This is a genomic window from Mucilaginibacter sp. KACC 22063 (assembly GCF_028736115.1).
Lineage (GTDB): Bacteria > Bacteroidota > Bacteroidia > Sphingobacteriales > Sphingobacteriaceae > Mucilaginibacter.
Genome location: NZ_CP117877.1, coordinates 2,016,847 through 2,074,517, shown reverse-complemented (window position 1 = coordinate 2,074,517; position 57,671 = coordinate 2,016,847). Strand labels below are relative to the sequence as shown.

Sequence of the window (57,671 nt, the reverse complement as noted above, 5' to 3'; positions counted from 1 at the left end):
CTATCCGGGTGATATGATGATTTTATACAGCTTGCCGTTTTCTTTCGGACGGTAAGAGCAAAATCATATTCATAGCAGATCGTTAAATCTTTCATAACTATTAAAATCTAAGTATGGCGGAGCTTGCCCGCCATACTGCCATTAATTGAGTATCAGGGCATCGGTGCCGTTCTTGGCGAAGTCAGTACAAAGGTCAAAGGCGTTCTGCCCCCTTTGCAGGCCAGCACCATACATGATGCTTTTGAACTTGCTTTCCTCGTCTTTGAAGTTGCGAACGTTTTGAAAATAGCCCGTGATACTGTTATAGGCGCCAAACAAAGTGCAATTGAACATTGGCATCAGCTAACCCACCTTGCATACCTGCTTTTACAGCCCTCTTGATAGCGATATCACCTTTATGAAATTGCCAGCTTGCATCAAAGTTTTCCTTAGATCTTTCAGATAAGGTCAGCGCTTTATTTTGTGCTGATACCTGCTGGGAGACTACGAGCAGCATTAAACAGCCCGAAAAATACAGTACTTTAGCAATAGGTCTTATATAGAAATTCATCTTTAATTCTCAATTTGCTTCCTGGCGAAATTTAATATTAACATGATCCACTTCTTATCTTGCATCCCGGTGCCAGGTAAAAACTACTGACTTGTAATAACATCAATCTCTGCATAACCAGCGCTATCATTGTTTTTGGTGTTTCCCAACGCACGTAACTTTATAAAACGGGCTTGCTCCCTTGGAAACTTTTTGGTCTGCCAAACCGGATTATTTTGAATGTTGGAAAATTCGCCTTCGCTAACCAGCTTCCAATCATGGTTGTCCCTAGAAACATAGAACTGATAACGGTTTATCAACCCCGCATCGGTGCCTTGTTTAGGTAAATATTTAAATCCAGTAAGCTTTTCAGTATTTCCAAGGTCAATTACAATTTCTGAAGGGATTTTTACTTACTCTGGTTGGGACCAGGAGGTAGCAGCATCTTCGTCAATAACAGCGTTCACCAGGTGATCATTGACCCCGATCACCTGCCAATCTTTATGTGATATATCAAAATCCTGTTCTCCTACTGGGCCAAGTTGTTTTAAACCGTTATCGAAGCCAGCTGCCTTAACAATGACTTTACCATCTGTTTGAAACGGGCCGTTGTACTTTGTGGAAGCCGCCGTTGGGTTACTACCGTCTGTAGTATAATAAATTGTTTGCCCGTCATTCCCTGTCACCGATACAAGCCCATTTTTGTTCCTTTTGATCTTTGGAACAGTTGGCAGATCAGCTACATAAAATATTCCGATATTGGAAATCAAGGGAATGTCTTTGGCGTCCAGGACGGTGAATCTGAGCTCCTGGGTACGTATGGTTGGAAACCGGAGGATCCGTTTATAACCTATGGTGGTTTGCTGAAGAATCTCCTTCCAAGATCCGTCGATCATAGCCTCGACCTTGAATCTTTTTACACGTTGGCCAAGTCTGATATATTCCTGAACCAAGAAGTTATTGATCAGAACAGGATTCTTAAATATTAGGGACAGACTTGCATTGATCACACCATCATCGGTCGTCCAGTAACTATTCTTATTCAGATCGACCACGTTTGAAGCTGCATACATCGTACTTTTGCCGCGAACGTTAGATCCGGTCACTTTCGCCTGCCTGGCAAGGTTGTTAGCAAATGCGTTTTTGATGGTCTTCGCGAACAAAGCACTATTGAGTGCGTCATTTTCATGGATTAGCCCTCTCGTATCGATAGGGAAATTTAACAAAAGCGTCGCATTTCTGCCGATGGAGTTATAATAAGTGTCTACCAGGTCAGATAAGCTTTTGACACGATTGTCTTCATTTTTGTGATAAAACCATCCCGGCCTGATTGAAGTATTCACTTCGCCTGGCACCCAAGCATTGCCATTTTCTACTCCATAACGTAGCATATGTTCAGGTACATCCCCCGTTGAATTGAGCAGGCTCCAGTTAGTTTCGCCGACATAACCTGATTCGGTGCCAACCCACCTCAAATCAGCGCGATCGCCGCCATCATTCCAGATAACAATTTTAGGTTGCAATGCACGAATTAGCTTATAAGTGTTTTGCCAGTCATAGTAGGTCTTAGCGTCAATTTTACGTGTTTCATTTGCGCCACCGTAATAGCCTGACCCACCATTGGCACCGTCGAACCATATTTCAAATATATCACCGTAATTCGTTAACAATTCCTTTAATTGATTCCTGAAATAGGTAATATATTCAGGTCGCCCGTACAAGGCACTGTTTCTGTCCCAGGGAGATAAATAAATACCTAATTTAAGCCCATACTCTTTACACGCTTTGGCCAGATCGCCGACAATATCTCCTTTGCCGTTTTTCCAAGGTGAATTTTTCACCGAATAAGCTGTATATTTTGATGGCCACAAACAAAAGCCGGAATGGTGTTTTGCAGTCAGTATAATTCCTTTCATTCCTGCTTCCTTGCATACGCGAGCCCATTGCCTGCAATCCAGATTGGTAGGATTAAAGATTTTCGGATCATCTGCGCCCGAACCCCATTCCTGGTCGGTAAAGGTGTTAGTAGAAAAGTGCAAAAAAGCATAATATTCCATTTCCTGCCAGCGCATCTGATTTTCACTGGGCAGGGGTTTAACCGGATGCGGTGCATTTACTTGTGCAAGGGATTTGGTAGCGAGGTAAAGTGCAGATAATGTCAGTATTAAAAATTTGATTTTCATCATTTTTATTTCGTCGAAAGGATTTTACGATAACAATAGCAATGTGGCCATCAACACAACTAAAGCGATGCGTTTAATTCATGGGTAAAAGAAAAAATATGGGCGGCCTGCACCCATTTTTCTTCTTTTTTAGCCCATGGCAGGGGCTGTTGAAATTGTTCCATCAACAATTCCCATTCCTGAACTCTCGGATTAGCCGCGTCCATTTTCGCTTTAGACTCTAAAGAAAAATCGTCAGCGGTATCCATAATCATAAATAATCTGTTACCTGTTCTATAAATTTGCATTTCAATAATTTTCGAATCTATAAAGCTTCGGCTGACTTCTGGCCAAGAGTTTTCTGGCCTGTGCCAGTATTCATAACGGTTTATTACTTCTTGATCATCTTTTAGATCGAGGGCAAAGCAGTACCTTTTCATGTTGATTTAAGCTATGCTATTAATTGTTAAAATAATGTGAATGAAACTGTTGTATTGGATATTTATAGGTAAAATCATTAAAGCTTGGTTTACAATGATTAGTCCCGCTGACTAATAAGATATTGGCATTTCAAATTTATTAAGATAAAGCTTAAACGACTTGACCTAAACAGACATCTTTGCATTACTATCAGACTTCCTGCTTTCTATTTGATCGATTTTTTACGTACTGATATGAAAATTTCTCAAGATGTTTTGTATAAATGAATGGTTTTTGTTACCTTTTCTTTTCCATCGGTTACTCATTACCCACCAAGACAAATAAATGTCTGTTTACGACAATTATTTTACAGATCCGCATTTTAGCTTTGAACCAACCAATAGATCAAATATATTTCACACGGCTATGAAAAGCACCGCTACTCTTAATTTATTATCATGCCTTGTGACGGCAAATAGTTACGGTTAACAAATAAAAAAAAACATCAGTTCAAAACATCAGCCGATTCCGGTAATTCCTGCTAAACTTCCGATGAACAGTGTCCAAATGGATGATAATAAGACTTTCCCGGAAGTACAACTGCAAATCCCCATCGCAAAAGGACCATTTGAGGCAAATTGGGGATCAATTGAATAGAATTATCCGGGCGAACCTGCGTCGTCGGCAGCAGCCCGACGACGTACTTATCTGGGCTAAATACCATTGATTCAAAATTTACCCATTTAATCTGATCATGATAGCCATTATATTGCATAAGCCTGTTAATTACCACATTGTCTTTCCTTGTAAACTTAGTTTGCCCATAAAAAGAGCTACCTTAAAATTGGACGCTCTGATTTAACCCTGACGATAAAGGTCAAACATATGGTATCGGAGTCAGTTGGAAACCATTTTGATTACTCCCTTTCTTATCGTTGAACGAAAAGGTAAAAGGGTTTGTTCTAAATTGCATATCGACCAACTATAGATGACGTTGCCTTGAAAAAGGCGGTGAACGTTGGAAAGTTTAAAAAGATGAAACGCAAATGAAAGCCGCTTTTAAAAGTTTCGACTTTGTATTGGATACTGTAGCCAGCAACAGCGACCTGAACCCTTACCTGGCAACGCTGAAAACCAACGGCGTTTATAGCAATGTCGGTTTACCCGCCAAACCTTGGAAAGTCAATTCCTTTTCGCTGGCCGTAGGCAATAAACTATTGCCGGGTCGGGAGCCGGAGGTAACAAACAAACCCAGGATGTCGCCCCTAGAATTCCGGGCGAATTTTAACTGATGGAATAAGTTGCGCTTTGTTTCCAAAGCTCAGTAGGTGTTTGTCCAAAAGCTTTTTTAAAGGCAAAAGAAAAGTGGGACAAATCCTCAAATCCAAGGTCGAGATAAAAAGCATTGGGTTTTTGCTGCTTTTTGGTGATCAGGAAGTAAGCTTCCTGAAGCCGTTTGCGGGTTAGCCAGCGGTTGGGGGTTTCTTGGAAAAGATCCTTAAAGTCTCTTTTAAAAGCAGAACGGCTACGACCGGTCAGGTAAGCAAAACGTTCGATACTGGCATTGAACTTATAATTGCGCTGCATAAAAGCTTCCAGATCGATCTTATCCGGTTTACTAAAATCCCACAAAACCGACCGAAGTTCGAGCCAGTTATCAAGTAAAATATTGAGCAATTCCCCGCGCTTTTCATCAGCTACCGCCGCCGCTATTTTACCGAAACCATCATAATATGGTTGAAGGCTTTGCATAAATCGAGGTATACTTTCGTTGTAAGCCAAAGGGATAAAGGCAGTACCCAAGCTGGCCGGTTCCGGTTCCGGTAATTGCTGCGGGATACTTTTCAAAAAAGCTTCGTCAAATATGATCACGATCTTTTCAAACTCGCCGTCGGTACGCTCTTTGTTATACCGTGCCAAATGATTTTTACGTACCAGCGCGTACTGCCCTGCACCAAGTGTAGCGGTAGTTTGCCCATCATAACCATGTATTCTTCCTTTAACGATGTAAAGAAAAAAATGCTCAGCGATGAACTGTTCCGGAGATATTTCCGGACCGATATAACAGGACTTTAACTCCGTAACTTTCATTTGATATGACCAAATTTAAGCATACTTTCCACGCTGAGCAAAATAGCTTCTTCGTTGGTCGCGATCGGCTCCCAATTCAAAATCCGGCGTGCCTTCTCATTGCTCACATTACGGCTGGCCCTGAGCATCGAGCCGATCGCTTTGGCTTTAGGGTTGAACAAACCGGCGATACGTACTAACCAGTCCGGTAAAACGCGCTTCGATATTTTTGAGGAGATAGCGGGCATTTTAGTTTGCAGCAATGCCGCAATCTCCGGTAAAGATATCTTACCTCCGGCTAAAGCCAGGAAACGTTCGCCTGCGGCATCGGGACTGGTCATGGCGCGGATATGCAGATCGGCTACATCTCTTACATCAATGATGTTTAACTGGAGTTTAGGGATCGCTTTCATCGAGCCGTCGATCAAGCCCCTGACCAATTCAAAACCACTGGACATGTCCGGTCCAAGCGCGGGCCCAAATATCCCCACCGGATTGATCACGCTTAATTCCAAATCCCCACCTTCGCGCTTGATAAAATCCCAGGCCGCACGTTCCGCCATTACCTTTGACTTATTATAGGAAGATAATCCTTTCTCATTCGGATCGGTCCATTCCTTTTCGGTGATCGGTGTTTGCGGGTCCTTATGGCTGTAACCGACCGCGCCAAAGTTGGAGGTCATGACCACGCGTTTTACACCTGCATCGCGGGCGGCCTTTAATACCCGCAGCGTTCCGTCCACAGCGGGGCGGATCATTTCGTTTTCATCCTTGGGCAAGGCTAAAAAGATGGGCGAAGCGATATGCAACACATAAGTACAACCTTTGACCGCCTCATCCCAATTGTCATCTTTGGTCAGGTCGGCTTCGATGAGCTCCAATTGAGCGGAAGCGGGCAGCATCTGTAGAATTTCCGTTTTCCGGCTGAGCGAGCGAACCGTAGTTTTTACCTGATAATCCTGTTCCAACAACTGCCGGATGGCATGGATACCAACAAAACCACTACCGCCGGTTACCAATACTTTGATGTTTTTGATAGCTTTCATGATCCAAAGGTCAGAAGGAAATCACGATCCTGTTTTGTTGAAAGGTCCAATTTTGATTTTCTTATCTTAGCGGTGCGATGTATGAAACTTTCCAACGATATATTGATAGCCGGGTTAAGCTAACTGAAGCCGAAAAAGAGCAGGTCCGTTCGGTCGCTGTCATCAAAAAGATCCGCAAGCGCCAGTACCTGTTGCAGGAAGGTGATGTTTGGAAATATCATGCCTTTGTGACGGTTGGCTGCTTGCGCACTTATTCCGTCGACGAAAAGGGCATTGAGCATATCATCGGCTTCAGTATCGAGAACTGGTGGGCAGGAGAACGCGAAAGTCTATTGTCCGGCGAACCAACCCGCTTTAACATTGATGCCATCGAAGATAGCGAGCTCGTGCTATTCACTAATGCCAATTTTGAAATGCTCTGCCAAACCATCCCGACCTTTAGGCAAATGATCGATAGCATTCTTAATAAAAGCTTTGTTACCCAACAAAGCCGTATCAACGCCACACTTAGTCAAACGGCCGAAGAGAAGTACGTCAGCTTCGTCAAAAAGTATCCGGATTTCGCTTTACGCATCCCTCAAAGCATGATCGCCTCCTACCTGGGTATGACACCTGAAACGCTCAGCCGCATCCGTACTCAGACCGCCCGAAACAGGTCCTGATTGATATAGATCAACTGTTTTCTTATTTTATGTCAATGTGCATGTTCTGCTTGTACCGCACCTTTGTATTGTTCAAACGAAACATTTACAAAACATAAAAAAATAGAAACCATGTCAAAAACAATTTTTATCACCGGAACGAGCACAGGCTTTGGAAAATTAACCGCTATTACTTTAGCCAACGCAGGCCACTCTGTTATCGCGGGTATGCGCAACGTCAATACTAAAAACGCTGCTGTCGCACAGGAATTAAACAGCATACCCAACATCGAAGTCGTAGAGATCGATATCACCAGCGATGACTCCGTTAAACAAGCCATTGAACAAGTGCTCACCAAATACGGGAAGATAGATGTACTGGTCAACAATGCCGCTGTCAGAGGTTTCGGCTTGCTGGAAGGTTATACAATAGAACAGTTCAGAAATATGTTCGAGGTCAACGTATATGGGGTTTTGCGTACGTACCAGGCCGTACTTCCTGCCATGCGAAAGGAAAAGAACGGTTTAATCATCAATATTACTTCGGGTGCCAGCGGTCATACGCTTCCTTTCATGATCCCTTATTTCGCTTCCAAATTTGTCGTGGAAAGCATTACCGAAGGTGCACAGGGCGAATTGATTGATTTCGGTATCGAAAACGTCAGCATTCAGCCAGGTGTTTATCCGACCGAGATGAACAATGGCTCGAAAGCCGGTGTTCATGCCGACAAACCAGAGATCGTTGCTGAATATGGCACTGCGGCAACTGAACGCTTCAACGCTTTAGGTACAGCGCTCTTTGGCAAAATGAAGCAATTCGATATGAACCCGCAAGCCATCGCCGATGGCATCCTGGAATTGGTCAACATGCCCAAAGGCACACGTCCACTGCGTATGCCACTTGACGCCATCGCACAAGGAACCGACAAAGAGTTCATCGAGACCCGTGCCGCCATCAAAGAGAAATGGCTGGCCAAATACACCGCTTAATCTGACTACCATGAAAACTGCAAAAGAATTATTATTGGATTACCTGAATAATATCGGTAACCCGGACTTCCAGATCGAACTATTCGCCGATGATGCTGTATTTGAATTACCTTACCTGGCCAGCATTGGTTTGCCCGCCCGCTGGGAAGGCCGTGAAATACTGTATAATTTTTTGGGGAACCTGCCCAAAACATTCCCTGGCTTCAGGTTCAAAAACATCCAGATCCATATCGATACGCCCGAACAGGCGTTCGGGGAATACGAAGCCACCGCGACCATCGCCGCCAACGGTAAAGACTATGCCCAGCATTATATGGGCCGGGTAGTTGCCGAGAACGGTAAGATCAAACTGATCCGGGAAGCTTTGAATATGGTCCCGGTGTTAAGAGATATAAAAAACATACCTATATCCTAAATAAAAATTCCCGATCAGCCGATCGGGAATTTTTATTAATTATCGTCTTTATACACACTGATCGTCAAATATTCGGGTAAACATGGTTTGCTTCGCAAATGGTTCACCCGCTCCGGCCCTGAGTAAGCACCATTGATCCATGTCTTCACATCACCACGCTCCAAAATAGCGGGCATCCGGTCATGGATCTCTGCCATCGCCCGGTTCGGTCGCATCGTGATCATTACAAAAGTAGGCAGCAGGACGTTCGTCTTAATATCCAGCCACACATCCCATAATCCCGCGATATAAAAGGCTGTCCGTCCCGCCGCTCTATTTTGTAAGTAATATTCCGTTCTTTATTAAATTCAAAAAACGCCTGTATCCACACCACGCAATGTCTGCGTCCGACTTCCTGCCGCCAAAGCGGCACCGTAAATAAAGACTCGATCCGTGCATGCTTATTCTTACTATGCATCTTATCATCATCCGACGTCAGCAAACCCCAACGGAATTGCTGCACTTTCCCCGGCATCGCATCCGTTACCACCGGGCAAAATACTGCCCGGGTTCCCCGCACCATTATTCTTTGGCTTATATGATTCGCCATCACGCGTAATGATCTTAATATCCTTTTGCACCCCTATCTCAACATGTCCGCACATAATCTTTTTAAAATGAATAAAAATACTAATTATTTTAGCAATAAACGATTCGATTTTCTCGTATATTTAAAAAATGACAGGAAAAATATTACCTATAGAAAAAGCCTTTAGTCACGATTCGACAATACCCCTTATCCGATGAACCTCCGGTTCTGCAATTCGATAGTCAAGACTGTCGCCAAGCATAGTTTTCGGCATATGCTGGTAAGCAAGCTGTAATTCATTGCTATATTGCTTTTCGATAGCTCGAATCTCGCGCCTAGAAAGCATTTGCAATTCGGCGTCTTCTTTAAAGACACTACCTTATACAAAGCCGAATCTCAGGTTGCCTTCATCTTCTTACGGCAACAGAACGCCGGATAAAGGCTAAAAAGCCTTAAATAACAACGGCCTGATGAAAAACATTGAAAAGTTTTGCAAAATGGTTAATCTTGCTGCAAGGTTCGAACGTTTTTTTGCAATTGAGCCATACATGAACATTCACGGATTTGTTATCTATGTATCGGACATGCAGCTAAGCGTGGCTTTTATGGTCCTTTTCTTTGTTCGGCCAAGCGTGAACATGCTGACTGAGCTGCTATGTTTTTCATATCACAAAAAACGCAACCGGCACTAAAAAAGTTAAAGTAGTTTTCGACAACGGTCGGATCAAGGCAATAAATTCGTATTTTAGACCATACGATATGCCTGAAAATCACAATAATAAAAGACACCGGCACAGGTTATTTGCCCGCATTTTCCTGCATGCAGGGTGGCTGGTGTTGCTGACCATTGGTTTGCAGTATATCCCTTTTACACGCCCGGATGAAAAAGACTTTTTACGCTGGACCGCCATCTTACGTCACAATATTTTTCGCCATGATCAAAAAGGAACCGACAGTGTGGTATTTATTGATACTTCACCCGATCTTGCACTTGTTTCCGACACGGCGTTAAAGATCGATACCGTTGCGCCTATCCATCCTCCGGTAAAAATAATCACCGACCGGATCAAATTGGCTTATCTGTTCAATATTCTTAATCACCACGTAAATGACTACCGGTACATTTTATTAGATATTGCCCTAACTGAAACCAGCTCTATGGACAAACCGTTGGACAGCGCTATTCGGAAAACACCTAAACTCATGGCCTCGGCCTTGTTTGATGATGAAGAAAAAAAACTTACGCCGCCTGTTTTCCGGGTTCCTTATGCACCGGTAGCTTATTCGGCAATGGGCGGGTCCTTGTTTTACAAAATGCCGGTCTTTTATGGTGACAGCCTCAAAAGCCTCCCCATTTCGCTTTTTGAACAACTGACTAATAATCGCTTTACCCGTAAAATGGGCGTAGTCTGGCTCAATGGTGATCCGTCTTTCAACTATGTTATCCCTGAATTTTATTACCGCGCGGCCAATATCGTTCGTGATGACGGCACCCGGCAAAAAGCCATCAATACCTATTACTTAGATCAACTGATCAATATGGGAGATGACGCCATGATGTTCCTTAAAGGTAAATACATCGTTATCGGCAACTTAAGCGACGACCAGCATACTACCTATATTGGTAAAATACCCGGCCCTGTATTATTGTGGGATATTTTCCTGAGCCTTCAAGATGCGCCTCTGCTCATCACCTGGAGGTGGTTACTCTTTCTTTTCCTGATCTTTTCGTTTATAAGCGCTTTTCTGTTCCTGCGAATGGACCGCCGGTTGAAAAAACTCGAGAAAGACCTGCCGAAGATCCCCTGGATCAAAGATATCATCGTCAAGTATGTCTCCTGGCTGGGCGTTGTTATTCTAATCAACCTCATTTCAACCCTTTTATTCAAAATTGTCGTCAGTACTTTTTTCATTGCCACCTACCTGACCGGGTTTGCATTGGCTATTGAAAAGCATAAAAAATGGTTAAGTACCTTAAAAAAACTATGGGAAAAATTTACCGCCTTGTTCAACAAAGCTGTTTAGCTACGTTGCTATTCCTGGGTTTCAATAACTCCGCCGCCGCACAAATCGCTATTGTTACCCACGTATCAGGAGAGGTTTGGCTCAAAAATACGCCGGTGGCACTACGGATGCACATTGGAATAAAGGACACCTTAAAGGGAAAAGGAAACGCCGAAGTCGGGCTACTCGACCAGCAGCGCGGGCGCGTGTTGATTCAATTTAAAAACGGGCATCGCATTGCGGCTAATCGCAAAAGTAAACCATCAGAGCTTTATCAGCTCACCATCGGTGATGCAATGGAAGATTACCATACCGTTAAGCAGGCAACCCACAAAGGCACATTTGATCTTAATGATTTTTTCAGCCATACCGATGAACCCGGTAAACCCCAGCGCCTTTTGCTCGTCAGCGGCCAGGGATTGCCGCTCCATGCCCTACAGGTGACTATAGATCCGAGCGACCGCTATTTTATTTGCCCTGCAAGTGATACCAATGCCGTCGTGCTCTTAAAACGCACTCCGGATTCGCTATATATCCCGCAGCTCAAAGCCGGCTCTTATTTATTACAGGTGCGCTATCTGCAGGCAGGAAAGGAATACCGCCGTTTTTTTCTTCAGTCTTTTCAGCCCAAGTGGTTGACCGGCCCTCAAATTCGTGAAATCGCCCGAAGCTTTACCGATCAGCGCGAAGCATACTATCACAACGATCAGCAGCGTATGCTCGACGACATTCATCAGGAACTCTTCGACTGGTACGGAAAATGCTATATGGATGGTGTCGATCGCTACGTCCCGGGCTTAAGGCAATTTGAGTAAGAGCCAATCCAACCCCGGGATATCGCCGCGGGTAACCGGGTGCTGCGATTTGTTTGTAGACTTAGGCACCTGCGTAAGCAGATAATTTTTCAATTCCTCAACGGAGATATCGCCGTCTCCATTGCTGTCCGCTGCTTTTTCACGGATCCCCCGGCTCAAACATTCCGTAAACACACCGTTCGTCTTACCCTCGTTGGCGTATTGTGTCGAACGGGAAGCGCAGACCACTACAGCGCCCGTAGCGGAGCTGACATCTGCAAAAACATCCTGCATCAGGTCGAAAGGTAATGCATATGCTGAAGTATCGAGCGCAGCATAACGATCTCCTTTTAATAGGGTACGGTCGCTTTGGCCGCTGTTGCAGGCATCAATTAATACCAGCTTCTGACGGGCGGGAATGGCGGCCAGCAACTTTTCCATGCGGACAAAGTCATACGCTGTATTTGCAGGAGCGGCAGGTTCGGCACTATAGGTGCTTAGGTAAAAGCCCGAGGTCGCACCAATCCCGTGCCCCGAAAAGTAAATTACTACTTTATCGTCGATGTCCGTTGCTGAAAGAGTTTTCAATAGCGAATCGATAGCAGCTGGTGTGACCTGACTTTCAAAAAGGATAGCTGTGTGCACAGCACCGCCCAAATGCAGCAAAGTGTCTACTAAATGAACGTCTTTCACTGAAAAATGCAGGGTCTGCAATTGCGGACTTTGATAATGATTCAGACCAATGCCCACAAAGTAGGTTTTTGGCGCAGGCCGCGCTGCTGCGCAGTTGATCTCAACCGTCCTGACCAAGCTTGCCACTCCATTTTCGTTCACACAACTCAATTCAATCCGGTTATGGCCTGCTCCAAGATGCAGCAACAACCGGCCTGCCATTTTTTTACCATCCGCCGAGCGGACCAATCCATTCGCGCTAACCGGATTGCCATTAATATTCACCCTCAGCTCCGTTAAACGTAAACTCGTATCTTCCGCTTGAACTATCACGCTTACCGTATCGGCAGACTGCCTTGTCGGCAATAATCTTTCATTGAGCACTCGGATCTCCGGCGCATGAAATTTAGTAAGGTCAAAACTGGGCACAAGCGTATTCCCCCGACGCTTCAGTGCCGCTTCCTGATAGGCCCTAATGAGTTTTGTGTCCCGTTCATCTGCTGCCGCCAGCACTTTATCCGGGCGATTGAAATACATATCGAATTGTGTGTAGCCAAATAGCCCGCCTTTATAATTGAAATAAAAGCGGTTTAAATCTGATCTGTCAGCAAAGTAGGAACCATCGCTCAGAAAGAAATTCAAAGTTCCATTATTACCGGGCGCGAACGTATATTTCTGGTGCAGTGATTTCAGCGAATAACTGACCGCCTTATAAGCGTTTATAGTCACAACAAACGTACTATCCGTATTAAAATAAATTGTCCGCAGCGGATCGTAATCTACGGGTGCCTGGTTTGCAATTAAACCTGATTGGAGATCCCATTTGGATACAAACCCGTCCGCACCCAAACTGATCAGGTAGCGTTTGTCGGGACTGACCAATGCCTGGGCAAATCCCCCCGTCTGCTGGAATGAAAAATTGTGAAAGGTATTCGTAGCGAGCTGATAGGTGCCCATCTCGCCCGAAAGAGTATAACCGTAAGCTTCCCCTTTGCTCACTTCCGTAATCACCACCAGATTCGTTTGGTAAACCTTTGCATTTTCAGGGTCAACCAGCCGCCCGTCGCTTTTTACCCAATGCCCTTCGGTCATCGGCTCCACGTTGAGCCCGTCCATGTCGATCATTTTCCAAGTTTTATTGGCGATATCATAAACTCCTGCTGGGTGTCCGTTCTGAAGACAGAGCCAATACCTATTATCCGCCGTAAAAAACGTTCGGTAATAAGGCCCCGCTAACGCAGTAATCTGTTTACCGCTGGCCGCGTCGAACAAGAAAGCCGTATCCCGGTAAGTATGCTCATAGTCCGTACAGGTTGCCACATATTTTCCGTCCCGCGAAGCCGAAACCTGAACGATCTCTGTTGCCATACGGTGAGAAACCAACAAACGCGAAGCAGAATCGCTGTATAATTTAAAGTCATACAATACCCCCTTGTCATAACGCTGCATGATCGCATAGCTATAGCCCGGAAAATGACCGCTGGCAGGAATGTAATCAGGAGGGCCGAATGGGATCCTCATGGTATCTCTCGTTACCGGATTAACAAATCCCGACCATTCGGTGGCACGCACCATCGCCAGCGAGTCCCGGAAACCGTCAATTGAAAACTCTTTCGCCGAACGCGACCATTTCATCAAAGCTGGTTTGCGCAGATCCAGCACACCCAACATTTGGCCCGACGTCATCCACAGGTAATGAAAATCCGGATCCAACCGAATCTGCTTAAAGGTAAACCGGCTCATTTCCTTTGTGTTATTTTGGCCCGAAACCGATATTGAAGAGGTAACTAAGTCGCTGATTGATGCCGGCGGATGTAGCTGTAGCTTTCTGACTTCATCGGTAGATGAAAAAACTGTTTCACCACTTAACAGATCAAATACCCAAACATCATCCTGTGATAAGCCAAAAGATGTCTGCGTAAGGGCGATCAGCAAATGCTTTTTGCTATCCAACATCAAGATATTCACACCAGCCAACTGCTTGCGGAATGCTACTTTACCGGCGATCAGGTCCCATACCTTAATCTTATTGTCCCGTGTATGCGTGACCAGATAATGCCGGTCATCGCTCAAAAAGAAGTGTTGGAAAATGATATTTCCCGGACCTTGCTCATTAAAGTGAACACTCAGATCAGCAGCAGAACTACCATCCGAGAGACTGGTGATGCCCTTTTCTTTCAGATCAATGATCCTGACTGAGCCGTCATCCATTAATGCGTAGAGCTTTTGCCCCGGAGGATCGCTGGCGATCATCAGCGCCCGGTGATTATTCAACAGCGGTTTAATTTCGCGTGTTGACACATTTACCGTATAAATTCCGTTCGACGTACAAGCCATGTAGTTCAAAGCATCGATCCTCGCCATACTACTCACTCCCCAGGGAAATTTCAGCGAGTCCCAGTTCAGCTTCTTTAAATCCAGCAGATCTACCTTAAATGGGTCGCCAATGACCCAGGCATAGTCATTATCACATAACAGGGAACCCGTAAATATCTGATGTTCCAGTTTATGCGAAGGTAATACCACACTGCCATCCGCCGTCCTTACCAGGTCGACAGCAGAATCCCTTTTAACCAATAAGTAACGCTCATCCGGCGTAAAAGCCGCCATCCCCACCAACTGATTGTTCCAACCCAGATTTTTAACCAACATCAAGCTGTCCCCATTTCTTTTTTTCAGGAATTTGTCACCGAATGCATTGTAAAAGGCATAGCGGTATTGGGGACTGAAAACTACGCCCGAAATTTCATTTTGACGATTAAAATTCTTAAAAATATCGACTTGCAATTTTTGATTTAACGTTCCGTCGGGCCGGAGTAGTTGCCGCTCATATACTGTAGAAAGCGTATTGAGCGCAGGGGATACCGGGTCTGTCAGGTTAAAGTATTGCAGGTCGTAAATACGCGGTGAATGACTGATTTGGCCAATCGTGCTCGTCTCCACGGTCGAGTATGCAAAATGCCGCCTGCCCAATGCCGCCGCGTAAGTATCGATCAGATCCGTGGCGACAGTATCCTGAAATTTCACCAGCAGGGTATTGGGGTCTATAAAAGCCAACACCCTGCCTTTTTCGGTGCTTCCGAAAATAGACAAACGCTGACTGCAGACGAGCCATCGATCATTTGCATAGAGTTTTCTGAACCCGCTGCCTTGGGGCAACAAAGCATCTGGGTTGGTCAATTTGCCATTCCGCAGATCCATTAACATCGGCGATCCACCCACCGACTCTAGCAACAGCATATAGTCCCCGCAAAAGGAAGCGCCCGATAGCACGCCCAGATTCTTTTTATAGGACAAAGTCCCCTTATCCACATCAAGCAAGGCGAAATCGTGCTGGTTCATATCGTACAAAACCAAAGCATGCCGCCGCTCATCAAAGGCAAGGGGGTTTACAAAAGTATTGGAACCACCGATTGCTGTCGGCCAGCGCTGATGGCAAACCCAATTTTCGTCGTAAACGCCCACTGAATCCGTAGCGACTATAACATAACCATTCCGGTAAGTATAAATATCCCTGATCGAACCAACCATCGCTCCGGGAGTGGCCTTTCTTATGGGAATCGTTTGTATCAAATGCATATTCCGTGCATCAAATAATTTGACCTGAAAGGCCGAAAACACCAGGAACTGCGAACCGCGTACCTGGACATACATATCCCCGAACGTTAGCGGAACAGAAACACTTTCCCGTGTGCTGACGTCCCATACCTGCAAAGCAGTTCCCAGATTCACACAAGCCAAGCGGCCCGTTGAGTCTGAAAAAGCTACCGACATGATCATCCCCGCATTGTCCATATAAAATTCATCTGCTAACCGGCCGTTTGCCGCATTCCACATACGTACTGAATGCCCGTTGACACCCCAGGAAAACATCCGCTCTTCCTTTTCATCGAACCGATAATTTCCCAACAACTCCTGATCACCCCGCTGGATGACCAGCTCCTGCGCCATGCTTTTTCCGAAGGCACAGAACAAACTGAAAATTAAAAAAATGCGGATAGGGATCAGGTCCATTTTGATTAGATTTAATCTGTGACAAGATACTGAATAACAATAACTTCTGAAAAAAAAAGCATTAAAACAGATTAACGTATTGGCTATATGAAAAATGTATTAAATTAAGTACTTCTTTGTGATAAAGGTGGTCATCTTTTCCAGAAAATAAATAGCGATCTCCTTATACCTAAATTTGACACGCGCAGAAATACTCTTGATTGTATTCCAAGATATATTTTCTTTCCAGATATACGAAAGCCGGGGGCCAGCGTTTTGTAGGCCATCCAGAAGCTTTATTTAGAGACATCGAGTTTTATTTCCTTTTTGCATTAAACAACAAATATTCGTTAGTTCCAGATGGTTAATTTATAAACTCAACCTTGTCATTTAACTGCCCGATTTTAAAAGTTAACTTTTCGAATCTCCTTAAAATCAATTTAAGTTCGGATAGTCTAAACGTTGAGATTTCAAGATGATGAAAACTACCGATTCGGACTTCTTCAAATTCTCGAATCAATTAGTCCTTCTTAAATACTTGCTACAGTTGTCTTATCAGATATTTACAGGAAAATACAGATACCTTTCTTTTTCTTTTAACGATTGTAAACGATTCTTAGCCTTGCCTTTGGCTTACTTCATGCACCAAGTAAATAGTTAACTATGTGGTAGTTCAAAGAAGTGAAAATAAGGGAAGCAAATTTCCATAATTCAAACCACATCCCACTTTTCAACTAAAAATCGCTCCATGATGAATTGAGTTTAGCCGCAATGGTCATATATTTAGGTAATGAATGATTTAGCTGAACTACGATACTTTCTTGAAAGTGAAAATGAAAAAATCAGGCGGTCTATTCCTGATGATATTTATACAGTTAAAGCGATGATTCAAATGGTTGTTCGGACAATGGATGTCTTTTACAGTCAGCATTATTTTTCAATAATTTATTGCCATGATTTTGCCACAAAATATTGGGCAATTTTGATGTTTTTTGGGGAATTGACGAAAAACAAAAAGCCTGTAAACTATTGATTTACAGGCTTTTGTTTGTTTTTGATGATATTAGTTGCGGTGAGGGAGGGATTTGAACCAACCGTTGTATCTTGCTGTAATACAGTCAATTAACTTCTTTAAGATAATCGAACGCCATAGAAGTCGCTCTTTCTATTTTACCTCTGTAAATCTTCTACAAAGATACATAATTATCATTTTATCAGCCAATATAGCTCGCTGCGAAGTGTTGCAGCATGACAACTTTTTCGTAGAAGACAGCCGCTTATTCATCAATATGGATTGAAAGGATGAGTCGAGCAACGAACGCCGATAATATGAAATTTTTAAAAAATTTTCTATTTTAGGTGTATTTGCAAATCCTATTAAAAAAATCCTAATCCGTTATGGCCAATTCTTTACGTTCACATCAGTTCCATATTCTGTGTGGACCGCCATCGTTGGCTTTACTTATCCCTAACATAATACTACTGACGATCAAACGACGCCTACCGATTCCCGGTATGCTACTCTTGGGCCTTTGCTTAAGCAGTTGTCATTATTCAACCACATTAAGCAGCCACGAAGGTCACCTTCTTATTAAGGGGGGCGAGATTTGGTATAAAGTGATCAGTGACCCTAAAACAGCAGATAGGCCGCCTTTGTTGTTGCTGCATTGGGGGGCCGCGTTTTCCAAGCTATTATCTTTCTCCATTATTTGACCTGGCGTCTGATTGTCCGGTGATCGTTTTTGATCAATTGAGCCGCGGCCGGTCTGAAGCTACGACCGACACGGCCAACATGTCTATCGCTAGCCAAGTCGCCCAGATCGAAACCCTGTTGGCCCATCTTGGCGTTAAGGACTTTTATCTGTACGGACATTCTTATGGTACCATGCTGGCGGTTGAGTATTATTTCAAGCATTCGCAACAAGTTAAAGCAATTATCCTGGGCAGCCCTTGTATGAGCACCAAACGTTGGGTAATAGATGCGGATACGCTGATGGTCTCGTTGCACGAGCCAGAAAGAACACTACTCCAAAATATGAAAAAAGGTGTTAAACAAGACTCAGTTAAAGAAGCGAAGGCTCTTCACCCCTATTTCTCCAGTTTTTACAACCACGGGCAGCATGTTCCACGCATCGACTCGGCCATCGCGCAATCTGGTAATGAGTTATACAAGCATATGTGGGACAAAAGCGAATTCATTGCTGACGGTACGCTGGCGCATTACAATCGCATAGCAGACCTTAAGCGTATTTTGGCCCCTGCCCTGCTGATTTCTGGCGAATATGATGCCGCGCGCACGCAAAATGTGCGCTATTACGCTTCATTAATGCCCAATGCCAATTTTGTTTTGGTGAAGGGAGCCGGGCATTCCACCATGAACGATGTGCCGGGTGTAGATGAAAAGGTAATAAAGGAGTTTATAAAGCCATTAACCAAACCACGGTATGAAAGCCCACAACGGAATTCGGGCAGCAGTTTCTTATACGTGGAAGGTTCAAAGTAGTCTTAGTCAACTGGATTCGACTGAGTAAACTGTCCGGTATTAGTGCATGACACCTGGTAGTAATCATTGGCCTTACATAGAAATTCAAAGTAAATAAACCTAGCCCATTCAAATATTTTACTATTGACCTACAATCTATTCAAATGAATATCAATCATTTTGGCCCTTTCTCCCCAGACGTATGGGGTTCGGTTTCAGACTGGGTCTATATTATCGTTACTACAGCCACCCTCTACTTTATATACCGCACGTTCAGATCTCAGTTGGAAGTTCAGCGAATGCAGCTTAGAATTACTGATATCGAAAATGAGCGCTATCGGCAGGAAACCCTCCCGGTATTTTATGCAGAAATATTAGAAGATCAACCAAACCAGCCGTCCGATCCAAATCACATGCTAGTCTCTATTGGATTTGGTCTGAAAAAACATGAATGTAAAAATGTTAAGTTAACAGTGGCTTCAGACATAGCCGAGAAATTGGAATGGACCCATTTGGCAGGGAATTTCCAATACGTAGGAGCCGGTGGCGCGAATTTGATTGATGTTTTGATTACTAAAAAACAACACGGTTATATGTGGATGTTCCCAATTCAACTTACTTTCCACTTCCAAGATATGGTGGGTAATAGCTACGAGCAGAATATACACTGCCTGTGGAGGGGGTCTGGTAAACACCAGATCCTTAGTTTTACCCCGGTGCCAATTATGCAATAGGATTCAATTCCAAAAACCTTATTAAACAACTACATTTTATGGTACAAGACAACAGAGAAATGTCATCCGCTCGGGTTCTATCAGACAATTCATAGATTAATTTTCAAATATCGCGTAGGCATGCGGAGAATAATTCACCTATAAAATCAAATAGACTGACTTACAGGAACTAATGGTTTTTCAAACTACGGAAAATCGTCTGACAATGGCTGCGGAGAGCAAGTCGAAACATCAGATCATACTAATCCGAGTGATAAATATCTATAACCAGAAGCGTCGTATCTTAAGAACACTGTTGATCAGTTGTCGAGTAGTAAATATTTTTGAATAAATGGTCGTTGAACGACTGATCAATTTCGTCCTGACCTTCTCTATATCATTGAATTTCTCGACAGTTTAGCTCCAGTTTCATTAAGGACAAAGCCGTCGGATAAATAGTATGAAAAGTTGAATCTTCAACGGCTTTGCGGTAACACGTAAAGTCCCTGATTGCATCAGGCATAGTCTACCGGGAATTGGCAGGATCACACTCGCGACCGCGAAGGAATTACTTCGGAGGATGCTAGGTAGGCGGGCGACGGCGGGAACAGCAGGGCTGCGGATCGCTTCCTCTTATCTTACCAAGATCCCCGCGAATTTGTTAAGCGGCCCCACGACAGTTCGGGTTGTTGATTTTGTCAAGCTCAAACAATCGCTCAAGGAAATATAATCCCTACCTTTAGGTGGCCATAACAGGCTGCGATACCTAATGCCTCAGGACAATTTAAAAACAACGAACGAAAACTGGCTGATCCGGCTGCGCAAGCTGCTCACCCATCAATGCCTCATCGGCTATGCCCTGCCGCTGCTGATCTTTATCCTGCTACACCATTCGATCGAGGAGTTTCTAAGCTTACTTGTTGTGAAGCCATTGCTTTCTAAGATCGGTTCAACCAATATCAACAATGCTCTTTTCTTCCTGGTGGCAGGATATGCGCTTTTGCTGTTTATTTCTAGGGCCAACCGCTTTGTACCCTCTGGCAAAGCATTTACCTTGCAGGTCATCCTTATGGCTATTTACTTGTTCTACCGTAATCATCAAACGGTTTGGCAGCTTCAACCGCTCAAAGGTTTCACAGTATTTTATTACACCGACCTTATTTTTGAGATCGTTCTTCTCAATGGCATGTTGCTGCTTCGGCAGTCACTGCCTGCGAAAAAAATCGAACAGGCGCAGGGTTTTCATGACGACGGCTCGCTGGGCAAAAACAAGCCTGACCTGCTGGGTTACGAACCCTATGTCCGGACACTGTCATCCCGTATTTTACAGACGAATCCTGAAACCGCCATCGCCGTCGGCATAAACGGGCGCTGGGGCAGCGGTAAGACCTCTTTTTTTGATTTGTTGAAGCGACACATGACCGATGTGGAAATTATCGTAATCGATTTTGATCCCTGGAACTCGCTAAGCCCTAAATCCATCATCAAGGATTTTTTTGAAACGGTCCGGCGCGCCATCCGGCCCTACCATTCTCAGTTGCCGCGCCTGCTTGATAACTATACGGATAAGCTGATCAATTTACACAGCGAGGGCTTGGGGAAAGTTGCCAAAGAATTGAAAAGTGTTATCGTACCCGGGAGTTCACTCAATGATCTCTACGAGCAGATCAATAAAGAAATAAAGGCCATCGGGCGAAAGATCATAATTTATATCGATGACCTCGACCGCCTCGACAAGGAAGAGATCGCCGAGGTGATCCGGCTGATCCGTAATACAGCCAATTTCAGCTATACCTTTTTTATCGTTGCCTACGACCGAGGTTATGTGCTGAACGCGATCAAGTCAATGAACGCTTTCAATCATACCCACTTCCTCGAAAAGATATTTCAGATCGAAGTAAACCTGCCCTATTTTAACCCAGCGATCATACAGCGCAAACTGGCCGACCTGTTAAAGGTCTATTATCACCAGGAGTACCATGAGACCATCGAAAAAGAGATCGTCAGCATCGGTTCATCCATCCCGCAATATTTTGCGGGCTGGATCGAAACATTGCGGGATGTTACACGTCTGAACAACGGCATTACGCTCAACCTTGACCAATTGCTGACCGAGGTCGTCTTCTCCGAGTTTGTGCGGTTGGAGATTCTAAGGCTTAAATTCCCATCGGTCTATGAAGCATTTTACAGGAACACGACCACATTCCTTTATATCCCAGATAAGCACAACAGCACCAATGGTTACCAGTTGAAATCGATCGGTGACGAAAGCGAAAAAATGCTCGGGCTAAGCAAGGAACACAGTGCTTTTGAGCTGTTTCTGAGGCAAAACGCTGAGCGTCTTTCCGTCGAACAGTACGAGATAGGTCAGATCGTCGCGCTCCTGGACGGCCTGTTTGGCGTAAGCCGGCTGACCGCGCGTTTTCGGAGCCATTTGTCGGTGGTACATCCGAGCCGCTTTGAACTTTATTTTTCCTACAGCTTACTGGAAGGCAAGCTCTCCGAAGCCGACTTCGTCCGAGCCACACAAGGAGACATCACCAGCTTTAAAGCGCAGATCGATCAATGGAACCGGAAAAATATGAATTTTGAGGTGCTAAGGCGCTTCTTACAACTCGGCAATTTCAAGGACCGGAAAGAATTTGAGACTGTTGTCGCCGGCATATTTTATTTTGCCCGGCAGTCAGACAACAATAGCCAGTTTGGCTATGAGGACCGCCAGCTCGCCAATTTGCTCAGAGACGACAGACAAAGGCTTTCTAAAAAGTTTTATAACGGGAAGCAGGAAGATTATGCAGCATTTATCCAGGATCTTTTCAGCGACGCCGTCTATCCCTTCACGTTCGACAGTACGTTTCTGGAATACCTCAATAAAAGCTTCGATCCGGCTTTTCCTATTGATCTGGATGATAGATTGCTTATGGTAATTGATCTGTTCCGGCGTTATGTCAGTAATTTTGCAGGCTGGGACTATAATCTGTGGCGCCTGTACCATGCATGCTCCTACAAGGACTGGACGCCTACCGGCGAAGGATCTTACCGCGGCGAGACAATTTATCCGGAAGAAGCGAACCGCGTTATGACCGAAACCATCGGCAAGCAACTGGAATCCTTCCTGCCGATGATCATCGACTTTCCGCCATTCGTCGATGACCAGATGTACTTCAGTGGTGTCATCAAAACCATCTTCGGCAGTTACGAGTCGTTTGGAGAATTTCTGGATAAATATGAGGGGCCCACAACACCTGCACTCGTTGAATTCAGACAATTTTATCAAAAGCTTGCCGAAAATAATTTTGCAAATGCGGTTACGTTCGAATTTAAAAACATCAAAGTGGTTAACCGGGGAACAGTAAACTGACCTATTCTCAGTAAACCAAATAATTTTTCACTCCGCCCATCTTCGCTGGTTACCGACAAATTTCTTGACGTTCCCTGTCTCTTCCGCGCTTACAAGCTTAAACCACCCCGACATAAAAATGTCACTAAATGACTTTCCTCGATTGTCCATGCTTCTACCAACAGCGACAGACCAGTAGTTAAGGGATATTCGATTGTCTTTCAAATACGAGCGCGACTACGCTTTGGTGACGACATATTTAATTACGTAAGAGGATAGTAATTGACCAGGCCAACGCAGGTAGTTAACTTAGCTTGAAAAAAGATATATGATCACATCGCTTAGTTATTGCTCCGCGCAACTGGAAAAGATCGACGAATTATTACTAGATGAGGAAAATGTGATTCCGCTGAGCTATCATCGACACAAAGTCGAGTTCCGCCATACGGAACGGACCTATAAAAACATATATAGAAATAATTTTATCGGCTTCCCGGTCGATGTGGTAGCGAGTGCGGCAGAGATTTATATTCCCCAGGATGAGATTATTAACTATCATAAATACCATGCAATTCGCAATAAAACGAGCGAAACTATGTTGTTACAAATGATCGGCAATACTAGTGATATGGACCTGCGTGAATTAGTTTCCAGTATGATCCATGAGAAAGTGATGAATCTGTCGTTTGAACTAAAAAAAGCACTCAAATGGTCCCGCTGTTGTTATTGGTTTGCAGGAGTTGATGATAATATCACGATGCTTCGCAATGTATTGAACTTATATGTAACGACCCGTCAAAAGGATGACGTTCAAGTTGCCCATTTGGGAGGTATACGTTTACCCAAGCAAATTTCGGACCTGATCACTGATATTTTTATTATGTATTTGTCGGACCGCCTTGCCATGCTGGAACTGACCGGAGTGGAAAGTAAATCCGTCATCACGATGGCTACAAACGACGGCAGTAAATTAAAGTGGCATGGTAAACAGCAACACCTGGCAGAACTTTATCTCGAACTGGAGAAAAAGGGTTGGCTGAGCGATCAGGGTTTGAGCAAGAAAAAAGTGGCGGCTTTACTTTGTCGCTTATTCGATCTTTCCAACACGAAGCGCCATCCTGATTCTAATTCGGAAGATAGCCTTTATCAGTTGTTAAAAGGCGAAACCGATAAAGCAGATAAATACAAGCGCAAGTATTTTACTGACCAGCCCAAGTACGAGCACCAATTTGATGACATAAGATATCAACATCAGTCTGACTAACCAGCTGGAACCATCACGATGGAACAATTACCGCCGGTCGATCAGGTGCGCTTTTATTTCTATTTACAATGGGTGGGCGATATGCATTGTCCGACGCTTTGAACAACAACTGACCTCGGATTATGATCAGGAAGAATTAACGGATAAATTTATTACTTGCGAAATTGCCTGCGATCGGATGGTTTAGAATTGACCGCATCGGAATTTCAGTGTTGATAAAATTGCACATGAGCCTGAAACGACCTAAATCCTTAACAAATTGCGATTCAAAATTCGGTAAGAAATACGGTGGGATTTAAATCTACTCATTTGTAAACATTGAATTAATGGGATTGCGTTCTCCTAAAAATTGACTTACAAAAAGTTATCATAAGCCTTTCGCGCGCCACTAACAATGCCGCATAACGCCCTTTTTGGCCTCAAATAAGGCGATATGAGGCATTATCAAAGAGCGGCAATGGTAGGCTTCCGTGTCAGCCTACCTACCCTTAAAGCGACTTATTTAAGCTTTAGAACGCTAAGGCTAAAAGTCAAATATTTGCCGAATTAATAAAAAATCCCGGCCAGTTGTTTAGTATGATCTGACGGCTTGCGCCGTCTGCATACTGGAAAAGCTGAAATAAGGTTATTGTGAAATTATTGAGGTTCAATCGCTCATTATCAAACCATTGGTCGTATAGACACTTTTCATTTGCCATAACAAAGGATTAAAGATTAAATAATAAGTCAACCGCCTTTTTAAATTTTTCGTCTTGGCAACTGTGTGCAGCATATTTGACAACGCGGTCATTGACGAATATCACCGTATAATCAAATGAGCCAAAAAGCTGTTCAGAAAATATTTTACTGCTTTTAACCAAATTCGGGCGGTACTTTTTTATTCGCTCATTCACCTGCTCGGATAATTGTAACCACATATCAAAGGTCATTAAACCGAAATCACATGTTCGGCGGTGTTCATCCTGATTGGTTTTCAGATCGTCGCATACCGCTTGTATGCGGTCTAAAAGTGGTGCTATTTCTTCCGGAAGAAGCTCGTGTAATAATTTGGCTTTATCTATGTTGGTGAATTTATTTAATGGTTTCATGATCTTTAAATTGAGGTTATTCGATAATTTGGATATTATCACAATCCAGTGATTCCAGTAAATTAAGGATGGCTTTTCGAACCTGTGTCGTTCCTTCGGAAAACTGTTTATCAGTTTCATCCTTAAAAACTGAAACAGGGTAAAAAGGCTCTTTACCATCAGGGGTTACCCATTGGGGTGTAACATCCTTTAAAGCCTTTTTAAATATGTTGGGTAACTGATCGCCTTTTATGGTGGCAATACAAACTATATTGTGGCGATGGATAAGCATAATCAAGATTTTATTATGGGGGCATAGCCCCCCGTTAAATTTTAATTTAAAATGTTGGTGCCATACTTGGCAAAGTCGGTACAAAGGTTAAAGGCCGCTTGGTTCTTTTGCAGCCCTGTTCCCTGCATAATGGATTTTAGTTTACTTTGGTCGTCCCGGTAATTTTTGACATTTTGAAAGTAGCCGGTGACTGCGTTGTACATGCCGAACAACGTACCTTTTGTATCTTCCTGCTGTTCAGGGCTTGTCATAGCATAATCAAAAACGCCCGATACCATGTTGGTAAACTGGCTGGTAAATTCTACCTGCTTACCTTTTTTGATATCCTCGGAAATTTCCCGGTTGGGCGACATAGTAAGTTGTATCAACTTCTTTAATACAGGGTCGGTAATTCGCACCCTTACCCATCGGTTAAAAACCGCTTCCAATTCAACCGAAAGTTGGTTGCTGATACCAAGCATTTTGTGTGCCTCTTTCAGTTTATCGGTAGCACTTGCCGTATGCCTTATTTTGATGCAATTCACATGGTTGTTTAAAGCAGCGTTAAGCGTGTTCTGACAAACTACTCTAATCGGTGTAAAGGCAATAGTAATACTCTCCGTTGTATCGTGAGAGGTCGTTAAAAACAAATATTTCTCTATGCAGTCATCCCGCCCAACCTTAATATAATCGGGTAATTTAGCGGTGATAAATATTCGTTCCCCGTTTTTGCCTAATGCCCCCGCTGTTTCGTACAAAATGCCATCTTTACCGCCAACAATGCTGTCAAAGAAGCTAAAAGCGTCAATATTTTGCACTACTTCATAATCTTTGCCTACTATGCCTAACGGCTGCTCAATGTCGGTGCGAACAGTAGCAAAATAGTCGGGTATTTCGATTTCCGGGATAACGATTTCGTTATCGGGGTCGGCTGTAAAATTTTCGGTGTCATAGGTAAACAGTGGCCGTTTTTCAACGGTGAAATTTAACCCTGCATATCCCATTGCTTCGGCACTTGTGGGGTAGTCGCTGACGATCTGCCCTAGCCCGTGCCATGCTTTTTGTTTAACAGAGAAAAAGCATGGCATCCCTGTCTGCTCGTTATAATTGATATTATGTGCCATGATGTTTAAGATTTTAATTTGTAATCCATTAATTGAGTAGAAATGACCTTTACATTTTTGGTGTCGCTAATAGATAATTTTGCTTTGCCCTGTAACTCCGCAATAGCCTCATGCACGTTTTTATGCTTGGTGGCTATGGTCGCTTTGATTAATAAAAAAATGGTGTCCTGCATAACCTAATTGCTGTAAGCGTTCAAAAACTCGTTAAATTCAAATTGATATAATGCAGGGTCGGAAACTGCCAACTGCTGGGCGTAGCCAAACCAAAATATTTGGTTGGTTAGTTCAATGAATAATTCTAACATGACTTAAATTTTTGAGGTTAAAAATTTAGAACGCCCTATGTGCCGCTGATACATAGGGCGTTATTTTCAGCTTAAGAGGGAATTACAATTTCGGCTTCGATCTCTGCCAGCTTTTCAACGCAAAGGCTATTTACATACTGCGCAACGTGATCAATAATGTAGGCGTTTTTGGTCACGAACTCGTTACCCTCATCGTCTGTTATCGTTAATTCGCAACGGTAGAATTTGTTAGTACCTGTTACATCCCCGTCCTCGTTTGAGGCGATGGTAAACGTATCAAGGTTATCAATGGTAGCCTTTAGCTTGTCACGCTGTGCGATTTTCTTGCTAAGGTCACTAACAAGCCTTACCGTTGTATCAAGGTTAAAAACCGGCTTAGTGCTCATACAGTCTTTTACTTACAATTACCCATACCGCGAAGCAGTGATCACGGCGGTTGATCGCTGGAAGACCCATTTCACTTATCTTCAGCAGGAGATTCTGGAAAACCTGATCATACTGGACGAACCTGCGCGTAAATCTTACCTGAAACGACTGACGCTCGACTGTGAAAATCATTTGAAACACGCACAAGTTACCATAGCCGACCTGGACGACTGGCTGACGCAATATCAGACTGATGTTTGGGACACGGTTGATCCGTATGCTTTTATCAAAGCTGAATTACACGAGATCTTGGCCAGTGAACCCGAAACGTTCAAGGAGAGCTTACAGCCAGGCGTGAACCCGGCTTCGACTACGATCCGCTATGCTTTTTATAACTATTTCTACGGTCATTTCCTGAGCGAAGCGCTGACCTTTATTGAAGCCCAGACGATTATTTCACCCGTCAATTTCCCTAAACTTAAAACAAAGCTGACCGTACCACAACTGTCCTATTTATTCCGCCTGCTCATGGATGAAGACATATTCGATCAAAAAACGAAAACCGAAGTTCACCGCTTTATAGCCGCAGCGTTTGAAACCAGCAAAGCCAACCAAATCAGCGCTGACAGCGTTAAAAATAATATGGATAACCCCGACGCGAAAAGTATCGACCATATTCAAGGCAAACTCATTCACATCCTGCAAACGGTTCAAAAAGATAAAAAAGACCTGGGCAAATAGCAGGGTTGCGCAACCCCACGCAACTACCCTGATTGATAATCCCGAAACATTTTTGTAACGCACTGTCACTTCAGCGCGCTAAAAAATGAAAAGGAGACTAAAGCATAACCAATTAATAATTCAACTCGTCCGTCTGATTACTTTGTTACTTGATCATTATTGGAAGTAGGCGCTTCAGCTCCCTCGTCGTTGACCAGAAAATAGCTTTGCGTGTAGGCCGTATACGACGGTAAGATGTGTTCGAAGAACATTTTGCCGAATAGTCCGGTAGCGATCACCGAATCTTGTTGGGTAGTGTTGTGGGTGACTTGGATGGCTTGGTGGTTAAAGATGAATGCGCCGTGGTCTTTTTGGCCTTCGACGGTTTTCATTGTTTCCTTTTTAGATAACCATTCGGCTTTCATGTCGAATGCTTCAAATAGCTGCATATACGGTTCCAGTTCGAGCATAAAAAATAGCTTGATACGGCCGAATAGAATATCAAAGAGAAAGTGTTTGGGGAATGGCAGGAAAAGCAAGGGTCGGTGTAAGGATTTGATGATGGATATGAAGTCTACGATTATGTACTTTCCGCCATGATGGTCGCCCAGCGATTTTAAAATTAATGGACCGAGGTGCCGGAAGGAGCCTTTATATAAAGCGACATGCAGACATTTTTCGATCACATCGTAAGCCCACATATTGCGCGTTTTTAGTTGTTCATATAAGGCATGCAAGCGGTCACGAAATAAAGGGGTTTCTTCTTGTGGCGTAATGATCCTAACCGGCTTACCCGAGGAATCTTTGCCTTTATCCGTACTTAGGATTTCCATCAAGGAAAACATTTCGCCGACTTGTTTGAGGTTACGGTCTAGTTGTTGAATGCCCTTGTTATCGAGTTTGGTATCCTTGAAAATTTCTTCCATGGACTTATCAGATTTGAACAAATCGTCCATCACCTTTAAAATCTCATGATTTTTTTTCCCTTGCTTGACTTCGACAAAATGCAATGCAGCTTTACCGTCCGTCATTAAAATATCGCCGGCCTGGATATAAGCTGAAAGGTCAGTGATCAGCGCGAATGCCAAGGGATCTTTGTTAAGTTCCTTCGCCGCTGCAATGACCGACTCAATATTTGATTTCAATAACTTCTTTTCGCCCTTGACACCATGATAAAGTCTTCTGGCAATATACAATTGGCCTTTAATAAGTTGCCAGGCAATGGTGTCAACCAAATGCCGCAGCACTGCTTCCTGATGATGAATCAAAGTGAGCTGATCTTCCAACTCATCAACCCGCGGTTTATCTTTTTTGCGGTTTAAAGTCCTTAATTCCGAGTCTAAAGCATCGGCAGTCGTTTCTAGTGCCAACATTTTAGCCAGAATTTTGTCCTGCGCTAATTTGAAACCCTCGTGTACGTTGGTAATAAAAGTGTCTTTGTTGGCTTTGATTTCGGCCTGAAATTCCTCATACGTTTTGGCCTGCGTAGCGACGGTTTTCTTCATGCCGTACTCGCAGATAAGGTCAGCGATCTCGATCACTTCTTTTTCAAATTCAGCCATGGCGGCTGCTCTGGCCAATCGTGCCGGCCGTAAAGCGTCCAGCTTTTCAATGGCTGCATCCAAATTGTCTGTTACCGTATGCTTAAATATTTCGCCTGCGTAGGCTTCGGTCAATGGTGTTTGGATACCGTTTTTGATGGCATTCCTTAGATACCGTACCCCATCCAGGCCTTTGTTGCCCGCCTCTTCTAAAATAGACTGAACGGCGAAGCCTGCTAATATCTGCGGCGAATTGACCCCAATGTTGGATGGAATGGACGTATAAATCACCTGATCAATACCTTCGAAGTTTGCTACCCGTATCACACTAACCGCATTTTTACCGGGTGCCTTAGATCTGGGGTAAGGTTTGCTTTTGCCTTTTTGGCGAGTTTCTCTCCGCCATAACATATCCTCGGCTTGCTCCAGTGTCACACCAGTCTTTAAAACTAGAATTTGTGCGTTGACAGGCGCGCCACCGTCCGCAACCGGAATGAGCGTTGGCGCATCATTGCGGGTACTGCTTAACCTCGCATATTCGATACTGAATGGCGTCTGACACGCAATTCGCAGAACAATCAAAGGTCCGATCTCTTCGCCTGGCTCATCGATCAAAGAGCCATAGGCAATAATTCCGATAGTTACTGCCATGATCATTAAGTTAGTCGCTCATCAGGCGATTGGAATAAAATCCCGAGAGCAATTTGGTATTTCTTTTTAACTCTTGAATTTTTTCTTTGAAATCGAGTGTCCCTTCCATTGAGCCCAAGCGAAAGCGAACCACGATTTTTTCACCCCATAGCTTGTCGGCGATCTCATTGGCTTCTAAAATCAAAGGCAATAAGTGATTTTCAAAGTCTAAAAACTCGTCAAAATTCAGGTCTTCATCATAATTAAGGTGGCCAATGCGTTTATTGCGATGCTCGCTTTTTAATTCGTTTAAGTTTTTTCGAAACGTTTTTAAGGTTTCCTTCAATTCCCGGGCAGCTGTAGGACTGATATTGCTGCGGGCGTAAACCGCATAAGCCTCCCGGAACGAATATTTGGAACTATCATCGTCAAGATTGGTCAAATGCAAAATGATGCCATTCTCCAGATACCGCAAAGCGATCATTTCTTCCAAGATAAATGCCCGGCTGGTTTCCTGCCACAAATACGCGAAACGATTATACTTCCGTATGAAAAAGTTCACACAAACATCCAAGTCAAGTATTTCAACCCGAAGTGATGCAAAATGCTGCTTTTGTTCTTCTGACAACATACTCAAATATAGTAGTATGCTTCGGCTTTTGAAGAGAGATGTAGCTTCAATACTTAGGATAACGTAAAAATCATATCTTAAAAAGTATAAGTAATAGACCGATAAAACCTCAAATAATATGCGTGGTCATAATTAAATAATAGCATAATAAAGCAACTATCTCCTTTCCTGCCTGAAAAGTTAAATTCTTATTCTATACCTAAAACCCAATGGTATAAACATCATACCGCTCCAAAATCGCTTATTTTGGCCAGCAGGGCACAAAAGTGATGTGGATTTAGTACCATAGAGTTCACCTTCGGTGACCTATGGTACTAACCTCAAAAAAAATTGAACAGCATTCTTTCCAAGGTTCAATTGGCCCGGCAGCGAGCTACATCCGATATTTCAAAGCAGTTTAAAGCAAGTTATGGTTATACTCCTGAGGCTGGGTTAGAAACAGATTTTAACTGATTGGCTACTTCGATTTCCAAATCCGTTCGATATGCTGAATGATCGAACAATACATGCTATCAATAAAGGATAACTGAACATTATCCACATTACTTCATTATTTTGATTATACCTAATTCTGGTATCGACTTGCAATAGAGTAAACCTCCAAAAGATAATTACTCCGCCATTTAAAAATATGCGCCTGGTCGGGCTCGAAGCAATCCCTTATCTTCCTAATTGATATAAACTTACAAGTCACGTATGGATCTGAGGTGCCGTTTTGGTGTTTTTGAGCAATCACACCATGGCTACTGCCCGGTTTTTCGGGAAATAAAATGTTTTAGTCATTTAAACGATCAACTTTCCGAAATTTTCTATCGGCTTGTAATTGGTAAGTTACCGATGAACTTTCCACTTGCGGATCTTTTATATATCCTGTTATGTCGCCCTGCTCATTGTAGGTGTAGTGTTCAATCTGATGTAATTTTAGTTTGATAATTCCTGTTTCTTCGATCCTAAAATCCCGATAGTATTCAACTTCAAAAATGAACCGACTGTCCAAAAGTAACGCATCTTGTAGTTGGCCTTCCTTATTGTAGCTGTTGAGTTGAATATTTAAGACAGGGCTATCATTCTCGCCGGTTACATTGTAAACGATGATCTTGCAATCCGTCCCTGAAAGTTGAAATCTAGCTGCTGTCAGATACCGGCCGCCAGGTTTTATCTCATACCCAAAAGGACTTTCCTGAAAGTGTGTTCCGGTATCAGCATAAATTTTGAGGTCATATCCCGAAGGAACTACCAAAGTGTATTCCCTGGTTTGCGGATTTTTCTTATAAAACTTTTGAAATTGTTGAGACGTAATTGGCCATTTAATGGTTGCGGACTTTGATAAGTCTCGCTCATTATTTTGTAATTGTACTTTTGGTATTGGTAAAAGAAAAATGGTATCATGGCCGTTTCTGAAGCGTTCGGTCATCTGTTCACCCGAATGAATGATGATCGTTTCTGAGGTGTCCGGTATGTATCCATTTTTAGAAAAGGTGATATCATCGGAAACCGCATCATTATCTTCAACAACAAAGTATCCATTTTTATCAGACTTAACTTGTTGGCCGTGATATTTCACGATAACACCCTTTAATGGGACATGCTTTTCGTTGTCATAAATGTACCCCTTGTATTCCCGCTTTCCGCATGAAATGAGTAAAAGTAAGCACGTTGTTGAAATGTATAAGATGTCGGCTAAGGGCTTTTTCATTCTGTTCATAAGGCTTTATCTTTTCTCTGAAGAGCGTAGCCAGATCAATTGGTTATTTTTATTTATGCGGTAAATATCCTGCCACCAACTAGCGCCGCCCCGGCAAGCGGTGTACAAAAGTTTTTCCTTGGGATTCAGCGTTACATCACAAAGACATGAACATTTTGCGCGGGCGTCCTTACTTTCCTGCAATTCCTTAAAACGTTTTGTTGAGGGATCATACAGCCAGATGTTAAAGGTTTGATAAACACCCATGCCGGCATCCGGAACCGAAAATGCTACGTCGTCATAGCCATCAAAATTGTAATCTTTGATATAACATGATCTCCTTGCGTCCGGCGCATCCAGTGAAAGGAAATTAGGTGTGATGACCTTACCATCCGGATAAGTAAACATGAATTGATCATCTGCACTCGTCCAAGCAAAAGTGATGAGTACGTTGTGGAGGAGATATTTTTGAATTTCGTCGGGTGAGTCATTTTTAGCAGACCCTGTCAATTTAAACCGCCTGCCATCTTTATTACGCACGTACCAGGCGTCTGTTATCTTGCCTGATTGTTCTACTACCCCATAGCTCCCCGTAATCTTTCCATTCATCAATTCATCCCACTCATAATAATATCCTTCAGGCAGCTTATTTGTATTTGTTAGCACGCTGGTTGTGAACTTTTTTAGCCTTAAAGCTAAATAGCCGGTTTTGCCCTTATACTGAACTAGGGCTGCTTTTCCTTCATCGGTGCAATAAATGCGCAAGCTAAATGGTTTACTCTCTTCAACAGATGCCAATTCAAACGACTTGGCATTAGCGATGGCTGTAAGCATAACTAAATAAACTACAGTGCTAAAAATTTTTCCGATCATATGGTCAGCAATCAAATAGTTTATTGGGTTCTAACACGGAAACCACCAATGCATAAAATATAGTTTTCCATTCTTAATGAAAAGGTTAATGTGCCCGTCAGACACATTGTCATCATCTTCTCTCAACTGCAACACCTGCAGTTTGCCCTCACCGGCTACATCCATTATGCCGATATGTTTAGCAGCGTTAGGAAATATCCTGCGTAGATCGGCCATTGTTGTATTTTTATTAAGCGTGTGGTTCTTAAAAACTAAAAAATCACCTTTTTCAAATCTTATCTCGTCAATAGCAACTTTACGCTGCGAACATTCAAACCTCGAACCATTCTTATAAAGATACTTCACCTCAGGATCCACTGAACCATCGGCTTCCTGAAAAATATTTGTACAGGGTTCTATGTCGCTTAGTAGTTGCGAACTGTCCGGTTTACCGAGTACCGACGTAAACTCATTTAAAGTGAAATAACGTTTGAGTCTCCCGTTCAGGAGGATGTCTTTTTCAGCCATAACTTCTATGACTGTGTTACCGTTCTGAGCTTTCCGGCTATCCTGTTGGGATCGTGATACCCTTTTCTGAACGTCTTTTAAGCTGTCTTGCGTTTGTTTAGTTTTTCTTGATGTATCAACGGGATTTCCACCGCAGGACACTATGGACAAACAAAACAGAAAGCTTACAAATATGCCTGGTAATCTGAACAATGCTGATAAGATAAGCCGGCTTCGACCACTGATTCGCTCCTTTGGAAAAAACTTAACGATGTGCATACCGCCTGTGGTACCTGTTATAATTAAATCACTACATTGTGATATATTATGAACATTCTGCCTGATAAAAAGTTTATACAATAGGTAAGAAATGACGAAACCTACTCAGTCATTTGCTAAAATAGAAAGGATCATGAAGATGTTATACGGATTTTGTACGGTTACCATTATTGGTCTGTTGACCTTCGTCGGCTTTCAGTTTTTCAAAAACCAGCAAACCGTATCAGACGACCTGCCAAAAGAATTTTTGCATTACACATCAATTGACAGCTCAAATGTTATCAAAGCGGGAAAAGTGTCGATGACACTATTGCTGGAAAGCACGGAGGATATAAAGACCTTTTTAACGCCAAACAACGAGGTGATCGTCTATACGGTTCCGGAAAAAAAGACGAACTCGTTTTATAAGATCAGCAGGGACGGAGTTTTAATTGACTCTTTAACGTTGAAATGCAGACAGACAGATATTGCCTTTGTCAAAGGATATATTATTGATAGAAAGTACCATCAATATTATAAATGGGGCTTTGACGGAAATAAAGAAGCTGTTAATATCCCCCTGCAAAACGAACGACTTGATTGGGATCTGAAAAAGCAACAGGAGCAACTTAAGGTTGTTAAGGAAAAATCTACAGCTGTGTATGTCGATTATGAAACTAAGACCCCGGAGCCTATTAAACCAGCGGCTGATGGTGAGATCCAGGCTGTACCAACCATGGAAACCTATACCGTCCTGACGTATTTCGTCAATGATAATTGCTTCCGGTTTTTTACGACATTGGATACAGACAAGGATTTTCCTTATTCCTATACAGAAAAACTCCTTTTAAACGATCTTTTTAAACATATCATTACCAAAGTAAGCAGCGATAAAGAGATTATAAAAACACCTGAGATAAGGTACCGCTACTTTCAAAAGTTAAAATTCGAGAAAGTCCGATTTTCTGGAGGCGGTGGTAATGCCGCACCTTTTGATGTAATGCTTTTTCACGGAAATCTTTTTACAGATGTGATATACAAAACAGACACATTAAAATTAAAGGAGTTTATGTACCTGGAACAGGAGTGGCACCAGAGTAGCATTGAAATAAATGGAAATAATATTGGTACACTTAGTAAGAATAAAAAGCAGCCTCCAAATCATATTGATGCCTATATGTATTATACCAACCCGCAACTGGCATATGCTTTATTTACGAATAACGACAAAAAGCTTTATTTGATCAAATAACTTGTATTAAGCGATGAATAGAACGTTAATTAAGCTAATCATATTGAACTTGTGCACGCTTTCAGCATGCGATTTAAAAACAAGGGAGAAAGAAAAATTAACGAAATCGGCCCCCATTGTAAAACCAAACGATAAACTAAAACACAAGAGTGTGCAACGTGCGCACATAGACCAAATGACCTTTGTTGAGTATCTTGATGACGGCGATTATTTCCAGATACTGGCGAGAAAGGGAGACAGTATATTCAGTTTCATTAACGACATAGAAGACAACAGAAACATAAACCGGGGAGATCTGGTACAGGTAAGATGGAAAAGAGACTCCATCACTGTTCCCGGCGATAATGATTCCAAAATGCCGGCGGATATATTACTTGACCTGAAAAAAGCAGCCGACGGACCAGTTTCCCGGTTTAGAAAAACCTATGGCAGGAAGCTGAAATATACCTGGGCTACCAATGAAGAATTTACTTCATCCTATCTGGATAAAGTTTACTTAATAGTGGAGTATTATTTAACCCAAACCACGAATCCCTTATTGCGACTGGCAGTAAACAGTAAGGATGAATTAACCTATTCCATTGAGTCAAAAACAAGGGATGATCGTGATTACACGGTGATCGGCATTGCCCCGGTCGGACCAAACGGAGCTAGTATCGTTCAATGGTTGTACGTTGATGAAGAATCTGATAAACTGTACGAGTATAATCTGCCGGAGGACAAATTGATTGCATTTGATTAAAAAAGGTTAAGCAAGTAATATAAGCTAGGAATATTAACTATGGATGTGAAACGTCTTGTATTTAAGTACTGGTTACTCAACCTAACGTCAGCGGTCGCAATTTACATTGCTTACAGAATTGCCATTATAAATACATCAGACACCGGCGAAGGCTTATCATCATTTATATTAGACATCCTCGACATTTTGTTGAACCTTGGTTTCTCATTGTTTTACATTGCAGCATTGGTACTCGGTTCTTTTGCCATATTTTTGAATCGCTTCAAAAAAATACGAGAGAACAAATTCCTCTCATGGCTTACTTTTTCCGGCACACCGATACTTATAGCTATAATGTTAATCATTTCACTAACGGATAGTTACCATAGCGGCATTATGACAAAAGCTACGATCGCTGCCATAGCATATCCATTGATCACAACCTGGTCCTTTCTGGAATTCAGAAGAGGATACCTCCTTAAAACCAAAGCTCAAGTAAATGACAAGAAAGATCACCAACGGCCCCGTTCGAAATAAGGAACGGACTAAGGCGACATTGATAAATGCGCTCGGAAAGATATTAAAGAAGAAGGGTTTTGCGGGTTTAAGCGCGAGCAGTGTGGCTAAGGAAGCTAAGGTGGACAGGCGGCTGATCTATGATTACTTTGGTGATTTGGAGGGACTGGTAAATGAATACCTGAACAACAAAGATTATTGGAAGATGGAACCCAAGGATGTTGAAAGTATTGTCCAGGCAGCCAGGGAAGACGCCGGTAAAGCGCTTGCGTATGGTGTACTGCAAGATCAGTTGGACAGCTTGATCGGCAATGAGGAAATGCGCCGCATTATTACGTGGGGACTAAGCGAAAAGTCGGCCATGTTAAAGGAACTTGATCTGAAGCGTGAAAATGTGGGAGAGATCGTATTGAGTGAGGTTTTCGATAAGCGATTCGCCGATAGCAAAGTGAACTTCCGGGCAGTATACGCCTTACTCATGGGTGGTGTTTATTATCTCACCTTACATGCCAAAATGCAGGAAAATACCTTTTGTGGAATTGATATCCAACAACCGGCCGGACAAGACGAGATCAAGAAGGCACTTAGGCAGCTACTTGATCTGATCTATAAATGATGCTTAAACTAAAAAGAATCGTATGAAGTGTAGTTATAAAAGCAATTGTATCGTCCTGATGCTTTTTTCTTTTGTGATGATCGCGTTTGGTTGTGATAGTGGAAATAGAGGGCCGAATTCAAATAACCATAAAAAACTCCAAAAGAGCGTTCTCACTAAACAAGTAAAAACCACTGAAGACACAAAATTATCATCCTTTGTATTGAGTTGCGGGTCCGGCTGTGCTATGACCTACACGCCGGAGAGCATAACGGGAAAGCTTCCTGTTTTGATCGTTCAATTTAAGGTAGAGATGTTTGTGGACGAAGAGCTAACCGATACCTATAATGAGCTATACGAGTTTTCTTTATAAAAGTATTTTCTGAAAACCCTTAGAAACATTTCCAGTAGTTGTATGCGGAATCAACACCAGGTCTGCGCTAGCTTCGGCCAGATCTCCCTTTAGAAAGTCTATCATCTTTTTTTTGTTACTAGATTGGATATTCCTTTCTATGACGATCCTGAAAAGGAATAGGTTCGTTAAATTAAGTTATTAATCGCCTATAATCCAAATATTTGTTGGTTGAAAGGTGGTATTAAATCATTTTGTATTATGCCAAGTAAGCTTTCTTTGAGATCTTCAAATGAAAATAGCAATATCAATTAGTTAGTCATGTGAAGTTTGAAGAAAAACTGCGAAACTGAAATATTGATGATATTAATACAGGTTTGATTAAATGACTAAAGACTCCTTAAAACAGCGATAACATACATTTAATGCAAGAAAAAACCATTGTTATTAAAAGAATCGGTAGAGATGCGAGTTCCAGGATCCCCAGCCCGGACATAATTCGAACCACTTAATAGCGCAATTGAGGATTTTAAATGAGCTATACGCTGTATAAATTAATATTTGTTGGGTAAAACGATTCCTAAATCCCAAGAGCAGGTTATAATAAAAACGGGATTAATTCATCGGATCTATAATTTGCATCGCTTTTAAAAACGCCCCTAAGTTTATTGATCAGTTCTTTGAAATTAATTGTCGTACCGCCTGTCGGCGGCAAAACTGAATTAACCGATAAATCAATATCATCTACTTCAGTAGCAATCCAGCTTATATTTTCATGAGGTAAAGCCAATTGAAGAATCATCCCCGGCAGGCCTCCAAATGATTCCGGCCCACCCGAAACAGGAATTTTATCGGTATAGAATGCAACCACATAGACAGAATCTAATACGAGGCCATTCGCCCGGTGACAAGGATAACCCGCTATATCCCGAACTTCATCAGTAAATTTCCATTTGATATTTCTCAAACTATCCTTTAACAGGTAGATTTCATCAAATACTTTTCGCTTGCTTATTAGTTGTTTATTGTTCAAATCGGAATAAACAACATTATTTTGCATCGATATCTGCGGGTCATCAAAAAAGCTGGTAATGGAGGTATTCACGCCGACGGGTGTGAACAATGTTTTATTACCGACAAATACTAACGTACTTTTCAATTCCTTGAATTGCGGGTGCTGTTGCTTATAGGTTTCAAAAGCCGATTTTAAAAGGCTTTCATTTTCTTTGTTGATATTACGCTGAATGATTGCGTACATATTTACCGTCTTTTTATACTCGATTAATCCGGAGCGGGTAAATCTTACATTTTGAGCAAAAGATGAAACGGCTAAAAAAGCCCAGACGCCAAATGTTGAAATTATCTTTTTCATGATATTATTTATTTATTTATTATCGGCCCCAATCTTGTTAAAATCATAAGATAACGAGATCATAAAATATCTCTTAATTGTTGTATAGTTGCTTTGTGTGATCAGGTTGCCGGATACATTGCGATTAAACCCTGTATTCTGATTCAATAGATCGTTACCGGAAACAGAAAGTTTTAACGTCTGTTCTTTGAGGAATAATTTATTTAAAGAGGCATTGATAATTAACCTGGAAAAATTCTGGTCAAAAGTTTTTGTCTTACTGTTATATTGGTAATTGGCATTAGAAGAAAGTTGAAATTTACCAGGCAGGTACAACGTAAAATCCCCGTTGCCCGTAAAGCCTTTGCCGTTATTATTAATGTTTTGCTGTAAGGATGATCCGCTACTGGTATATGTGGGTCCCAAACTGGCGTTGAATTCGTACACGTTCGCTTTAGCTTTTGAAAACCTTGCCTGTAAGGTATAAACGGTATAGTTTGTTTGGTTCAATTCATTGTTGGAGAGATTATAGTAGGTGTTACCGTTAATATTTAGATTGATTCCGGCATTCAGGTCAAGCGGTTTAATTTTGCGGTCAAAAAAGGCAGCGAAGTTAAAGTTGGTGGTGGTTTTATTTTTCAGATTAATGTACCTGTTAACCGTTCTGCCAGCAGAATCAGTCATCAGGCTACTTACTACCGGATTGGCATTTAGCTGGTAACCGGTAAATACGCCTACCAATTGGCCATTTAAAGGATTATATGACTGGTAGCCAACAAATGCCCGTTGGATAAAAGACGGTTTCAAACCGCGATTTCCCTGGGTAATATTCAGGGGATCGTTATTGATAAGCACCGGCTGTAACTGTGCAACAGTCGGCTCAACAGAATTACCATCGTAATTTATTCGAATAGAGGATTGCTGCGAGATCTTGTATTGTAAATTGACCTGTGGGTTCCAAAGGACAAAGTTCCGGTTTAGCTTGTTTTTTGAGTAGATATCCAATTGTCGGAAATCAACACTACTTACTTTGGTACCGAACGAGAGCATAGTTTTATTTTTAACCAGGTTAAAGTTGACGCCCAATTGATTGGAGAATTGTTTTACTTTAAAATTATTGCTGTAAAGGCTGTCTAAAGAACTATAGCTCCCATCTGCTGATCTATTGAATGTTCTTTGATCAGACGCACTACCGCCAGCGGCGAACGCATAATTCAACACCATTAAAACGGCTTTTGACAAGGGCTCAGAGTAATTAAGAATGGCATTAACTGCGTTATTGGATGTAGCGTTAGTCTTAAACTGATTGACCGATTGTGTGCTATCCGGTGAGCCATTGGAATAAAAGTTAATTTTTGAGTTTAACAATCCTGTAGCGCTGGTCTTGTTGATTGATCCAATGAGATTTAAAGAAAAGGTTCGACCGGGTTTATTCAACTTTTTTATATAAAGCACCCCTGTTGTCATATTTTGTTGATCCGCATTTGAGGAACTGTTCAATAAATTACTGTTTAAAAGATTGCCCACTTCGTTATCAGTAGTGGTAAGAGCGTGGTTATTTTGTTCTGTATTTTTAATCCCGCCATTAAAGGTAATTTTGAGGTTTGAAGTACTGTCCGGTTTAATTTGAGAAACACCATCAATTTTTTGACGGAAAACGTGGTTATGGAAAGTTTGATCAGTATTACTATTCAGCCGGCCTGTTGGAATGTTATTTTGAGTTTGAATATTGTTCGTTCCGTCTACTGTCAATGCGCCGATCTTATAGTTAACATTAATGCTGAGTGTATCACCTTTCCATTTATTATCATAATGAACTCCACCGGTACGGGCGACAGGTAACCCTTTGCCGTCATACTGGCCACTTCGAGATTCCAACTCATCATAACCGCCAAGATCGATCATCATTCCCGGAGTGGAAATGTCAATATTCGAAGTGGCGTATTTAGCGTTATCCTGCCAGTCCAGGCTTGTTTTTCCCTCGTTCCCGGTTACGCCGTAAACCGAAAACCGCTGCCTTGCACTAAAAGAATTAAACATCAACTGTCCCCGATAGTAATCATCAGTTCCAACTCCAGCCTCAGCTTTTCCAAAATAGCCCCTCTTTTTATCTTCTTTTAATTTTACATTCAGCGTTTTGTCGGTTTTGCCGTCATTCATGCCAGTAAGGGTTGCCTGATCACTTTTCTTATCAAATAGCTGTACCTTATCCACCATATCCGCACGAAGGTTTCGTGTAACTAAGGTAGGGTCATCCCCAAAAAACTCCTCGCCGTCCACAAGTACCTTGTTAATTGTTTGGCCCTGAGCCGAAATCCTGCCATCCTTATCTACTTGTATTCCCGGTAGCCTTTTCAGCAAATCCTCTACCTTAGCATTAGGACCTAATTGATAAGCTTTGGCGTTATACTCTGTAGTGTCTCCTTTTATCCGAATGGTCGATGCGGTCCCCTTTATAATCACTTCCCTTAATAGATTGGACTTTAGTATCAGGCCGATCGTACTGAAATCCCTGTTTGTCTGACTTGAATCAAGCGTGAATTTTTCTGAATAGTCCGCATAACCGGGATAAGAGATATGAAGGATATAGTTACCATCTGACATATCATTCATCAGGAAACTACCATCGGATTGAGCTCGCGTAAATTTTCTGATAATAGAATCCCTACTGTTTAGGATGATTACAACAGCATCTTTAAGCAGTAGATTGGCGCTGGTATCAACGACCACTCCTTTGAGATTATAACCCGAAGTGAGTGTCTTGAGCTTTACCTGCTGGCAAAAAACGGGCAAGACGAATCCTAATGACAATATTATTGTCATTAATTTTTTAAGGTACATGATGGTTATTTTATAGTGATGCTTTTTAGTTAAGAGGATTGTTTAAGAAGTATTTCAATTTGGGTCAGATAGGATGGGCCGATTGGAATTTCTGTTTCTTTAAGCCATACACTTCTTTTATCAACCTTTGTTATTTTTTCCTTCGCTACGATAAATGAACGGTGCACGCGGAGGAATGCGTTGGCTGGCAGCAACGCTTCGGCTTCCGCAGTGGTAAGACGGGACATTACTGGCGGCTTCTCATTTAAATGTAACTTCACATAATTACCAACGCTTTCTGTATAGCGTAAATCGGCAAGATCTATTTTTATCTGTTCGAAGCCACTCTTTATAAATATAGCTGGCAAAGCTTCCGAAGGCATCTGCTTGCTATTGCCTTTCATTTGTTGAAATTCATAAGCTTTACTGCAGGCTTTTAAGAGGCGGGAGAACGAAAATGGTTTTAACAGGTAATCAATAGCATCTAGCTCGAAGCTCTGTACCGCATGTTCGCTGTAAGCGGTTGTAAAAACCACCATTGGAGGTTTTGGCAATGAACAGATAAATTCAATGCCGGACAGACCGGGCATCTTAATATCTAAAAAAACTAACTGAATCTCATTTTCCTGGAGAAAACTAATTGCTTCAACGGCTTTAGTGAAACAGGCTGCAAGCTTTATAAAGGGAATTTCTTCCAGTAAGTTTTTTACGACCTCCAATGCAAATGGTTCATCGTCTATAGCTATGGCATGCAACATATTCATCCCTTTAGTGTTTCCGGTTCAATAATCAAATCAATAATAACTCTTTTTCGGTTGTTTCGCAGTTTAGATGGTGCCGACCTTTGTAAAACAACGCAAGCCGTTCCCTGACGTTTTGAAGGCCAATACCGGAATGCCTGCTTTCGGGATCGTTGAGGTCTGTCTGGTGCAAACTGTTCCGCACATTAAACCAGATCCCTTTGTGATCGCATGTTAAAACGATGCTGATCCATGACCTTTGGTTGATGTCAATTCCGTGTTTGAAGGCATTTTCGACAAAGGGTATCAATAACATTGGGATGATCTCATAGCTGCAATTATTAACCACGATCTTCTCGCTGATATCAATTTCGTCTGAATCCTGTATTCGCAATTTTTGCAGGGCTAAATAATTTTGAAGGTAACTAACCTCGTTGCTCAAAGGGATAAAGTCAAGATGGTTGTCATCCAGCATGAATCGCATCATGTCACCGAGCATTTGTATCGCGTTAGCCGTTCTTTTGGACCCGTCTACCAAGGCCATGGCATATATCGTGTTCAGGACATTAAACAAAAAGTGAGGATTAATTTGCGAACGCAAAAATTGCAGATCAGCAGTCGATTTCGATAATGCAATTTCGGCACCTCTTAATGCGCTTATTTTATCTTTGCGCTGCCGATAAAGTATCCACGTAACTGGTGTAATAACGACAAGTTGAATTATCCAGTTCATTAGCATCACCATTGGTGATACCCCCGTTCTATTTATAAAGACTATGAAAAGGATGGAATAGAAAAAGGTAGAAATTGCAAGACGCCAGATAAGTTTAAAAGAAATGCCCGGTGTATTTGCAAAAGAAGGAAATAGCCAATAAGTATTACTGAAATAGACAAAGATTACAGATGGAATAAAAATAAAATAAGCGCTATATATGCTATCGTCGTTAATAATGTGGAAAGCGGACGTCAACTTAGGTAACAGTAAAACGATACATAAGGTAGCTCCCACCTGATTGCGATCAATATTCGATAATTACTTTTTGATCCGAAGTTTTCAATGCGGTAAATCACATATTCCCTGATGCACGCATAGATTCCATAAATAGTTAAAAAAATGAGCGCCCTGTCAAACCCTGCCCACAAATCAGTTAAGGGGGTTTCGTTATATCCAAATGACGCGAATAAGGAAAATTCCCCATAATTATTCCAGGCCGGATGTGCATAATAAGTTGCGACGTTTACCCCAATGGCAAGCAAATAGCTCAGAACAAGTAATTGAAATAAAACCCAGGGATAAATAAAAAACGACCTATAATTTGTTCGCTGCAATTGCGGGATGGTAAAAAAATTAATCAAGAAATAAGCGATCAGCAATAACAATACTACGCCAACGCGTGGTAACAGAAGATTAGCGGAATAGTTGAAATGAAAGTTGGGATGGGTAATATTATACTGGTGAAAACCGGCGGTATAAACCGGTGCCAAATTTAGACGCTGTAAAGTATAACCGATGATTGCCATCAAACCCCAAAAGGTGATGAGCAACCGTTCATACTTTCTTATCTCAACTTTCATTGTCTTTGTATTTAGTACAATGATACAAGGTTGAAATTTACGTATTTTAAAAATGTGACGAATCGTGAATTCGAGGGATGGATAACCTAAATTCATTCGAAGTAATAACTAGTAATCAATAATGGAAAAGTAGGTTATTATCAAAATTGGAAGTTTCAAGAATATTAGCACGGTGTGTATCCATTCCCCAAACTGGGCTCGAACCAAAGTATTAACAGGCCAGCTGATTCACATTAAAAAAATGATTGGATATCATCCATTTCTGCTATCAATAAAGGATAACTGAACATTATCAATTACTAGAAAATAAGCACAAAAGTTGTCCATATCTCTTTGTTTAAGATGTCATCGTCATGGACAATGCTTTGAATTTGCTTTTTGTCTTCCATAGTGTACATCTGCCGTATTTACCCAATGCTATATTAGCAGTCGGAGTGTTGGTTATTATCTTCAAAGCGAAATTCCACTAACAGAGAGTTCCTAAGTCTTTAAACCGAAAAATTTTATATTGGGTTAAAGCTCTTTTAAAGAGGGTAAGCTAAGCTTAAGGCGCTGCAAAAGCGCTTTAGCATTTAAATTAAATATGGCGGGACTTGCCCGCCATCCTGTTAATTGAGTATCAAGGCATCTGGGCCAGTTTTGGCAAAGTCAGTACAAAAGTCAAAGGCGCTTTGGCCCCTTTGTAATCCCGTACCGTACATGATGCTTTTAAACTTGCTTTCTTCGTCCCGAAAGTTGCGGACGTTTTGGAAATAACCTGTGATGCTATTGTAGGCACCGAACAAAGTGCCTTTTGTGGTGGTTTCCTGTTGACTGTTAGCGGTCATAGCATAATCAAAAACACTGCTCACCATATTGTTATAGTGGCTGGACAGTTCATCTTCCCGGCCTGTTTTCAATTTTTGATGAGTTTCCTTGTTGGGTATCATGGCTAACTGTATCAGCCGTTTTACCTGTGGGTCGGTTATCTTAACCCTTGACCATCTGTTGAAAATGGTCTCCAGTTCAACGGTCAATTGGTCGGTCAGACCTAACATTTTGTGTGCGCTCTTTAGCTTTTCCTCGGCACTGGCAGTATGCCTGATACTAATTGCGTTGGTGCAATTGCGTAAAGCTGCATTTAGGGTATTTGAACACCAAATCCGAACGGGCGTAAATGCTATAGTTATACATCCCGTACCGTTGTGGGTTGATGTCAGGAACAAATAATTGTCGATTAAATCATCCCGGCCGACACGAATATGTTCGGGCAATTTTGCGGTTACAAATATCGTTTCACCATAACCTAATGCCCCGGCTGTTTCATACTTGATTTGATTTTTACCCCCTGCAATGCTATCAAAAAAATCAAACGCCTGCGTATTCTGCACGACTGTATAATCGCTCCCTATCTTATCGCCTAAAATGGCCTCGGTATCGCTACGAAACGTAAAGTAACTGTTATCTGATATGATGTTTATGCCACTTGGTAAAGGGTGGATATTTGGACGCTTTACGACTTCAAAGTCCAGCCACGCCTCCTGTATCGCTTCCGCACTGGTAGCATTCGGTGAAATGGTTTTGCCTATCATCTGCCATACTTTTGGCTTAACGATGTTATTATTTATAGCTGTCATTTTCTTAAAAAATTGTGGTTAAAACTATTTGCGTTTAGTGCGCAAATCCATGATTTTACTATTGATTATCCTTACATTTTTGCTATCCATGACGGTATACACCGTATTGCGCTGAACGTCCCCGATAGCATCCTGTATGTTTTTGTAATTGGTTTCAATTACTACTTTGATTAATAAATAAACCGTGTCTTTCATGGCGATTAATAATTGAAGCCGTTTAAAAACCTGGCGTATTCTAACTGAAAAGCTGCCGGATTTTCGAGGGCTAAATTTTCTGCATAACCGTCCCAAAATATTTGGTTGGTCAATTCGATAAATAACTCGTACATGGGATAGCTGATTAAGTAAGTGATTAATGATGCCCCCTGCATTTAAAGGGGGCCTTAAATGGTTTATTGGGGCAATACGATTGAGGCTTCAATCTCGGCCAGTTTGTCAACGCACATGCTGTTAACCATCTGTGCTACCGCCCAAATAATAGTCGGGTTTTTGGTTTCAAACTTCCTGCGGTTATCGTCCTCAATGGTCAGTACACAACCTGTGTAATAATTTGTGTCGGTGGTGTCCGCCTCGTCTCTTAACTCAACCTCGAAACTTTCCAGATTTTTAATCGTGTCCTGCAGCTTGTTGCGTTGGTTGCTTTTGCGGTGCATTTCTTCAATCCACTTTAACGTACCCTCTAAATTCAGGATGGGCTTAATCGCTGCCTTAACTTCCGCTTTAGTCGGCTCAGCTTGTGACTGTAGTTGCGCTTTCTGTTCGTCCTCTTTCGCCAGTTCAACTTTAGGCGCGTTTTGGTCATTCACGGGCGGTAATTTGGTTTCCGCTTTTATGGGTTCATCTTTCTTTACTTCGTCCTGTTTGGCAGATGTATTAAAGGCGGTACTAACCGGCAAATTGTTTGTTTTAGCGGTTACGCTGTTTGCTGATTTGTTTTCAACTTTGTTATTTTTTCCGCTTTCGATTACTGTAGTTTTCATTATTTCTAATTTTAAAAGTTCTTACTGATTTTGATTTTAATTCCCTGTGACGGTTTGCGGTCTGTGCTTTCCGTTATGCGTGGGGGCGCTCTGTTTCTCCGTGTGTTCATATCCGTTATGCTTTTCGAGGTCACCCTCGGCATTGCCTCCGGTGGCTTTTTGTAGGCACCCGCACCTGAACACGCCAGGCTGAGGGGCAAGACTTTTGGAAAAAAATACTACCCCGTAGCGCAGCGAAGGGCGTGGAGATTTTTTTTCCAAAACCGAAGGCTTGGTCTTGACCAGCAGCAACGGCGTTCAGAAATTTGCTTGCGAAAAAGCCAGTGGAGTAAAATAGAAGGAGTTAAAAAGAGCTCATCAAACAGGAAAAATAAACTATGACCGAGGAACGAGGTCTTGGTTAAAAGCAGTGAAGCGGCTGAATGCAGGAACGAAATGAAGCGGCTGGAACTGCTGTTCAGTGCATTTTGAAAACCAACTAAGCCCCGATAATGTGCTGGCAGCGCTCAATGTAAGCAAAGACCTTTCGGACAGGCTGCGGTGCTGATCGAAAACCGGTCTGATGCGGACATCCTGTTTGCCGTGTGTGAGATCATTGGGGAATTGTGCCGCGGTAATTTTGAGGCAGCCAAAATGTGGGTGGCGAAGATCGCCGGGCAGTTATTCCGGGTGGCGGCCTTTACGTTCGGTCCTTAAAGATCGAGCGTCTACCTCGGCTTTTACCGGACCCTGGTTAGCGTAGTCGCTGTCGCCAATGAAAACCCGGCCGGGTGGTTGGCCTTCCGCAACGACCTGCGGCGCGTGTCATATTACTTTTCATTGATCCAAAACGAAAAGCTGAACAACCGCCTGTTCGCTTTGGAAAAAGTAGCGGCGGAACATGCCCGCCTGGTTTATCGCTGTATCGAATGTGAGGAAAAGACCTATAGTGTCGACAATGAAATGTGCTATTGCTGTAACCTGCAGTTCGCGGATTTCGGCGAGTATGTCAACTGCCTACCTGCAAGGCGCCGAGGAGCGTGATTATTGATCACAATAATATCGCGATCAATAATCATGTGATGAACGGGCTTTGCCTGAATTGCGGTGAACGGCCCTCCGTTTTCAAGTGCCCGGATTGTGAAGTAGCCACGGCATTTTACGATGTTGCCGAGCTTAATACCACTTGTTTTGCCCGAAAATGCGAGCTGCGGGCTTAGTTGGTCTTTATTTTCCTAGGATCAGGTTTATGATAAAGCCGGTACAAACCAGACCAATAACATACTGGACAAGGAAGGTCACCATGAAACGTTTCTGAAAGGACATGTTCTTAAAATCAAAATTCACTTTGAAAAAAATGAAGCTGGTATAGACCAGGCAAAATCACCAGTAGGTAAATTGGCGGGCGAAAGCCCGGTGGTGGTATTTAATATTTTTGGGGTCTAATTTTTCAACGTAGTACAATTCCTGGAGCCGTTCGAAAATCTGCAGGTTGTAACCCGTAAACAGTAAGATCAGCAAGACTGACCAGGGCAGGATGCGCCACTTTTCGTAGCCGTATTTCCACCACAGGTCGCTTAACCGGTCAACGAAAACATCAAAACGATAGCGGTCATATATCCAGGATGAGAAGGTCCCGGCCCGGGTGCCCCGCAGGGTGTCCAGTTCGACCTGTTTGCGCCGGTATTCGATGTCCAGCTTTTTAAAGCTGCTGGTATAGCCATTGTTCTTGAGGTAATTGAGCGTCTTTTGATAAACGCTTAACACCTCTTCCTTGTTGGTGCTTTTGCTGACTAGCCTGAAGTGGTCATACTCAAAATTGAGGTCCTTGATCATACTGCCGTCCAAGATGAGGTCGCAAACACGGCCGTCTTTATTTTCAAAGTTCGAGATGTCGAGGCGATCGGCGGTGACGTTGGAAAGGTCAATTTCCTGTGGCAGATTCGTATTGTAAACCCGTAGTTCTGCATTGGGAAGAAAGGTAGCCCCGGACAAGTCTAACGTGCTGTCCAAAATACAATTGCGCAACGTTAAAGAACCTTTAAATTGCTGATACTGCATATAGCCCGCTTTTTTCATAAAATCTGCCGGTTGGCGGTTACCGGCCTCCGTAGCTTTCAGGTAAATGCCATGCCGGAGTGCACAGCTGTTAAAGATCAGCCCGCCTTTCAGGGAGTCCCTGACGAGTACATTGCAGTCATCGTTGAAGTACGTCCCATAAAATGATAAAGCCGGCTGACCGGAATGCTTCAAGTCCAACGTGAAAGAGCGGTTGAAATGCGCCTTGTCAAATAGGACCACCTCATTTTGTGGTTCACCCGCCAACTTATCGCCATTCAAAAATACATGACTGTAGAAGAATCCTCTAGCTGGTTCCTGATAGCCGCCCCTGCTATCCTCCTGCTCGCTCAGCGAATGGACTTCTTTTCCGGATATGGATATCGGCGGCCAGAAGATACGTATGAGCTCCTGATCGGCACTCCGCAAAGTGTCCGCCGTTGCGGTACTGATCTCCCCGTTCGTTTTATAGACCGTCATCCAATGACCTTTTACCAGGCTATCGGAAGCAAGCTTAATAACTGCCGTGTCTGTCGGAAAGAATTTGGAAATAAACCCGAGGAAGGTACTGTCGTCCAGTCGTTTGCTGAATTTTTTTTCGGGGCATTCATTTTCATAGCTGCAAACCAGCAAATAAAAAAGAACCAGCAAGCCAAATCCCAGCCAGTTAGTCCAGGTAACCGTTGATCTCATGAATATTCACTGAGGGTAAAAAATCGGGTCTTTCGTAAAGGACTTTCACATCGTCGCCGGTAATGCCGGCGAGATTGGTGATATTTTGAGAACCGCGCCCGAGTGTCCAGGCACTGTTCCATAGCGACGCCAGGGTGGTCGCCCCGGCGCTGAACAATTTGGGCAGCACGGTTTTGCCGGTGGAGGCATAAAAGCTGGTGACAAAATCCTGTGGTGAAGCGATGTAGGCATCGACGATCTCTTCCGGCGCGATGGTCTCAAAGGTATCTTTCATTAATTGGACGGTAGCTGCTGCAGCTTCCTTTCCCGAGCGGAGGGTGATGAGTTCAGCACGGGCGGCCAGCGCCTGGGCAGCTGTCATGATCTCATCATTGTAACGGTTGACCAGTTTAGCCTCGAAAGCCTCGTGCACACCTTCTCCCGATTTGCCGCCCGTTGACGGCTTTCCATTGAACATATAGGAAATGTGCAGGGGTTGGCAAGCGTCGCCGATATAGTGTGCCAGGATGCCGGCCGCCGCCAGGTAAGCGGCGCGGTCGCCTTTGCCGGCAAATTCTACCATCTTGAGGAAGATCTGCCAGGCCCGGAAAGGTAAGATCCCTTTGCTGGGATCTTTGACATCAGGGTCGGCATAATAGCTGAGCCAATCCTGCGGGGTCAGGTATTGCATGTCCTGCCCACTGCCTGAACATAGCTCCAGCAGCGTCTGGCCTTTGGAATCGGTTTTGTCCATATCTGCGAAGTGGTTGGGGTTTTCCAGCGGACGCTGGTATTCGCCGCCCCGGATCTTCCAGACCAGGTCGGGGACATCGGCCAGCGGCGTATAGCTGATCTGCTGACGCGCTTTTTTAACGCTGGTATCCTTTTTTAAAATGCCTTGTTCGAAGGTAATTAGGCTGAGGTGATTTTGCAGCAAGGTTTTCAACTCTATGTTCTTGACCAGGCTCGTCGCCAGGTTGGCGATCGTGTAATGCCCGAGTTCCCCCCAGGTATAGTCCGCCTCGGTGTTCCAGCCGGCCACGATGTCGACTTCCAGCAGGCGGAGCACGTTAGACAGGCAGGTCGCTAGTGCGTAAGTATGTTTACGGGCCTGACCGCCGCTGACAAAACAGTGCTGGCCCCATTGCACAGCGAGCGGCCGGTAGACCTTGCCCGCAGGTTCGGTAATAGGAATGGTCCAGATCGTGCCTGAGTCGCCGTGACGGGTATCGAGTCCGACGACCTTGTCGCCGGGTCCGATCAGGAAATCGCAGACATATTCTAGGCCGCCCACCGACTTGTAGCGGTAGAATAAGGCGGCGATCTCGCCCCGCAGGTGGCCGGAAATGCAGCCATAAGCCTCGGCCGGCGATCCGATCAGGTTTAGGCTGAGGTTGCTGGTGTTCAGATCAACCAGTTTGCCGAGTTCACCCAGACCGAAAATATCAGTCTTCCAGAAGTTCAGGTCAGTGATTTCAATGAGGCCGACGTCTGCGTTGACAACGAGGTTTGCGGAGCGCCAGCCCTCGTATACCTTTTCAAAGAATACATTGCCGACCTGTTTGCCAGCGCTTTTGCCAATAGGCACCAGTGTGCCTTTGAGTTTCGTATAAACGGTGGTGCCGGCGGGCCCGGTGACATGACGGTTGGTTAGTGCGTAATAACTGTGCCCGTCGGAAACGATACAGCCGATGGAAGCGATGCGCTCCACGCCCTGTGACTGGATGACGAGCGGGTAGCCGCCGCCAATATAGTCGGATGGAAAGGCCAGTTCTTCGGGGCTGACCAGGTCGGTACTGGCATCACAGCTGGACGCTTCGATGACGCAAACAGGTACTTCGCGCCCGTCCGGGAGGTATACGGTGGAGGGGATAAAGCCGTCGAGCACAGGTGATCGGCGGAACTCTTCCGGTGTCAGCCATTTTTCCACGAATACTAATAGGCAGGGCCAGGAGGAATCGTCGATATAAGTATTGTCGAGCGTTTTCGCGCCAGCGGGGTTGCCACTGCTTCGCCTGCGGTATTTGCCTACGGCTGTCCCGATGACGTTTTCCTTGTTCATCAAGTGGACGTGGAAGGCTTCCCTAGCGTCAAGTAGATCTTTGAGCGATAGGAAGCGGAAGGCATTCTCGCTTTTTGTTGCCATGATAAGTGATAAGTCGAATAATTGTTAAACTTATTGAACGTCAGTCAAATATCCAAATGTAATTTACAAAATCTGGACGATGCTTAGTGCTCTATCTTCAGTGTTTATTTGTATACGGCGGCATACAAATAACACTATTTATTATCGTCACTACACCGATTAAGCACTAAATAAATTGCTATATTTTAAATGGACAAAGTAGATTTGTTATTCTTCTTAATAAGCGCTAATGTTCATTTCTTGTATAGTTTGATTGAAGGAATACTAACCGAGGTTGGCAGTAAATACATCAAACACTAGTAAAAGCAAAGCCGACCAAGCAATAGGTTATATAAGATTGGTGTCAGTTACTATTTTATTAAGCAATATTTTATTAAATAAATGCGCTTGCTCGTCTCTGCCCAAGTGGCTTGTTGTTAATTATGGTCGCACTATAGTAACGTATAGGGCAAAGAACTTTACAAGTATTTTGCCAATTCAAATTAGAAGGATCGGATGGCAATAGGGAGGCAGAATAGCAGAGACAACTGCTAATGCCGTGTACTTAGGCACTATATCGCCTGCCTATCCGCATTTATTTCAGGTGAGGCCATGTTTGATGGTGATGAATGGACAGCCTGGGTGAATTGATCGCGAAAGAAATTAGGATTGATTTTTCGCCTGACCAAATGTTTCGGAACTGCGTTTATGTTAGCCTGATTGGGATGTACAGGAAGATCTAATCATGATACTACAAGACTTTTACAACGATCTAACGTTAGAAAGTGCCATGCACGGCACACCCGTGCGTATGAACTTTGTTCCGGAACATAGTGGTCAAGTTCAACAGAATCTCCACTTCCATTTGTACAACAGTAAAAATAAAGGAATTTACATTCGCGACACTACCCTTATTGTCTACGATAACTTTTCGATAGCAACTTTAACTGCTTTATAATTATCAGAAGATTGTATACCGATATTGTGAAATGCGTTTAGTAGCCGATCCTCAAAATCATTAAAAATATCGTGCTTAAACTGCGGCTGTTTGGCAATCTTTAACATCTTAATCAACTTAGGAATTGCTGCTGCGTCCTTCAATAAGGAAATACTTCCCAGGTTCAGTCTGAAATCAAAATTAGGTCAGGGTTTGCAAGTATGAGATCAGCCCGAAAGGCCCCGTATAAGCAGGATCACCGTGGTGTATTCGTTGCTCGCCTTGGCCCTGTCCGTGGTAATTGTCTATCGCTCCATATCACCACAATCCTTTAACAAACTGATCATCTGGAAAACGGACAAAATTCGTCCTGAAAACCTACAACGACTTACTGACTCGGTTCTATCTACGATTTGACATAGACAGTAACCGCTGAAAAATTACCGATACACTGCTTCATAGCAGTCGCGTCAAATAATCCCGGCCAAATCCGTACCTTTAACCTAGGAAACAGTCATGATCAACCTCGAAAAAGGACAATACTTAGGAACCAACCGGCAGTATCCTAGCCAGAGCGCGCTCAGCTTCATCGACACCGCCTACAAAGAAAAAGTCTTCAACGGCTGGCACGCGCATGAACGTGCGCACCTAACCCTTGTACTGAATGGCGGCAACCTGGAAAAGCGCAGTAAAAGCGAAAAAGCCCTGTTGGCCGGACAGGTTATTTTTTACCATAGCCAGGAACTGCACCGGAACGATCATACCCTATTTCCTTCGCGTAACCTCAACATGGAGATTGACAATAGTTTTTTTAGTGAATACGGCATAACAGAACAGCACATCGCCCGGGCTTTAAGCGCCGGACGGCTGACGTCGCTGGAATTTACCCGGCTGTTCCACGAAACCATCTTCAAGAACCCCGCTACACCGGACAGCCTCCACCTGCTGCTCTTAAGCTTTACCCAGGACGCGGGCAGATCAACTCCGGACTGGCTGATCCGCCTAAGGGAGTTATTGAATGATCAATGGGATCAGTGGCCCACATTGTCCGAACTGGCGGCCGCGTGTGAAGTACACCCGGTTACCCTTTCCAAATACTTTCACCGCTATTTCGGCTGTACGCTGGGTGCTTATATGCGCAAGCTTAAAGCGCAGCATGCCCTGGCCATGATCCGCAACGGAAGGTACAGCTTGTCAGAGATTTGCTATACCTGCGGGTTTGCCGACCAGAGCCACTTTATCCGCAGTTTCAAGGATGCTACCGGGATGCTGCCCAAAAAGTTCAAAAAATTCTAAGCGGCTAAATCCGTTCTATTTTTGCGGTCTACACCACTTTAGCTTTGCCAAATGAAAAAGAAACTCATATTTCTGGCCTCCGTGATGATGTGCACGCTCGGAGTTATGGCGCAAAGCCTGGCGACCCGCCTGGACAGCCTGTTCAAAGTAACTACGGACCGGCAAATGTTCAACGGCAATGTCCTCGTGGCGGAGGATGGCAGAATTATTTATCAAAAATCCTTCGGCTACGCTGACTTTGAGCAGCAACGCCTTAATGACAGGTCTACCGGATTCCAACTGGCCTCCTTGTCTAAAGTGTTCACCGCTTTAGCCGTCTTGCAGCAGTACGAAAAAGGCAGATTGAAACTGGATGATCCCTTCAGCAAATACTTCCCAGCATTTCCTTATAAAGACATTACGATACGCGGTTTACTTTCCCATACCTCGGGATTGTCAGACCAAGACCTGGATGCCGCTTTCACCGATTTCGAAACTAAAAGTAAACGCCGCCCCGCGAATCAGGACTTTGTGCCGATCATTGCCAGTGCGAGGGTCAAACTGAAACTCGCACCGGGACAGAAATGGTGGTATTGCAACCTGGGTTATGAGCTGCTGGCTACACTCGTTGAAAAAACCTCCGGGCAGCCCTTTGAAAACTATTTGAGGCACCATATCTGGGTACCGGCAAACATGAAAGACACCTATCTGAAAATGCCCGGCATTTCAGCTAAAGCAGCCAAGGCCAACAATTACGACTATGAAACACGGTATTCACCGGTCCGCATCCGGGTGGACCTGAACAAGCCAGACTACACGGAACAAAGCTTTGGGCATAGCAATATCGTGAGCACCACCGGCGATCTGCTGAAATTGGATCAGGCACTCTATAAAGGGCTGCTGTTGAAAAAGTCCACCATCGATCTGGCCACCACGCCTGACAAATTAAAAGACGGTTCCGATAATACCGTCTGGATGAATATCGGCGGTATGGGCAAAGCGCTCGACGGCCTGGGCTGGTTCATTTTCAAAGATCAGTCAGCGGGGAAAACCAGCTGGCATGCCGGCGGGATGCAAGGCGCGGTAACCATCTTACTACGCAACACTGACCGCAAACAAACGGTGATCCTATTGGATAATACCGGCAGCGAAGGGATATACAAAACTGCGCTGAATGCCCTGCATATCCTGAATAACCAGCCGCTGGTGCCCAACAAAAAGAACTTGTCCCGGATCTACGGGCGGGCGCTGCTGGAGGGCGGTATGGATCATGGCATGACCTTATTGCAAAGCTTTAAACCAGATACCGCGAACTATAATTTGACGGAGGATGATATCAATAACCTTGGTTATGCCTTAATAGCCTCCAGGCACCAGGCGGAGGGCCTGGAAGCACTCAAGGTAAATTGCCTGCTGTACCCGCTCAGCGACAACGTTTTTAACAGTTATGCCGAAGCCCTCGCCGGCAGCGGCAAAAAGCAGGAAGCCATCCTGATGTACCGGCGATCACTGGCACTCAATCCGAAAAACGAGGATTCTCAAAAAGCGCTGCAAGCTCTGTTAAAATGATCAAGGCCTAATCGAAAACTTTTCAAAATTATTGCAACCGTCCCCTAAGTTAGCGGTCTAATGAACCTTGAAGAAACGCAAGCAGAATAATGGCATAAATTGAATCAAAGACTTAAATAACCTTACCTTATGAAGATAACCCACAAGCTTAACAAGCGATCGTTCAACGTCTTCTTTTTCTACCTGCTCTTTACCGGCTCTCCGTATGGCAATTGCCAGCAGGCAAAGCAACCCGCGTTTTACGCCGCTAAGGAAGTCCGGGAAGACTTTCATTACCTGTATACAACGCTTCAGCAAAACCATTATAACTTGTTTGTCAATACCCCTAAAAAGGAATATGACCAAGCCTACCGGGAGCTTGAAGGCAAGATCAAGGACCATATGTCGTTGATCGAGGTCAACCGACTGTTCCAGCCCTTCATCGCACTTTCCGGCCTGGCTCATTGCAGCATTGCTTTTCCGTTCCGTCCGGCCTATCTCGACTACCTGAAGCAAGGCGGCAAAGTATTTCCGCTCGATATCGCTGTCAACCATGAGCAGGTATACGTAACCGATAATTACAGCAAAGATCCTACTATCAAAGCCGGTGACGAGATCATCACGATCAATTCCAGGCCGACGCTTTACACCCTAGATCAGCTCTATAATTACTTGTCCGGTGAGAATAAAGCCTTTAAAAATACACTCATCGACCTGTACAATTTTTCCCGGCTCTACTGGCTGGTGTTCGGGCGTGCAGACCACTTCAAACTGCGCTTGAAACGACCGGACAGATCAAGCTATGAAATCCTCCTGGCTGGCATTCCAGCTAAAAAACTGGAAGAGCATGCCGGCAAAAAAAAATCGATCTTCCATTCCGGCAGGGAGTTTAAGTGGATAGGCAAAGTCGCTTATCTGCATCCGGGCGCCTTTATGAACACCGAATCCGATGAGAACACCTCCGATCACCGAACCTTCGAAAATTCTTCATTCGTGCGTTTCATTGACAGCGCCTTTCGGCAGGTAAGGCGGGCCGGAACGACGCAATTGATCATCGATCTGCGCGGCAATCCAGGCGGCGATAATTCTTTCAGTGACCATATGCTGGCCTACTTCGCCAGGCAACCCTTTTCGTTCTGTTCCAGCTTTTCGGTCAAAACTAGTGCGCTGACCAAATCTTTTTGGCGAGATGTTACGGACACCGCGCTGGCCGCCTTGAAACAACAAATAATGACCCAGCCGGACGGTACGATATTTCAAACGAAGATTATCAAGCATCAACCTGTACCAGACAGCCTTCGCTACAGCGGAAAAGTGTATGTACTGATCGACCGCTATTCTTATTCAAATGCTGTAACCACCGCGGCAACGATACAGGATTACCATTGGGGTTTGCTGGCTGGCGAAAGGACTTCGGATGTACCGACCACCTATGCCGCCATCCATGAATTTAAACTGCCGCATACGGGAATGGAAGTCAGTTATCCCAAAGCTTTTATCGTCCGGCCGAACGGCGACCGGTCAGCGCGGGTCCTGGAGCCTGATCTTCAGCTTAAAGAACCAATGCTGGAGGGAATGCTGTTGTACATAAAGAAACACAACGAATGATCTGATGAAACGCATCAAATACTTTATCTTATGCTATATATTTTCCGCGAGTAGCTATGCCCAGGCACAAATGCTTTACAGCAAAGCGATAGGCAACCCTAAAAATGAGGCGCTTATTTTTATACATGGTGGACCTGGCAGCAATTCAGCCACCTTCGAAGCCACGACAGCTAAAAAGCTGGCAAATAAGGGTTTTTATGTGGTTTTCTACGACCGGCGCGGTGAGGGCCGCTCCGTAGATACCCATGCACTGTACACCTTCCAACAAACCTTTAATGATCTGAACGCTGTCTACCGTAAATATCATTTAAAAAAAGCGCACCTGATCGCCTTCAGTTTCGGAGGGGTAGTGAGCACTTTATACGCCCAAAAATACCCGGAGAAAGTGAAATCCCTGCTATTGACCAGCGCGCTGCTTTCCTTACCCGAAACTTACCAGACCATCATCAACCGTTGTGATGCTATTTACCGTACGAAGAGTGATAGCGCAGGATTGCGCCAGCTAAATGAATTGCGTTCGCTGGATCGTGGATCTTACGCCTTCCGAACAGGCTGCTTTAAGCAAGCGTCCTTGAACGGTTTTTTCCATACGCCGCATCCAAATCCCCTGGCGCAGGAGCTTTATGCTGCTGTCAAGACCGACACGCTGCTGACGCGTTTACCCGTGGATACCAGCAGCCGTGCCAGTAAGGCATTGTGGCGACACGAGCATTATTCCATGCTGAATATGATGCCCATTTTAAAAACGCTCCCCGCAAAAGGCATCCGCTTATTTGGGATCTATGGTAAGGATGACGGTTTATATACCCCGAAACAGATCGCCGCTTTACGCACCCTGACCGGCAAGGATCACCTGCTTTATCTCGACAGCGCCGCACATTACCTGTATGTG

Annotated in this window: 50 protein-coding genes and 2 pseudogenes (1 of these 52 running past the window's edge); 20 read left to right on the top strand and 32 right to left on the bottom strand. The window is 43.5% G+C overall.

All coding sequences use genetic code 11. From position 1 onward, the window contains the following. Positions 1-141: 141 nt before the first annotated feature. The 5 genes and pseudogenes from PQ461_RS09180 to PQ461_RS09160 all read right to left on the bottom strand — a co-directional run. Positions 142-321, bottom strand: a pseudogene (locus PQ461_RS09180) (DUF932 domain-containing protein); the annotation flags it as partial. Continuing rightward, positions 302-550, bottom strand: coding sequence for a hypothetical protein (locus PQ461_RS09175; protein WP_274303519.1), 249 nt, complete (start codon positions 548-550; stop codon positions 302-304). The gene PQ461_RS09175 and the pseudogene PQ461_RS09180, both read right to left, overlap by 20 nt. An 83-nt stretch (positions 551-633) precedes the next feature. Beyond that, a complete protein-coding gene (locus PQ461_RS09170) occupies positions 634-918 on the bottom strand; it encodes a discoidin domain-containing protein (RefSeq protein ID WP_274304002.1) in 285 nt (94 codons plus the stop codon). Between the two features lie 24 nt (positions 919-942). Then, the gene (locus PQ461_RS09165) at positions 943-2,715 is read right to left on the bottom strand and encodes an alpha-L-fucosidase (RefSeq protein ID WP_274303517.1); all 1,773 of its coding nucleotides are present in this window, start codon (positions 2,713-2,715) and stop codon (positions 943-945) included. 56 nt (positions 2,716-2,771) lie between these two features. After that, positions 2,772-3,131, bottom strand: coding sequence for an L-rhamnose mutarotase (locus PQ461_RS09160; protein WP_274303515.1), 360 nt, complete (start codon positions 3,129-3,131; stop codon positions 2,772-2,774). Positions 3,132-4,157: 1,026 nt separating this feature from the next. Here PQ461_RS09160 and PQ461_RS09155 point away from each other — a divergent pair. Further along, the gene (locus PQ461_RS09155) at positions 4,158-4,403 is read left to right on the top strand and encodes a hypothetical protein (RefSeq protein WP_274303513.1); all 246 of its coding nucleotides are present in this window, start codon (positions 4,158-4,160) and stop codon (positions 4,401-4,403) included. Here PQ461_RS09155 and PQ461_RS09150 read toward each other — a convergent pair. Then, positions 4,396-5,202: a helix-turn-helix domain-containing protein gene (locus tag PQ461_RS09150; RefSeq protein ID WP_274303510.1), complete on the bottom strand. Its 807-nt coding sequence runs from the start codon at positions 5,200-5,202 to the stop codon at positions 4,396-4,398. The genes PQ461_RS09155 and PQ461_RS09150 overlap by 8 nt on opposite strands. Next, positions 5,199-6,227: an SDR family oxidoreductase gene (locus PQ461_RS09145; RefSeq protein WP_274303508.1), complete on the bottom strand. Its 1,029-nt coding sequence runs from the start codon at positions 6,225-6,227 to the stop codon at positions 5,199-5,201. Before PQ461_RS09145 ends, PQ461_RS09150 begins: the two co-directional genes overlap by 4 nt. Positions 6,228-6,304: 77 nt before the next feature. Between PQ461_RS09145 and PQ461_RS09140 the strand changes: the two genes are divergently transcribed. The 3 genes from PQ461_RS09140 (at position 6,305) to PQ461_RS09130 (ending at position 8,273) form a co-directional block, all read left to right on the top strand. Continuing rightward, on the top strand, positions 6,305-6,889 hold the full coding sequence (locus PQ461_RS09140; protein WP_274303506.1) for a Crp/Fnr family transcriptional regulator: 585 nt from the start codon (positions 6,305-6,307) through the stop codon (positions 6,887-6,889). A gap of 111 nt (positions 6,890-7,000) precedes the next feature. After that, positions 7,001-7,858 (top strand): SDR family oxidoreductase, encoded by an 858-nt coding sequence (locus PQ461_RS09135; RefSeq protein ID WP_274303504.1) that lies wholly within the window; start codon positions 7,001-7,003, stop codon positions 7,856-7,858. A 10-nt stretch (positions 7,859-7,868) separates the two neighbouring features. Next, positions 7,869-8,273, top strand: coding sequence for a nuclear transport factor 2 family protein (locus PQ461_RS09130; protein WP_274303502.1), 405 nt, complete (start codon positions 7,869-7,871; stop codon positions 8,271-8,273). Between the two features lie 35 nt (positions 8,274-8,308). On the opposite strand, the pseudogene PQ461_RS21215 reads toward PQ461_RS09130, so the two are convergent. Together PQ461_RS21215 and PQ461_RS09125 are read right to left on the bottom strand one after the other, a co-directional pair. Continuing rightward, positions 8,309-8,787: pseudogene (locus PQ461_RS21215) on the bottom strand (SOS response-associated peptidase family protein). Then, positions 8,738-8,917 carry a hypothetical protein gene (locus PQ461_RS09125; protein WP_274303500.1) on the bottom strand — a complete coding sequence of 60 codons (180 nt, stop codon included), beginning with the start codon at positions 8,915-8,917 and terminating at the stop codon, positions 8,738-8,740. Before PQ461_RS09125 ends, PQ461_RS21215 begins: the two are co-directional and overlap by 50 nt. Before the next feature lie 683 nt (positions 8,918-9,600). Between PQ461_RS09125 and PQ461_RS09120 the strand changes: the two genes are divergently transcribed. Together PQ461_RS09120 and PQ461_RS09115 are read left to right on the top strand one after the other, a co-directional pair. After that, on the top strand, positions 9,601-10,866 hold the full coding sequence (locus tag PQ461_RS09120; protein WP_274303498.1) for a hypothetical protein: 1,266 nt from the start codon (positions 9,601-9,603) through the stop codon (positions 10,864-10,866). Then, positions 10,827-11,660: a FecR family protein gene (locus tag PQ461_RS09115; protein WP_274303496.1), complete on the top strand. Its 834-nt coding sequence runs from the start codon at positions 10,827-10,829 to the stop codon at positions 11,658-11,660. Before PQ461_RS09120 ends, PQ461_RS09115 begins: the two co-directional genes overlap by 40 nt. Here PQ461_RS09115 and PQ461_RS09110 read toward each other — a convergent pair. After that, the gene (locus PQ461_RS09110) at positions 11,643-16,325 is read right to left on the bottom strand and encodes a caspase family protein (protein WP_274303494.1); all 4,683 of its coding nucleotides are present in this window, start codon (positions 16,323-16,325) and stop codon (positions 11,643-11,645) included. The genes PQ461_RS09115 and PQ461_RS09110 overlap by 18 nt on opposite strands. A gap of 1,603 nt (positions 16,326-17,928) precedes the next feature. Here PQ461_RS09110 and PQ461_RS09105 point away from each other — a divergent pair. The 4 genes from PQ461_RS09105 (at position 17,929) to PQ461_RS09090 (ending at position 24,103) form a co-directional block, all read left to right on the top strand. Next, entirely contained in the window at positions 17,929-18,807 is an 879-nt protein-coding gene (locus PQ461_RS09105) for an alpha/beta fold hydrolase (protein WP_337993507.1), read from the top strand. Positions 18,808-18,950: 143 nt separating this feature from the next. Then, positions 18,951-19,520 carry a hypothetical protein gene (locus tag PQ461_RS09100; RefSeq protein WP_274303493.1) on the top strand — a complete coding sequence of 190 codons (570 nt, stop codon included), beginning with the start codon at positions 18,951-18,953 and terminating at the stop codon, positions 19,518-19,520. Positions 19,521-20,268: 748 nt separating this feature from the next. Beyond that, positions 20,269-22,860 (top strand): KAP family P-loop NTPase fold protein, encoded by a 2,592-nt coding sequence (locus tag PQ461_RS09095; RefSeq protein ID WP_274303492.1) that lies wholly within the window; start codon positions 20,269-20,271, stop codon positions 22,858-22,860. A 307-nt stretch (positions 22,861-23,167) separates the two neighbouring features. Then, on the top strand, positions 23,168-24,103 hold the full coding sequence (locus PQ461_RS09090) for a hypothetical protein (RefSeq protein ID WP_274303491.1): 936 nt from the start codon (positions 23,168-23,170) through the stop codon (positions 24,101-24,103). A gap of 707 nt (positions 24,104-24,810) precedes the next feature. On the opposite strand, the gene PQ461_RS09085 is transcribed toward PQ461_RS09090, so the two are convergent. The 6 genes from PQ461_RS09085 to PQ461_RS09060 form a co-directional block, all read right to left on the bottom strand. Then, positions 24,811-25,191 (bottom strand): hypothetical protein, encoded by a 381-nt coding sequence (locus PQ461_RS09085; protein WP_274303490.1) that lies wholly within the window; start codon positions 25,189-25,191, stop codon positions 24,811-24,813. A gap of 16 nt (positions 25,192-25,207) precedes the next feature. Next, on the bottom strand, positions 25,208-25,462 hold the full coding sequence (locus PQ461_RS09080) for a hypothetical protein (RefSeq protein ID WP_274303488.1): 255 nt from the start codon (positions 25,460-25,462) through the stop codon (positions 25,208-25,210). 41 nt (positions 25,463-25,503) lie between these two features. Next, positions 25,504-26,565 (bottom strand): DUF932 domain-containing protein, encoded by a 1,062-nt coding sequence (locus PQ461_RS09075; RefSeq protein ID WP_274303487.1) that lies wholly within the window; start codon positions 26,563-26,565, stop codon positions 25,504-25,506. Positions 26,566-26,570: 5 nt separating this feature from the next. Then, the gene (locus tag PQ461_RS09070; RefSeq protein WP_274303486.1) at positions 26,571-26,738 is read right to left on the bottom strand and encodes a hypothetical protein; all 168 of its coding nucleotides are present in this window, start codon (positions 26,736-26,738) and stop codon (positions 26,571-26,573) included. 3 nt (positions 26,739-26,741) lie between these two features. After that, positions 26,742-26,870: a hypothetical protein gene (locus PQ461_RS09065; protein ID WP_274303485.1), complete on the bottom strand. Its 129-nt coding sequence runs from the start codon at positions 26,868-26,870 to the stop codon at positions 26,742-26,744. A 71-nt stretch (positions 26,871-26,941) separates the two neighbouring features. Further along, positions 26,942-27,256 (bottom strand): hypothetical protein, encoded by a 315-nt coding sequence (locus tag PQ461_RS09060; protein WP_274303484.1) that lies wholly within the window; start codon positions 27,254-27,256, stop codon positions 26,942-26,944. Here PQ461_RS09060 and PQ461_RS09055 point away from each other — a divergent pair. Then, positions 27,249-27,977: a hypothetical protein gene (locus tag PQ461_RS09055; RefSeq protein WP_274303483.1), complete on the top strand. Its 729-nt coding sequence runs from the start codon at positions 27,249-27,251 to the stop codon at positions 27,975-27,977. The genes PQ461_RS09060 and PQ461_RS09055 overlap by 8 nt on opposite strands. 137 nt (positions 27,978-28,114) lie before the next feature. On the opposite strand, the gene PQ461_RS09050 is transcribed toward PQ461_RS09055, so the two are convergent. The 5 genes from PQ461_RS09050 to PQ461_RS09030 all read right to left on the bottom strand — a co-directional run bounded on the left by PQ461_RS09050 (position 28,115) and on the right by PQ461_RS09030 (position 33,822). Beyond that, positions 28,115-30,148: a hypothetical protein gene (locus PQ461_RS09050; RefSeq protein ID WP_274303482.1), complete on the bottom strand. Its 2,034-nt coding sequence runs from the start codon at positions 30,146-30,148 to the stop codon at positions 28,115-28,117. A gap of 10 nt (positions 30,149-30,158) precedes the next feature. Beyond that, on the bottom strand, positions 30,159-30,758 hold the full coding sequence (locus PQ461_RS09045; RefSeq protein WP_274303479.1) for a hypothetical protein: 600 nt from the start codon (positions 30,756-30,758) through the stop codon (positions 30,159-30,161). A gap of 775 nt (positions 30,759-31,533) precedes the next feature. Then, positions 31,534-32,454: a hypothetical protein gene (locus tag PQ461_RS09040; protein ID WP_274303478.1), complete on the bottom strand. Its 921-nt coding sequence runs from the start codon at positions 32,452-32,454 to the stop codon at positions 31,534-31,536. A 15-nt stretch (positions 32,455-32,469) separates the two neighbouring features. After that, complete coding sequence (locus PQ461_RS09035; RefSeq protein ID WP_274303476.1) at positions 32,470-33,315, bottom strand: XAC2610-related protein; 846 nt, start codon at positions 33,313-33,315, stop codon at positions 32,470-32,472. Between the two features lie 30 nt (positions 33,316-33,345). Further along, positions 33,346-33,822, bottom strand: a complete 477-nt coding sequence (locus PQ461_RS09030; RefSeq protein WP_274303473.1) for a hypothetical protein — start codon at positions 33,820-33,822, stop codon at positions 33,346-33,348. Positions 33,823-34,171: 349 nt separating this feature from the next. Between PQ461_RS09030 and PQ461_RS09025 the strand changes: the two genes are divergently transcribed. From PQ461_RS09025 to PQ461_RS09005, 5 genes are all read left to right on the top strand, one after another. Next, positions 34,172-35,311, top strand: coding sequence for a hypothetical protein (locus PQ461_RS09025; protein WP_274303471.1), 1,140 nt, complete (start codon positions 34,172-34,174; stop codon positions 35,309-35,311). A 151-nt stretch (positions 35,312-35,462) separates the two neighbouring features. Beyond that, entirely contained in the window at positions 35,463-36,053 is a 591-nt protein-coding gene (locus PQ461_RS09020; RefSeq protein WP_274303469.1) for a hypothetical protein, read from the top strand. A gap of 39 nt (positions 36,054-36,092) precedes the next feature. After that, positions 36,093-36,569 (top strand): hypothetical protein, encoded by a 477-nt coding sequence (locus tag PQ461_RS09015; protein ID WP_274303467.1) that lies wholly within the window; start codon positions 36,093-36,095, stop codon positions 36,567-36,569. Between the two features lie 82 nt (positions 36,570-36,651). Then, a complete protein-coding gene (locus tag PQ461_RS09010; RefSeq protein WP_274303466.1) occupies positions 36,652-37,164 on the top strand; it encodes a TetR/AcrR family transcriptional regulator in 513 nt (170 codons plus the stop codon). A 226-nt stretch (positions 37,165-37,390) separates the two neighbouring features. Continuing rightward, complete coding sequence (locus PQ461_RS09005) at positions 37,391-37,516, top strand: hypothetical protein (protein WP_274303464.1); 126 nt, start codon at positions 37,391-37,393, stop codon at positions 37,514-37,516. A gap of 577 nt (positions 37,517-38,093) precedes the next feature. Here the strand turns inward: PQ461_RS09005 and PQ461_RS09000 are convergent. The 11 genes from PQ461_RS09000 to PQ461_RS08950 all read right to left on the bottom strand — a co-directional run bounded on the left by PQ461_RS09000 (position 38,094) and on the right by PQ461_RS08950 (position 51,432). Continuing rightward, positions 38,094-38,867, bottom strand: a complete 774-nt coding sequence (locus PQ461_RS09000) for a GLPGLI family protein (protein WP_274303462.1) — start codon at positions 38,865-38,867, stop codon at positions 38,094-38,096. Between the two features lie 12 nt (positions 38,868-38,879). Beyond that, positions 38,880-41,687: a TonB-dependent receptor gene (locus PQ461_RS08995; RefSeq protein WP_274303460.1), complete on the bottom strand. Its 2,808-nt coding sequence runs from the start codon at positions 41,685-41,687 to the stop codon at positions 38,880-38,882. 29 nt (positions 41,688-41,716) lie between these two features. Continuing rightward, positions 41,717-42,430 carry a LytR/AlgR family response regulator transcription factor gene (locus tag PQ461_RS08990; protein ID WP_274303457.1) on the bottom strand — a complete coding sequence of 238 codons (714 nt, stop codon included), beginning with the start codon at positions 42,428-42,430 and terminating at the stop codon, positions 41,717-41,719. Between the two features lie 25 nt (positions 42,431-42,455). Beyond that, positions 42,456-43,139 (bottom strand): sensor histidine kinase, encoded by a 684-nt coding sequence (locus PQ461_RS08985; protein WP_274303455.1) that lies wholly within the window; start codon positions 43,137-43,139, stop codon positions 42,456-42,458. 233 nt (positions 43,140-43,372) lie between these two features. After that, positions 43,373-43,981 (bottom strand): hypothetical protein, encoded by a 609-nt coding sequence (locus tag PQ461_RS08980; protein ID WP_274303454.1) that lies wholly within the window; start codon positions 43,979-43,981, stop codon positions 43,373-43,375. Positions 43,982-44,589: 608 nt separating this feature from the next. Then, complete coding sequence (locus PQ461_RS08975) at positions 44,590-45,597, bottom strand: DUF932 domain-containing protein (protein WP_274303451.1); 1,008 nt, start codon at positions 45,595-45,597, stop codon at positions 44,590-44,592. 24 nt (positions 45,598-45,621) lie between these two features. After that, positions 45,622-45,792 (bottom strand): hypothetical protein, encoded by a 171-nt coding sequence (locus tag PQ461_RS08970; RefSeq protein ID WP_274303449.1) that lies wholly within the window; start codon positions 45,790-45,792, stop codon positions 45,622-45,624. A gap of 5 nt (positions 45,793-45,797) precedes the next feature. Further along, on the bottom strand, positions 45,798-45,926 hold the full coding sequence (locus tag PQ461_RS08965) for a hypothetical protein (RefSeq protein ID WP_274303447.1): 129 nt from the start codon (positions 45,924-45,926) through the stop codon (positions 45,798-45,800). A 63-nt stretch (positions 45,927-45,989) separates the two neighbouring features. Beyond that, a complete protein-coding gene (locus PQ461_RS08960) occupies positions 45,990-46,577 on the bottom strand; it encodes a hypothetical protein (protein WP_274303445.1) in 588 nt (195 codons plus the stop codon). Positions 46,578-47,939: 1,362 nt separating this feature from the next. After that, the gene (locus tag PQ461_RS08955; RefSeq protein WP_274303442.1) at positions 47,940-49,307 is read right to left on the bottom strand and encodes a hypothetical protein; all 1,368 of its coding nucleotides are present in this window, start codon (positions 49,305-49,307) and stop codon (positions 47,940-47,942) included. After that, entirely contained in the window at positions 49,282-51,432 is a 2,151-nt protein-coding gene (locus PQ461_RS08950) for a Nal1-like putative serine protease (protein ID WP_274303441.1), read from the bottom strand. The genes PQ461_RS08955 and PQ461_RS08950 overlap by 26 nt, the downstream gene beginning before the upstream one ends. 1,432 nt (positions 51,433-52,864) lie before the next feature. Here PQ461_RS08950 and PQ461_RS08945 point away from each other — a divergent pair. The 4 genes from PQ461_RS08945 to PQ461_RS08930 all read left to right on the top strand — a co-directional run. Further along, positions 52,865-53,644, top strand: a complete 780-nt coding sequence (locus PQ461_RS08945; RefSeq protein ID WP_274303440.1) for a helix-turn-helix domain-containing protein — start codon at positions 52,865-52,867, stop codon at positions 53,642-53,644. A 51-nt stretch (positions 53,645-53,695) separates the two neighbouring features. Then, on the top strand, positions 53,696-55,192 hold the full coding sequence (locus PQ461_RS08940) for a serine hydrolase domain-containing protein (RefSeq protein WP_274303438.1): 1,497 nt from the start codon (positions 53,696-53,698) through the stop codon (positions 55,190-55,192). A 129-nt stretch (positions 55,193-55,321) separates the two neighbouring features. After that, entirely contained in the window at positions 55,322-56,779 is a 1,458-nt protein-coding gene (locus PQ461_RS08935; RefSeq protein ID WP_274303435.1) for a S41 family peptidase, read from the top strand. A 4-nt stretch (positions 56,780-56,783) separates the two neighbouring features. Further along, positions 56,784-57,671: the 5' portion of an alpha/beta fold hydrolase gene (locus PQ461_RS08930; protein ID WP_274303434.1), read on the top strand. Its footprint extends 798 nt past the window's final position; only the first 888 of its 1,686 coding nucleotides appear in the window; the start codon lies at positions 56,784-56,786; its stop codon lies beyond the right edge, outside the window.

Bases quoted from the DNA above. Each gene is read 5' to 3' on its own strand.
- PQ461_RS09175 (WP_274303519.1), bottom strand. From the start codon at position 550: ATGAATTTCTATATAAGACCTATTGCTAAAGTACTGTATTTTTCGGGC.
- PQ461_RS09165 (WP_274303517.1), bottom strand. From the start codon at position 2,715: ATGATGAAAATCAAATTTTTAATACTGACATTATCTGCACTTTACCTC.
- PQ461_RS09160 (WP_274303515.1), bottom strand. From the start codon at position 3,131: ATGAAAAGGTACTGCTTTGCCCTCGATCTAAAAGATGATCAAGAAGTA.
- PQ461_RS09155 (WP_274303513.1), top strand. From the start codon at position 4,158: ATGAAAGCCGCTTTTAAAAGTTTCGACTTTGTATTGGATACTGTAGCC.
- PQ461_RS09150 (WP_274303510.1), bottom strand. From the start codon at position 5,202: ATGAAAGTTACGGAGTTAAAGTCCTGTTATATCGGTCCGGAAATATCT.
- PQ461_RS09145 (WP_274303508.1), bottom strand. From the start codon at position 6,227: ATGAAAGCTATCAAAAACATCAAAGTATTGGTAACCGGCGGTAGTGGT.
- PQ461_RS09140 (WP_274303506.1), top strand. From the start codon at position 6,305: ATGTATGAAACTTTCCAACGATATATTGATAGCCGGGTTAAGCTAACT.
- PQ461_RS09135 (WP_274303504.1), top strand. From the start codon at position 7,001: ATGTCAAAAACAATTTTTATCACCGGAACGAGCACAGGCTTTGGAAAA.
- PQ461_RS09130 (WP_274303502.1), top strand. From the start codon at position 7,869: ATGAAAACTGCAAAAGAATTATTATTGGATTACCTGAATAATATCGGT.
- PQ461_RS09125 (WP_274303500.1), bottom strand. From the start codon at position 8,917: ATGTGCGGACATGTTGAGATAGGGGTGCAAAAGGATATTAAGATCATT.
- PQ461_RS09120 (WP_274303498.1), top strand. From the start codon at position 9,601: ATGCCTGAAAATCACAATAATAAAAGACACCGGCACAGGTTATTTGCC.
- PQ461_RS09115 (WP_274303496.1), top strand. From the start codon at position 10,827: ATGGGAAAAATTTACCGCCTTGTTCAACAAAGCTGTTTAGCTACGTTG.
- PQ461_RS09110 (WP_274303494.1), bottom strand. From the start codon at position 16,325: ATGGACCTGATCCCTATCCGCATTTTTTTAATTTTCAGTTTGTTCTGT.
- PQ461_RS09100 (WP_274303493.1), top strand. From the start codon at position 18,951: ATGAATATCAATCATTTTGGCCCTTTCTCCCCAGACGTATGGGGTTCG.
- PQ461_RS09095 (WP_274303492.1), top strand. From the start codon at position 20,269: ATGCCTCAGGACAATTTAAAAACAACGAACGAAAACTGGCTGATCCGG.
- PQ461_RS09090 (WP_274303491.1), top strand. From the start codon at position 23,168: ATGATCACATCGCTTAGTTATTGCTCCGCGCAACTGGAAAAGATCGAC.
- PQ461_RS09085 (WP_274303490.1), bottom strand. From the start codon at position 25,191: ATGAAACCATTAAATAAATTCACCAACATAGATAAAGCCAAATTATTA.
- PQ461_RS09080 (WP_274303488.1), bottom strand. From the start codon at position 25,462: ATGCTTATCCATCGCCACAATATAGTTTGTATTGCCACCATAAAAGGC.
- PQ461_RS09075 (WP_274303487.1), bottom strand. From the start codon at position 26,565: ATGGCACATAATATCAATTATAACGAGCAGACAGGGATGCCATGCTTT.
- PQ461_RS09070 (WP_274303486.1), bottom strand. From the start codon at position 26,738: ATGCAGGACACCATTTTTTTATTAATCAAAGCGACCATAGCCACCAAG.
- PQ461_RS09065 (WP_274303485.1), bottom strand. From the start codon at position 26,870: ATGTTAGAATTATTCATTGAACTAACCAACCAAATATTTTGGTTTGGC.
- PQ461_RS09060 (WP_274303484.1), bottom strand. From the start codon at position 27,256: ATGAGCACTAAGCCGGTTTTTAACCTTGATACAACGGTAAGGCTTGTT.
- PQ461_RS09050 (WP_274303482.1), bottom strand. From the start codon at position 30,148: ATGGCAGTAACTATCGGAATTATTGCCTATGGCTCTTTGATCGATGAG.
- PQ461_RS09045 (WP_274303479.1), bottom strand. From the start codon at position 30,758: ATGTTGTCAGAAGAACAAAAGCAGCATTTTGCATCACTTCGGGTTGAA.
- PQ461_RS09040 (WP_274303478.1), bottom strand. From the start codon at position 32,454: ATGAAAAAGCCCTTAGCCGACATCTTATACATTTCAACAACGTGCTTA.
- PQ461_RS09035 (WP_274303476.1), bottom strand. From the start codon at position 33,315: ATGATCGGAAAAATTTTTAGCACTGTAGTTTATTTAGTTATGCTTACA.
- PQ461_RS09030 (WP_274303473.1), bottom strand. From the start codon at position 33,822: ATGGCTGAAAAAGACATCCTCCTGAACGGGAGACTCAAACGTTATTTC.
- PQ461_RS09025 (WP_274303471.1), top strand. From the start codon at position 34,172: ATGACGAAACCTACTCAGTCATTTGCTAAAATAGAAAGGATCATGAAG.
- PQ461_RS09015 (WP_274303467.1), top strand. From the start codon at position 36,093: ATGGATGTGAAACGTCTTGTATTTAAGTACTGGTTACTCAACCTAACG.
- PQ461_RS09005 (WP_274303464.1), top strand. From the start codon at position 37,391: ATGACCTACACGCCGGAGAGCATAACGGGAAAGCTTCCTGTTTTGATC.
- PQ461_RS09000 (WP_274303462.1), bottom strand. From the start codon at position 38,867: ATGAAAAAGATAATTTCAACATTTGGCGTCTGGGCTTTTTTAGCCGTT.
- PQ461_RS08995 (WP_274303460.1), bottom strand. From the start codon at position 41,687: ATGTACCTTAAAAAATTAATGACAATAATATTGTCATTAGGATTCGTC.
- PQ461_RS08990 (WP_274303457.1), bottom strand. From the start codon at position 42,430: ATGAATATGTTGCATGCCATAGCTATAGACGATGAACCATTTGCATTG.
- PQ461_RS08985 (WP_274303455.1), bottom strand. From the start codon at position 43,139: ATGAACTGGATAATTCAACTTGTCGTTATTACACCAGTTACGTGGATA.
- PQ461_RS08980 (WP_274303454.1), bottom strand. From the start codon at position 43,981: ATGAAAGTTGAGATAAGAAAGTATGAACGGTTGCTCATCACCTTTTGG.
- PQ461_RS08975 (WP_274303451.1), bottom strand. From the start codon at position 45,597: ATGACAGCTATAAATAATAACATCGTTAAGCCAAAAGTATGGCAGATG.
- PQ461_RS08970 (WP_274303449.1), bottom strand. From the start codon at position 45,792: ATGAAAGACACGGTTTATTTATTAATCAAAGTAGTAATTGAAACCAAT.
- PQ461_RS08965 (WP_274303447.1), bottom strand. From the start codon at position 45,926: ATGTACGAGTTATTTATCGAATTGACCAACCAAATATTTTGGGACGGT.
- PQ461_RS08960 (WP_274303445.1), bottom strand. From the start codon at position 46,577: ATGAAAACTACAGTAATCGAAAGCGGAAAAAATAACAAAGTTGAAAAC.
- PQ461_RS08955 (WP_274303442.1), bottom strand. From the start codon at position 49,307: ATGAGATCAACGGTTACCTGGACTAACTGGCTGGGATTTGGCTTGCTG.
- PQ461_RS08950 (WP_274303441.1), bottom strand. From the start codon at position 51,432: ATGGCAACAAAAAGCGAGAATGCCTTCCGCTTCCTATCGCTCAAAGAT.
- PQ461_RS08945 (WP_274303440.1), top strand. From the start codon at position 52,865: ATGATCAACCTCGAAAAAGGACAATACTTAGGAACCAACCGGCAGTAT.
- PQ461_RS08940 (WP_274303438.1), top strand. From the start codon at position 53,696: ATGAAAAAGAAACTCATATTTCTGGCCTCCGTGATGATGTGCACGCTC.
- PQ461_RS08935 (WP_274303435.1), top strand. From the start codon at position 55,322: ATGAAGATAACCCACAAGCTTAACAAGCGATCGTTCAACGTCTTCTTT.